This is a genomic window from Streptomyces sp. NPDC000345, from assembly GCF_042898825.1.
Taxonomy (GTDB): Bacteria; Actinomycetota; Actinomycetes; order Streptomycetales; family Streptomycetaceae; genus Streptomyces.
In genome coordinates, this window is sequence record NZ_JBIAZE010000006.1 from 55438 (window position 1) to 109922 (window position 54485).

A 54485-nucleotide genomic window follows, 5' to 3' on the forward strand; every position below is an offset into this window, starting at 1 on the left:
CAGGTAGGACGGCATGCTGTGCTCTCCTCGGGGTACGCGTCAGGACGTTCTCACCGTCACGCGCGAAGCGCGTCACCCGAAACGGCCTTCGGTGCAGGGTGCGGGGCACGTTCGCTGCCCGTGAGGGCAGTCATGGCCGCGTCCGGCGCGCGGACACCGTCCGCCGCGGCCACCGCGGCACCGGTACGCCTCGGCCGCGGCCGTGCCGGGACGGTGCCCGGGACCGGGAATCCCCCTCTCTACCGTGCGGCCGGCGGGCGCGGCAGGGCCGCGGGGGCAGACCCTGGGGCACGTCCGGCCGGGAGGGCAAGCCGGTCCGGTCCTGCCGGGCACCCGCTCTGCCCCCTGGCCTCTGACCTCGCTCGCCGTCCACACCGTAGCGTCGGTGCGTGAGCCTGTGGACCTCCCTCGAACCCGCCTCCGTCACCGTCGATCCCGGCAGCCGGGCGACCGTCCGGCTGCGGGTGCGCAACACCGGTGACGTCGTCGACGAGTACCGTTTCGAGCCCGTGGGGGCCGTCGCGCCCTGGACGGTGGTGGAGCCGCAGACGTTGCGGCTGTATCCCGGTACGACGGGGACGGTGGAGCTGACGTTCGCGCCTCCTCGTACGCCGGACGCGGCGGCGGGGCCGAATCCGTACGCGGTGCGGATCACGCCGACCGAGCATCCGGACGCGGTGACGGTGCCGGAGGGGAATCTGACGATCACCCCGTTCACGGAGGTGCGGGCCGAGCTGGTGCCGCCGACCGTGAAGGGGCGATTGCGTGGCCGTCCCCGGCTCGCGATCGACAACCTCGGCAACACCAAGGTCACCGCCTCCCTCGGCGGGAGCGACAACGGCGACCGGCTCTCCTACGAACTCCAGCCGGGCAACGTGCAGATCGAGCCCGGCCGGGCCGTGTTCGTCAACACCACGCTGCGGCCCCGGCAGATCACCTGGTTCGGCTCGAAGGAGGAGCATCCGTACAGCCTGTCGGTGCGCCGGTCGGGGGCGCAGCCGCTGGAGGTGGACGGGACGTTCGTGCAGCGCGGGTTCCTGCCGAGGTGGCTGGCGACCGCGCTGAGCATCACGATGGCCCTCGCGATCGCGTTCGTGATGATCTGGCTGGCGTACAAGCCGCAGGTGCGCTCGCTCGCGTCGGAGAAGCTCCAGGAAGCCGGGAGCACCGCGCTGCCCAGCCCCTCGCCGCCGGTCGAGAGCGCGCCGGCCGCGCCGAAGACCAGCGCGCCCGCGGTGGCGGACGTCCCGGACACGAGCGGGGACTCGGCCGGCGGCGGGAGCGGCGGCGGAAGCGGCGGTGGCGGCGGGAGCTCGTCGGGCGCGACCGCGAAGCCGAAGAAGCAGACCGCCGCCGACGCGGTGCAGGCCCTGGCCGCGCGCAGCGACGGCCGGCACATCTGCTACCGCGCCTATGTCGCCGACCGGGGCTGGCAGGACCCGGTGTGCGACGGCGCGATCGCGGGCACGACCGGCAAGGGCCTGCCGATCAAGGAACTGAACATCGCCACGGTGGGGACCAAGGGCGTCAACGGCAACGGCGCCCATGTGAACGAGGGCTGGCTGACCGGCGCCAAGTGGTCGAGCGCGGCCGACGGCGCCGACATGTACCTCGGCAGCCTCAAGGAGGCGGTCTCGCCGCTCCAGGGCTTCACCATCGGGCTGGGGGACGGCAGTTCGGTCTGCCAGAACGCGCACATCAAGGACAAGGGCTGGCGCGGCGTGGGCTGTTCGGACCCCGGCGCGAAGGACAAGTGGATCTACGGCGGCAGCCCCATGGACTGGAAGCTCCAGCTGGAGGCGGTCCGCTTCACCGTATGAGGAGGCCGCACCGGCGCCTCATAGTCCAGGAATCTGTCGAAAGGGCCCGTGAGGTGACTCTGTGGACTTCTCTTGAGCCGGCGGCGGCGACCGTCGATCCCGGCAGCCGGGCGACCGTCCGGCTGCGGGTGCGCAACACCGGTGACGTCGTCGACGAGTACCGTTTCGAGCCCGTGGGGGCCGTCGCGCCCTGGACGGTGGTGGAGCCGCAGACGTTGCGGCTGTATCCCGGTACGACGGGGACGGTGGAGCTGACGTTCGCGCCTCCTCGTACGCCGGACGCGGCGGCGGGGCCGAATCCGTACGCGGTGCGGATCACGCCGACCGAGCATCCGGACGCGGTGACGGTGCCGGAGGGGAATCTGACGATCACCCCGTTCACGGAGGTGCGGGCCGAGCTGGTGCCGCCGACCGTGAAGGGGCGATTGCGTGGCCGTCCCCGGCTCGCGATCGACAACCTCGGCAACAGCCGGGTCACCGCGTCCGTCGCGGGGGCGGACATCGGTGACAACCTGTCGTACGAGTTCCGTCCGGGCAACGTGCAGATCGAGCCCGGCCGGGCGGCGTTCGTGGACACCACGCTGCGGCCCCGGCAGATCATCTGGTTCGGGTCGAAGGAGCAGCGGCCGTACGCGCTGTCCGTGCAGCGGTCGGGGGCGGTGCCGCTCTCGGTGGACGGGACCTTCGTGCAGCGCGGGTTCCTGCCGAGGTGGCTGGCGACCGCGCTGAGTATCACGATGGCCCTCGCGATCGCGTTCGTGATGATCTGGCTGAGCTACCGGCCGACCGTGACCAGCGCGGCCAAGGAGCGGCTCGTGGAGGCCGGCAGCACGTCGCTGCCCAGTCCGTCCGTGTCCGCGCCGTCGGCGCCCAGGACCGACTCCTCCGCCGAGGCGCTGCCCGACCAGCCGGCGGCCTCCGCCCCGGCACAGAACGACGACACCGGCGGATCGGGTTCGGGGTCCGGGTCGGGCTCCGGGTCCGGTTCGGGCGGTTCCGGCAGCTCGGGCGGCGGCGGTTCCGACGAGGAGGAGCCCGAGGTGGCCGGCCAGGTGATCATCGGGCAGGCCTCCGACCGCTGCATCGACGTCACCGACGCCCAGGACGGCAAGGGCAAGGACGGCACCCCGCTGCAGATCTGGGACTGCGCGGGCTCCGCCAACCAGAAGTGGGACTTCCGCAGCGACGGCACCGTCCGTTCCGTCGGGATGTGCATGGACGTCGCCTGGGGCTCGCGCGACGACGGCGCGGTCATCCAGCTGGCGCGGTGCAGCGGCAACCCGGCCCAGCAGTTCGTGCTGAGCCAGGCCGGTGACCTCGTCAACCCGCAGGCCGACAAGTGCGTGGACGTCAAGGACAGCGGCACCGGCAACGGCGCGAAGCTCCAGCTGTGGACGTGCTCGGGGACTTCCAACCAGAAGTGGCGGGTCGAGTAGCGAACGGCCGGTGAGGCCTACCAGTTGGCCTCGCCCGGCACCAGACGGCCCGCCTTGCGGTACTCGCGGCGGGCCCCCTCCAGCAGGTCGCCGTCGCCGACCGGCTCGCCCCGTCCGGCGGCCAGGTAGGCGGCGGTGACCACCGCGCTGCGGATCGAGCCGCCGGCGAGTTCGAAGTCACGGGCCAGCGGGGCCGGGTCGACGCCGTCGGCGCGCGGCACGTGGGACAGCCCGTGCCGCCACAGGGCGAGGCGCTGCTCCCGGTCCGGGAACGGGAAGTCGATCACCAGGTCGAGGCGGCGGGTGAACGCCTCGTCGATGTTGGCGCGCAGGTTGGTGGTGAGCAGCGCGATGCCGTCGAAGGACTCCAGGCGCTGCAGCAGGTAGGCGCTCTCCATGTTGGCGTACCGGTCGTGCGAGTCCTTCACCTCCGAGCGCCGGCCGAAGACCGCGTCGGCCTCGTCGAAGAGCAGGACGGCGTCGGTGCGGTCGGCCTCGGTGAAGATGCGCTCCAGGTTCTTCTCGGTCTCGCCGACGTATTTGTCGACGACGGAGGACAGCTGGACGACGTACAGGTCGAGGCCGAGTTCGGCGGCGACGACCTCGGCCGACAGCGTCTTTCCCGTCCCGGACTCGCCCGCGAACAGGCCGAGGACGCCCCGGCCCCGGCCGCCGCCCGCGCTGAGCCGCCAGTCGCCGAGGACACGGTCGCGGTGGCGGGCGCGCAGGGCGAGTTCGTGGAGCTGGGCGAGCGGCCGCTCCGGCAGGACGAGGTCCGTCCAGCCGACGTCGGGCCGGATCCGGCGGGCGTGCCGCTCCAGGCCGGACGCGGACTGCTGACGGGCGGCGAGGCGGACGTGGTCGGCGGTCAGGGGGCCGCCCTCGAAGGCGGCGAGGGCCCGGGCGGCGTGCGCGGCCCGGGCGACGCGCTCGCCGCCGAGGCGGTACGGGGCGACGGTGGCGGCCAGGTCGAAGGCGGTGCCGGCGGCCCCGAGTTCGCTCTCCCAGACGGCTGTTCCGCCCGCCCCGCGACGCGGGGCGTCCAGCACCAGGGGGTCGTCGGGGGACCAGTGGGGGTCGTAGGGGCGGGGGTCGGTGAGGAGGACGGTCACGTCCGGTGCGGCGGTCAGCGCGGCGACGAGCGGGGCCGGCTGTTCCGGCAGGCCGGACACGACGAGGGCCCGTCCGGTCAGCCGGGCCTCCCGCAGGAGGCCGGGGACGTGGTCGGCGGGACCGGTGAAGCGCAGGGCGTCGAGGCCGGCCGTGTGCAGGGCGGTGGCCACGGCGGCGAGGCCGTCGCCCTCGCGGTGCTCGCGCAGGTAGACGGTGAGCGGGCCGTGCGCCACGCGCTCGGCCAGCCGGTGGGCGAAGGCCCCGGCTGGCACGGGCCGCGGCAGCGGGTGCAGATGGCCGTGCAGGGACGCGTCCGGGGTGTCGTCGCCGAGGAGATGGGCGAGCACCCGGTCGGGGACCCGCAACGAGCGGGACAGGAAGGGGCGTTCGGGCTCCTCGACCTCCAGCAGCCCGAGCGCGCACAGCGGGGCCGAGGCATGGAGACGGGCGCGGGCCGGCGCGAGGTGCGCGGGCGCCCCGCACAGGTCGAGGGCGAGGCCGGTCGTCGCCCGGCGCCTGCTGACGTCGTCGTTGAGGTAGCCGTAGAGCGGCTCGAAGGCGCGGTCCAGGTCGGGGGCCAGGGCGACGAGGAGGACGGCGACGTCGAGGCCGGTGAGCGGGAGACGGGCGGCGAGCGCGGCGAGGCGGTCCCCGGGAGTCGGGGTGAGGCCGTCCGTGAACCCGTCCGCGCGGTCGTCTGCGGGCGGGTTCGAGGGGACGACGCCCACCGGGGGGACCGGCTCCCGGCTCAGCAGGTGCCGTACCGCCTCCTCGGAGAGGTACAGGCCGCGCAGCGGGTCGGCTGCCGTGGGGTCTCCGGCGGCACGGTGCTCGACGAGGGCGGTGACCCGTTCACGGAGCACGGACAGACGGCTGAGCAGCGCGCTCGTCCCGTCGGTGGCGGCGGCGGTGCGGCCGGCGGGGCCGTCCCCGGCGTGGGGGGCGCTCCCGTGGGCGGGGGCCGTCCGGCCGGCGGCGGGGGTGCGGCCGGAGGGGGCCCGCTCGTGGGTGGGGGCGCCGGCCGGGTCCCCCGCCGTCACGGCGGTCACCGGCCGGGCCCGCGGGCCGCGCGTGCCGCCGCCACCTGGTGCGGGCGGTGGGCCCGCTCCCGGTCCTGCGGGGGTTCGCCGTCGAGGCCGGAGACACGGACGACCGCGCCCTCGGTGACCGGCGGCCCGGCGTCGTACTCGGGGTAGGCGGGGAAGGGCGCCGTCACCACCAGGTCCAGGGAGGGCTTGAGTTCGCCGCCCAGGGCGGACCAGATCTCGGCGAGGGAGCGGGACTCGGTCTGCACGCCGGCCACGCTCACCGGCACGGCGAGGCCCAGCGCGCCCAGCGCGCCCGGGAGTTCCTCGGCGGGGAGCACCTCGCGCGGGATGAGGTTCGCCAACACGGCCGACAGCAGCCGGTGTTCGTCCTGAGGGGTCTTCGTCCAGGCCGTGACGAGGTACGACAGCCGGAACCAGCGCGGCGGCTGACGCCGTTTCACCACCACGTCCCGCTCGTCGCGCACCGCGACCTGGCCGCGCTGGCGGCGGGTCACGTCCTCCCGGATGTCGTACAAGTAGGCGTTCACGACGGGCGAGTTGCGCCGGGCGGCCCAGTCGCGGGTGGGCGCCTCGAAGGAGACGTCGATCCCGGAGCCGGTCAGCGCGCCGCCGCCGAGGAGGCCTTTGAGGACCTCGTCCACCTCGTGGATCACCGTCGCGCTCCTCCATCGCCCCGCACAGAACCCCGTTCACCGATCGTGCCCCCGGGCCCGGGGGTTCCGCAGGCGCGCCGGGGTCGGCGACCGGGCACGGCACGCTGCCCGCGTGTCCGCCTTCGAGTGCCCGTTCGGTCAGATGTAGCCTTCCCGGAGGGCATATGCCACCGCATGGGCCCGGTTCCGCAGATGCAGGCGCGTCGTGAGTCCGTGCATCACGTTCTTGACGGTTCGTTCGGAGTAGGACAGCTTGCTGGCGATCTCTCCGGTGTCGAGGCCCTCGGCGACCAGCCGCAGGACGTCCACCTCCCGTGGCGCGAGCCCCAGCGAGGGCGCGCCGGGCCGCCCCGCCGCGCCCCGGTGCAGTGTGCCGACCTGGCTGATCAGCCGGCCCAGCAGATCGGCGGGCAGGTCGCCGTCGCCGCGCGCGGCCGCCAGCACCGCCTGCACCAGCCGGTGCGCGGTGGCCTCGCGCCGCCAGACGATCGCCCCGACCCCGCACTCGATGACGTCCAGCAGCTCGGTCTCGCGGATCGCGCCCACGACCAGCACCGCACGGGTGCCGTCGGTGCGGGCGATCCGGCGCAGCCGGGCCAGCGCCGTGTCGTCGAGGGTGTCCTCGATGAGCAGCGCGACCGTGCCGGGTGCGGGCGAGGGCTCCTCGCGGACCTCGATCTCGGGGCGCCCCCGCAGCTGGCTCGCGGCGCCCTCGCGGGAGATCGGGTCGGGGGCGAGGACGGCGACGGGTATGCGCCGCCTGGTGTTCGGCGTGCCGGTGTCCGGCGTCCGGGCCTCGGATGTCCGGGCGTCTGCTGTCCGGGGTGAGCTGAGCAACCGTATCCCCCATGTTCACGGGCCCGCCGCCGGCGGGAACCGGGAACGGGTGGGTCTGGTCCAGACTTCTCGGCCCCCGCGACGGGCGCAATCGTGGACCACCACGAGCAGGACCACGAGAGCAACGGTGCAACCACCACGGGGTGTGAACATCACTGCAGGTCAACGGGGGTTCGGTGGTCGTTCGGGAGGCTTGTCGTGAGCCTCGCCACAACGGCCGTACGGCGTCGTATCGAACCGCGTCTCCCAGAGGTACCGGGTCTGAGGGACGTACCGACTGGCAGGAGACAGGGATGACGGGACTCTTGCGGGAACGCGACGACGCGCTGGCGCTGCTCGCGGCCGAGGCCGAGCGCGCCCGCGCGGGCGCCGGGCGGCTGGTGCTGCTGCGCGGGGCCACCGGCACCGGCCGCTCCGCGGTGCTGGAGGCCGCGGTGGCGCGGGCGGCGGTGCGCGGACTGCGGGTCCTGCGGGCCCGCTGCTCCCCCGAGGACACCGCCGTCCCCTTCTCCTCGGTCCTCCATCTCCTGGGCCCCGTGCCGGAGTTCGCGGGCGAGGCGGTCGCACCCGGCGAGGACGACCGGGGCAGCGCGGCGCGACTGTGGCGGCTGCTGCGGTCGTACGCGGCCGAGGGGCCGGTGATGGTGGCCGTGGACGACGTCGACCTGGCCGACGACGCCTCGCGCCGCTGGCTGACCGAGGCGGCCCGCCGCGTGGACCGATTACCGCTGCTGCTCGTGGCCACCGAGCGCAGCCAGTACGACATCGATCCCCGCCCGACAGGTCTCACCCACGCTCTCACCCCCTCCCTGATCCGCACCCACACCCTCGCCCCGCTCACCGACGACACGTCCGCCGAGCTGGTCCGCGCCGCCTTCCCCACGGCCTCGCCGCAGTGGACGGCGGACTGCGTGGCTGCCGCCGCGGGCAGCCCCCTGCTGTTGCACGCCCTCCTCGACGACCTCGCCGGCGCGCCCTCCTCGGCCGCCGTACCGAGGACGTGCGCCGCGCTGTACCCCGGCTCCTACCCGGCCGCCGTGTCCTGGTGGCTGGACAGCGCGGGCGAGGCGACGGCGGTGGTGGCGCGGACGCTGGCGGTGCTGGAGCGGCACCCCGCCGATCCCCCCGGGACTCCCGCGGCCCTCGCCGCGCTGCTCGCCGACGCCTGCGCCGCCGACCCCGCCCGGGTCTCCGGCTGGCTGACGGCGATGACCCGGCTGGGCCTGCTGCGGGAGGACACCGCCGGCCTTCCCCGCTACCCGCACCCCCTGCTGCGGGACGCCGTGCTCGCGGGCTGGCCCGCCGCCCGCCGGCAGGACGCGCACCGGGCGGTCGCCGAGGCGATGCTGCGCCGGGGCGACGGTGTGGAGACCGTGGCCCGGCAGCTGCTGGGCAGCGGGCCGGTGGGCCTGCCCTGGGCGCTGCGCGTGCTGCGCGACGCGGTCACGGCCGCCGTCCGCGCGGGCCGTCCGGACGACGCCGTCGGCTATCTGCGCCGGGCCCTGGCCGAACCCCTCCCCGACGACCTCCGCCAGCGCCTGCTGACCGAACTGGGCTCCCTGGAGTACGCCTCCGCGGACGCCCCGGCCGGCATCCCCCGCCTGGCCGAGGCGCTGGACCTGCCGGCCGAGCCCCGCGACCGGGTCCGTACGGCGATCGCGCTGGGCACGGCACTGGCGGGCCGCGGGGAGGTCCGTACGGCGGTGGAGGTCCTGCGCGGGCTGGAGTCCCGGCTCCCCGGCCACCCCGATCTGGCGCGCACCCTGCAGACGGCGTCCGCGCTCCTGTCCGACCAGGACCAGACCGTCCGCCAGGACGCCTACCGCTGGCTGGCGGAGACCGTCGAACGCTCCCCGGAGCCGGTCGGCGCCTCGGCCCGGGCCCTGCTGGTCCGCTACGCGGCCACGGCCGGGGACATCGGGGCGCGGGAGGCGATGCGCCGGCTGCACACCCTCCTGGAGGAGCCCGCCGAGCCACTGGCCGAGCCCTTCCTGCTGGGTACGGCGGCGGCGGTGGCGCAGTGGGCCGACGAACTGGACGAGGCGGAACGCCTGGTGGAGCGGGGCCTGGCCGGCCAGCGCCCGTCCCTGCTGCACCCGATGGAGCAGGCGCTGCTGGACACCCGGACGGACATCGCGGCGGCGCGGGGCGCGTACGCCACCGTCCTCGCCGCACGGCCCGGGGCCCGTGCCCGCCGCACCGGCGTCCCCTCCAACGCCGACGCGCACGCCCTGACGGCCCTGGTGGAGACGGGCCGCACGGACGAGGCCCGCCGCCTCGCGGACACCTTCGACCTGCGGGACGCCCCCGACTCATGGGAGCTGAACCGCTTCCTCTACGCGCGGGGCATCCTCCGCTTCACCGAGGGGGACGTGGCGGGCGCCCTCCACGACTTCCTGGAATGCGGCCGCCGCCAGTCCGCCCGCGCCGTCCTCAGCCCGGTCGTGACCCCGTGGCGCACGGCGGCCGCGGAGTGCCGGCTGGCGCTGGGCCATCCGCGGGAGGCGCTGACCCTGGCGCAGGAGGAGCTGCGGCTGGCCCGCGTGTGGAACACCCCGCGCACGGTGGGGCGCGCCCTGCGCGTCCTGGGCCGGGCCACCCGTGGCCGGCGCGGTCTGGAACTGGGTGAGGAGGCGGTGAGGGTGCTCCGCGACTCCCCGGCCGAGGCGGAACTGGTCGCCTCGCTCCTGGCCCATGGCTTCCAGCTGAACGCGGCCGGCGAACGCGCCCGGGGCCGCGACCACCTCCGGGAGGCCGCCGAACGCGCCGAACGCCTCGGCAGCGTCCGCCTCCTGACGTACGCCGACCACGCCCTGCGGACGGCCGGTGCCCGCCGGACCACCCCCGCGCACACCGGCTCCGGCGCCCTCACCGGCAGCGAACGCCGGATCGCGGAGCTGGCGGCGGAGGGCCGCACGAACACCGAGATAGCGGGGCTCCTGCACGTGGCCCGCCGTACCGTGGAAACCCATCTCACCAGCGCCTACCGGAAGCTGGGCATCCGCAGGCGGGGGGAGCTGCCCGGGGTGCTGGAGGTGCGCGACGCCCGGTGACCGCCGCGTCCGGCGACCTCGCGTTCCCGGGGGGCGGTCCGGCGGCCGGTCAGGGGTTCACGACCGCGGGCGGGCCGGCGAGGGCGCCGCCGTCCAGGACGAACTCGGTGCCGGTCGAGAAGGTGGCCTCGGTGACGACGAAGAGGACCATGCGGGCGACCTCCTCGGGATCGCCGAACCGGGGCAGGGGCTGGCCCGCGGCGAACGACTCGTCGAAGCCGGCCGTCATCGCCGTACGGATGACGCCGGGGTGCACGGAGCAGACGCGGACCCCGTCGGGGGCCAGTTCCAGCGCGGCCGTCTTCGTCAGGCCGCGCAGGCCCCACTTGCTCGCCACGTACGCTCCGACGCCGGCGTAGCCGGTCAGCCCCGCGAGGGAGGAGATGTTCACGATCACCCCGCCGCCGGCCCGGCGCAGCGACGGCGCCACCGCGCGCATGCCCAGCCACGGCCCCTGGAGGTTCACGTCGACGACCCGGCGGAACGACGTGAGGCTCTGCTCCTCCATCGTGCCGAAGTCGGCGATCCCCGCGTTGTTCACCAGCACCGAGACCGGGCCCAGGTCCCGCTCCGTCCTGGCGAGCCCCTTCTGCCAGGCGTGCTCGTCGGTGACGTCCAGATGCAGGAAGCGCGACGGGCCGCCGAGCTCCGTCGCCAGGGCCGTCCCCTCGGCGTCGAGAAGGTCGGCGACCACCACGTGGGCGCCTTCGGCCGCGAGGAGACGCGCCACCGCGGCGCCGATTCCCCTGGCCCCGCCGGTGACGACCGCCACCCGCCCGTCGAGACGACCCATCGTGACCTCCTGAGACGGCGACAACGTCCGGCTCCGCAGGAGCCACCCGCCCAGCATCGGCCGCGGCGGGCCGGGACCGCAGCTCGGAATGGACCGTCAGGGGCCCGGGACCGTCAGAACCCGACCCGGCCCGCGACGACGCCGGGGGCGGCTGGGCGCGGTGCGCCGGGTCGGCGGTCTCCGGGCCGGTGCTACCTTCCCGGCTCATGAGCGACACCGTGTACGTCGGCAACGCGGGCAGGGACGCGGCACTGGACCGGGGCTGGCTGCTCGGCCACTTCAAGGACGCCGCCGATCCCCGGCACAGCGAGGCCGTCGAGATCAAGTGGGGCGTCCACCCGAAGGCCGACGAGCGCAGCGGATGGGTGACCGGTGAGGAACGCACGGCCCTGCTGGTTCTCATCAGCGGCCGCTTCCGGGTCGAACTGCCCGGCCGCAGCGTCCTGCTGTCCCGGCAGGGCGACTACGTCGTCTGGGGCCGCGGCGTCGACCACTCCTGGTACGCGGAGGAGGAGTCCGTCGTCCTGACCGTCCGCTGGCCCTCCGTCCCCGGCTACGCGACCTGAGCGGCCGGACGTCCGCCCCCTGCCCGGCGGCCGGGACTGTCGCCGGCCCCCTTTAGAGTGGCTGCACTTGAGGGGAAACGATCAGGGGGGACAGATGATGTCCATGTCTCGGCGTGGCCGGATACGAAGATCTGCCGCGGCGGTGGTGACCGCCTCGGCGCTGCTCGCACCCGTGGCCGCGGTGACGGCGACGGCCTCGGAGGGCCCGGGACCCGCCACGGTGGGGACGGTCACCGGGGCGTCGGGGCCGGACGGCGCGGCGGGCGCCGAGCTGGCGGACGGCGCCCGCGTCGACCTGGTCGACGGGCGGGACGTACGGATCACGGAGGCGGCGGAGGGTTCCGCGGGCGGGGCGTCCCGGTACGCGATCGGCGCGGTGGACGGCACGGTGTCGGTGCGGCCGGCCGGGACGTCCGAGAGCGCGAAGCTCCCGCTGGCGTCGGCCGGCACGGCGGCCGAGGGCGCGAGCCCGGCCACGAGCACCGAGCGCGACACGTACACCTCGTCGACGTACGCGGTGAAGCTGAACATCACGAACGCCGACGTCCGGTCGAAGCTGTTCTACGTCTGGAACCGCAGGACCTGGACGTCGTACGCCGTGAACAGCGACGTCATCGGCCCGTCGGCGACCGTGAAGCTGCCGCCGGGCGACTACTTCTCGGTCGCGCTGCACAACGACTGGCAGGAGCCGAGCTACCTGCTCACCCGTACCTTCACGGTCGGTTCGGCCGCCACCACGGTCTCCTTCGACCAGCGGCTGGCCAAGGAGACGGCGATCCGCACCGACGACACCGGCGCCACCCGGATGTCGGCCGCCGCCTGGCTCACGGTCCCGGGCGGGGACCTGGCGGGCTTCGCCGGTTCCGGTGCCGACAAGGTGTACGTCACGCCGTTCTCGCTGCAGGGCGTCTCGCTGCGCCTGCACGACGTGCTCGGCAAGAAGGGCTCCTCGGCGGCCGTGCCGAGCCCGTACCGCTACGACCTCACGCACACGTACACCACGACCGTGCCCTCCACCCCGGTCAGGACGGTCCGCACGGCCGACCTGGCGAAGACGGTCACGTCGGTCCGGGCGCCGGGCACCCGCACCCCCGCGGACCTGCTGAGCGTCCCCCAGTTCGGCGAGTGGACCGGCGTGTACGTCGGCAGCCCGGTCCCGGTCGCCGGTTCCGTCACCGAGTACGCCACCCCGGGGGTCACGTACGGCCGCCTGCTGCACTACGGCACCGGTGACCTGTCCCTGGACCTGCCCGACCGCACGCTGCCGGCCGGGACCACCGAGGGCGAGGTGCTCGGCGCGGGCCCGGCCCAGCCGGTGCGCCGGGAGTGGGGCGGCTCGCAGCGCAACGCCGGGAAGATCTGGCTCTACGAGCCGCATGCCTTCGGCGACACCGCGGGCCACGAGGGCATCGACGGCCGGGCGGCGTACGCGTACAAGCTGACCGGTTCCGACGGCGTGACCTACGCCCAGGCGTCCGGCCTCGACGCGTACGACACGGTCACCTCGTCGGCCCTGCCGTCGGCGGAGCGGACGTACACCCTCGACCAGACGGTCCACCGCCGCGTCCCGTACGCCCGGCTGGGCGCGGATGTCCACAGCCTGTGGACCTTCCGCTCGGCCTACCAGTCGGGCCAGGAACTCCCGCTGATCGACGCCCGGCTGACGGTCGACGGGCTGGACGGATACGGCCGCGCGGCCGCCGGGACGGTCCGCGTCGACACCACCGCGACCACCCGCAACAGGGCCGCGGCGGAGGCGAACACCAAGGTCACGGCGCTCGCCTACTCCCTCGACGACGGCGCGACCTGGACCGACGCCCCCCTCGCGGCCGACGGTTCGGCGACCGTCGACGTCCCCGCCACCGCCTCCTTCGTCTCGCTGCGCCTCACCGCCGCGGACGACCTGGGCGGCGGCCTCACCCGCACCCTGCGGCGGGCGTTCGCGGGTCCCGCGCCCCAGGGCGACGAGCGGGTGGGCGCCACCGGCGTCTCCGGCGTCGTGGTCAACGGCGGCAAGCCGGTGCGGCTGACCACCGAGCCGCTCCAGGAGTTCAAGGCGTCGTTCACGGTGAACGACCCGTCCGGCGTCGCGCGCGCCGGCATCCACCTCTACCGGGGCGCGTACGACACCCCCGACGCCGTCCTGTACGAGACGTGGCCGGCGACCTGCACCCGGGCGACGGAGACCACGTCCACCTGCGAGGCGCAGTTCGCGTACATCCACCCGCGCTGGACCCTGGGCCGCAACGTCCTCGCCGGTTCCTGGAAGGTGTCCGTCTGGGCCGAGTCCGCCGACGGCACGGGCCTGCGGGACGTGCACGCCGTGAAGACGGTGCCCGTCGTGCGCGACGCGACGCTGACCGCCAACGCCGGCCCCGAGCCGGTGGCCAAGGGCAGGACGCTCACCGTCACCGGCAAGCTGGCCCGCGCGGACTGGGAGACCCTCGGCGGCTACCACGGGTACTCCGGCATGAAGGTGCAGCTGCAGTTCCGCAAGGCGGGGGCGAGCGCGTACTCCCTGGTGAAGACGGTCACCGCGGACAGCTCGGGCAGCCTGAAGACCACGGTGCAGGCCTCGGCGGACGGCTACTGGCGCTATGTCTTCACCGGTTCGTCCAGCACGTCGTCCGCGACCTCGGCGGCCGACTACGTCGACGTCCGCTGACCTCTCCCCACCCCCGTCGGGCCCCGGCTCTCTCCAGGCCGGGGCCCGGCGCATGGGCCGCGCCGGCGGGAGAACCAGCCGCCCGCCGTCCATCCATGTGAACAGAAATCACGTACCGGTCTATTGACGTGTCCCGGGCAACGGTCCTAGCTTCCGGGGGAAAGCGCTTTCTGGATGGCTCTGTCCCGCCGCAGCGGCACCCGCACCCGCCCGTTCGGACTGGAGATCAACGATGCGTCAGCTGAGACACGTCATGGCCTGCACCTCCCTGCTCGCGGGCGCGCTCGTCGCGCTCGCCGGCACCGCGCCCGCGCAGGCCGCCACCACCCGCTACGAGGCCGAGACCTCCCCGGCGGTCTGCGCCGGCACCATCGACTCCGACTGGACCGGCTACTCCGGCAGCGGATTCTGCAACGGCACCAACTCCACCAGCGGATACGCCCAGTTCACGGTGAACGCGGCGACCGCCGGCACGGCCACGCTGAACGTCCGCTTCGCCAACGGCACCACCACCGCCCGCCCGGCCTCGCTCGTCGTCAACGGCACGACCGTGCAGACGCCGTCCTTCGAGGCCACGGGCGCCTGGTCCACCTGGGTCACCAAGACCCTCACCGTGTCGCTCGACGCCGGCAGCAACACCATCCGGCTCAGCCCCACCACCGCCGCCGGGCTGCCCAACGTCGACCACCTCGAGGCGACCACGACCGACAGCACCACACCCCCGGCGAGCGGCGCGATCTACGTCTCCCCGAGCGGCACCGACAGCGCGGCCGGGACGCAGTCCGCCCCGACCACCCTCGCCTCGGCGATCAGCCGGGTCGCCGCCGGCGGGACCATCTACCTGCGCGGCGGGACGTACAACTACGCCTCCACCGTCACCGTCCCGCAGACCAGCAGCGGCACGGCGAGCGCCCTGACCACCCTGTCCGCCTACCCGGGCGAGACCCCCGTCCTCAACTTCTCCGCCCAGAGCGAGAGTTCGTCCAACCGCGGACTCCAGCTCTTCGGCTCGTACTGGCACGTCCACGGCCTCGTCGTCGAACACGCCGGTGACAACGGCATCTACGTGGGCGGCAGCGACAACGTCATCGAGCGCACGGTGACCCGCTACAACCACGACACCGGTCTCCAGCTCGGCCGGATCTCCTCCAGCACCCCGAGCAGCGAGTGGCCCTCCGACAACCTGATCCTGAGCGCCGAGTCGCACGACAACGCCGACTCCGACGGCGAGGACGCCGACGGGTTCGCCGCGAAGCTCACCACCGGGACCGGGAACGTCTTCCGGTACGCCGTCTCGCACCACAACATCGACGACGGCTGGGACCTCTACACCAAGCCGGACACCGGGGCGATCGGCCCGGTGACCATCGAGGACTCGCTGTCCTACAACAACGGCACGCTGTCCGACGGCACCGTGAACTCCAACGGCGACCGCAACGGCTACAAGCTCGGCGGCGACGACATCGCCGTCGATCACGTCGTGCGGCGCAGCATCGCCTACCACAACGGCAAGCACGGGTTCACCTACAACAGCAACCCGGGCTCCATGGCCGTCTCGAACAACCTGAGCATCGACAACGCCCAGCGCAACTACTCCTGGGACGCGGGGACCTCGGTGTTCCGCACCAACACCTCCTGCCGGTTCGGCGTCAGCGGGTCGAACGACAAGACCGTCGGTGACGCCGACGGCACCAACCAGTTCTGGACCGGCACGAACGGCTCCCGCTGCGCCTCCTCCTACGGCGGCGCGCTCGGCTGGTCGTTCGCCTCGGACGGGAAGCTGGTCGTGACCCTGGGAGGCAGCAGGGTCACGCTGTAGGACCTCTTCCGGCGCCTGGCCGCCGGCCCCGGTCCGGTCCCGGCGCGGTCGCCGGGGCCGGGGCCGGACGCCGGGAGTGCGGCGGGTCAGAGGATCCGGCGCAGGAGGCGGTCCTTCCGGGGGGTGTGGGGCGGGTAGACGACCCGCAGGGGATCCAGCAGGAGGGGCTTGTCGAGCACGGCCTTGGTGTGGCTGAAGGTGTCGAGGGAGTGGGCGCCGTGATAGCGGCCGAGGCCGCTCCCGCCGACACCGCCGAACGGGAGCCCCGGCACGGTGAGATGGGCGTTGGGGACGCCGAAGGCGAGGGCGCCGGAGGAGGTCTCCGCGGCCAGCCGCCGCTTGGAGTGCCGGGAGGCGGTGAAGCCGTACAGGGCGAGGGGCTTGTCCCGGGCGGTGATGAACGCGATCGCCGCGTCCAGGTCGGGGACGCGCACGATCGGCAGGATCGGTCCGAAGATCTCCTCGCGCATCACGGGCGCGTCCGGGTCCACGTCGGCGAGGACGGTGGGGGCGAGGTAGCGGGTCGCGCGGTCGTGCTCCCCGCCGGTGACCAGCCGGCCGCCGCCGTCCAGCAGGCCCAGCAGCCGGTCGAAGTGACGGCCGTTGACGATCCGGCCGTAGTCGGCGCTCGCGGACGGCTCGGTGCCGTACATCTCGCGGATCGCGGCCGTCAGCTGCCGCTCGATGCCGCCGGCCGCCTCGCCGATCGCGAGGACGTAGTCGGGGGCGGTGCAGCTCTGGCCGGCGTTCAGGAACTTGCCCCACGCGATACGGCGGGCGGCCGTCCTGAGGTCGGCGCCGGGTTCGACCACGGCGGGGGACTTGCCGCCCAGTTCGAGGGTGACCGGGGTGAGGCGGCGGGCCGCGGCGGCCATCACGACACGGCCGACGGTGCCGTTGCCGGTGTAGAAGATGTGGTCGAAGTGCTGCTCCAGCAGGGCCGTCGTCTCGGGCACCCCGCCCTCCACGACCGCCACGGCCTCCGGGTCCAGGGCCCGCGGCAGCAGCTCGGCCAGCAGTGCCGAGGTCGCGGGGGCCAGCTCACTGGGTTTGACCACCGCGCAGTTGCCCGCGGCGAGGGCGCCGACGAGGGGCGCGAGCGCCAGCATCAACGGGTAGTTCCATGGGCTGATGACCAGGACGGTGCCCAGGGGCTCCCGTACGGTCCTGGCCCGGGCCGGAGCGAGCGACAGGGGCACCCGGACCCGGCGGGGGCGCAGCCAGCGGTCGAGGTGGCGCAGGGTGTGGTCGATCTCGTGGACGACGAAGCCGGTCTCGGTGAGGCGGGCCTCGGTGGCGCTCTTGCCGAGGTCGGCGTGGAGGGCTGCGGCGAACTCCGTCTGACGCTCGGTCACGAGTGCGCGCAGCGCGCGCAGTTGTGCCTTGCGCCAGGAGAGGGGGCGGGTGCGGCCGGTGGCGAAGGCGGCGCGCAGGCGGGCGACGGTCTCGTCCGGGGCGGGGGCCGGGAGGGGAGCGAGGTCGGGGTTCTTGCTCAGCGGCGTCGGCATGCCTGGACCATATACGAAACGAAAGTATTTCGTTTCGTATTGGCTATACTTCCCCCATGCCGGCCTCCCGCACCCCCGCCCGCCCCCTCGCCGAACTCGCCGCCCGCCTGACCGGACGCTCCGGCGCACCCGAGGAGGAGCTCCTGGCGCCGGGCAGCTCCTGGAACCTCTCCCAGACGCTGCAGCACTGCGCCCAGACGGTCCGCTACTCGGTGACCGGCTACCCCCGGCTGAAGCCGGCCCTCTTCCGGGCCACCGCCGGAGCCCTCGCCAAGCGGGTGTTCCTGAGCCGGGGTGCCACGCGGCACGCGCTGGACGCGGAGCTGGACGGCGCGCCGCCGCTGGATCCCGGGCTGCCGGCCGCCGAGGCGGCGGCACGGCTCGCGGACGCGGTGGCCCTCTTCTCCGCCCACACCGGCCCGCACGCCCTCCACCCGGCCTACGGCCGCTGCACCCACGACGAGTACGAGCGGCTGCACGCCATGCACCTGGCGGAGCACCTTCCGGGCCTGGCCGATGTCTGACACCGGGGCGCGGGCGGCGGCCCAGGAGCGGGTACCGCCCCGCCGCGGGCGCCCCCGTGACGCCGGGCGGGACCGGGCCCTGCTGGAGGCCACCCTCGCCGTGCTGGCCGAGAGCGGTTACGGCGGACTCACCACCGGTGCGGTGGCCGCCAGGGCCGGAGTGTCCACCGCGACGCTGTACCGCCGCTGGTCCTCCAAGGAGGAGCTGGTCATCGCTGCCGCCACGACCCGCGCCGAGGACCTCGTGCAGCAGCCCGACACCGGCAGCCTCGAAGGGGACCTGCGGGCCCTGCTCCGGGACAAGGCCGCGAGCCTGACCGGCGAGAGCGGGCGCCTGATGCGCGCCCTCATCGGCGAGGCCGCCCACAACGACGCCCTCGCCGAGGCCCTCGCGACCAGCTTCCTGGTCCCGGTGCGCCGCCGCGTGGAGGAGGCGGTGGCCCGGGCGACGGCCCGCGGGGACATTCCGCCGGTCGACGACCCGGAGATGCTCGGCGACCTCGTCGTCGGGCCGATGCTGAGCCACTTCCTCATCACACCGCGCCCCCCGGAGGCGGTGGACGGGCAGACCGCGCGAACCGACGCGGACCGCCTCCTGCCGTTCGTCCTGCGCGCCCTGGGCGTCGGGGGACGGTGACGGGCCTGTCGCGGGGGCCGGGGGCCTGCCGGCGGCGCGGGCCGGGGAACGGTGGCCGCCCGGCCGGCCGTATGCCGGGCCGGTGATCGCCCTGCCGCACGGGGCGGGAGGCGCCCTGTGCCGGTCGCGGGCGGGGCCCGGTGACCTCCCCCCTCCCGCAGCGGGGGCCGGGGCGCATTGCTTTCCGGCTGAGGGCGCTTGCTTCCCGGCCGTCGCGGGACTTTCTCGTCGTCCGGGGCGCTGCTCCGTCCCGGAGCAGGCGGGCGTCCGGGCGGGAGCCGCCGAGGGGGCGGTGTCCTGTGCCGCGGCAGCCCACGTCTGCCCGTCAAGGAGCGGCGTCGGGCGCGTGCTCTCGGCGTACGGGCCGCCGCTCCTTCACCCGCGGAGATCCATCAGAGGGGCCCTGGCGTCGGCCGGGGGAGGCGTGGCGGGGGTGGGGGAGGTGGCGGTGCGGGTCTCCAGGGCGTGCAGGACGGCGACCATGTCCTCCGCGCCGTGCCCCTGGGCCACGGTCTCGTCGAAGAGGGCGTGGCAGACGTCGAGGAGGGGGGATGCCAGGCCGGCCTTGCGGGCGGCCTCCGCGATCAGCCGGTTGTTCTTCAGGACGTCGGCGGCGGCCGCCTGGACGGCGAAGTCGCGGGCCAGCAGCTTGGGCGCCTTCATCCGGGAGACACCGCTGGCCATCGGGCCCGCCTCCAGGACGTCCCGCAGCAGGTGCCGGTCGAGTCCGTGCCGGTCGGCGAAGTGGAACGCCTCGGTGAGTCCGGTGACCAGGGTGATCAGGAACAGGTTCACCGAGAACTTCATCAGCAGCGCGCCGGGGACGGCGCCGCAGTCGAACGTCGCGTGGGCCATCGGCGCCAGCAGGGGCCGTACGGCGGCGACCGCGTCCTCGTCGCCCGCGAGCATCGCCACCAGCGTGCCCTGTTCCGCCGGCACCCGGGAGCCGGACACCGGCGCCTCGACGTAGCGCCCGCCCGCCGCCCGGACGGCGTCCCCCAGGTCCGCCGAGTACTCGGGCGAGGTCGTGCCCATGTGCACGAGCGTGTGCCCGGCGGCACGGGCGGCGAAGTCCGGGGTGCCGCGCCCCAGCACCGCGTCCGTCGCGGTCTCGTCGGCCAGCATGAGGATCACCGTCTGCGCCCGGGCGAAGAGCTCGGCGGGGCTCGCCGCGACCTCGGCCCCGGCGGCGCGCAGCGGCTCGCAGCGGGCCGGTGTGCGGTTGTGGACGACGAGGGGCGTCCCGGCGCGGGCCAGGTTGAGCGCCATCGGCTGCCCCATCACACCGAGGCCGACGAAACCCACGTACATGAGGAACCACCATCGCTTCCGCACCGCCGTCGCTGGCTATGACAGCGGTCATAGTAGCCGTGGCTATGACGACGGTCATAGGGTGGCTTCCGCACAGCTCGGCATCGGGACAGGGAAGGTCGGCCATGGCGGTGTCCGGACGGGGCCCACGGGAGCGGATGGTCTTCAGCGCGGCCCAGCTCATCCGGCGCGAGGGGGTCGCCGGCACCGGGATGCGCGAGGTCGCCGCCCAGGCCGGAGCGCCGCGCGGATCGCTCCAGCACTACTTCCCCGGAGGCAAGGAACAGCTGGTCAACGAGGCCGTCGGCTGGGCCGGACGGTACGCGGGCGGACGCGTCGCCCGTTTCCTCGCCGCGCTGCCCGAGCCGACGCCCGCCGGGCTGTTCGCCGAGATGGTGCGCCAGTGGACCGACGAGTACGAGACGGCGGGCTTCGCGGGCGGCTGCCCGGTGGCGGCCGCGACGGTGGACTGCGCGCTGTCCACCGAGTCCACCCGCCGGGCCGCCGCCGACGCGTTCGCCACCTGGACCGGGCCGGTGGCCGGGGCCCTGACGGACATGGGCGTGCCTCGGGAGCGGGCCGGTGCGCTCGCCACCCTCATGATCAGCGCCCTGGAGGGGGCGATCCTCATGGCCCGGGCCGAGCGGGACGTCCGCCCCCTGACCACCGTGGCCCGGGAACTCGCCCCGCTCCTCGACGCGGCGGTGCGGAAGGACGCCTGACCGCCCCGCCGGACACCGCGGCCCCCGCCGTCTAGCGCAGCGCGGCCACGAACTTCCCGAGCCGGGCGATCCCCTCGCGCAGCTCACCGGCCGACGCCGCGTACGACAGCCGGACATGGCTCTCGGCCGTGCTCACGCCGAAGTCGCGGCCCGGCGTGAGCGCGACGTGCGCCTCCCGCAGGGCCCGTGCGCAGAACTCCCACGAGGTGAGCCCGGTGCCGCTGACGTCGAAGTAGACGTAGAACGCGCCGTCGGGCGGGACCGGCACGGGCAGGCCGATCCGCTCCAGGCCGTCCAGGACGAGCGCGCGCCGCTCGGCGAACTCCGCCCTGCGGTCCTCGCAGACGGCGAGGGACTCGGGGGTGAAGCAGGCCAGCGCGGCGTGCTGGGCGGGGGCGGAGGCGCAGAGGAAGTAGTTCTGGGCCAGGCGTTCCAGCGCCGGGACGAGCGCCTCGGGGACCACGCACCAGCCGAGCCGCCAGCCGGTCATGCCGAAGTACTTCGAGAAGCTGTTGATCACGACGGCGCCCGGGTCGTGGGACAGCGCGCTGCGCGGCGGCCGGCCCGTGTCGTCGTGGTCGCCGAGGTCGAGGTAGATCTCGTCGACGATCCGCCACGCGTCCCGCTCGCGGGCGAGGTCGCAGATCGCCGTGAGCTCGGTGGCCGGGACGGAGGTGCCCGTCGGGTTCGACGGCGTGGCGACCATCACCCCGCGCGTGCGGTCCGTCCAGTGCGACCGTACGGACGCCGCGTCCAGCTGGAAGCGGGAGGCGGCCGTGGTGGGGACGAGGGTGACCCGGGCGCCGAAGCTCTCCATGATCTGCCGGTTGCACGGGTACGACGGGTCCGCGATCAGCACCTCGTCGCCGTCGTCGACGAGGGCGGCGGCCGCCAGCACCAGCGCGGCGGAGGCCCCCGCGGTGACGACCACCCGGGCCGGATCGACCTCGACGCCGTGCCGCTCGCCGTAGAAACCAGCGATCGCCCGGCGCAGCGCGGGCAGACCGAGCGCCGCCGTGTACGTCAGGGGCCTGCCGTCCATGGCCTCGCGCATCGCCGTCAGGACGGCCGGGGGTGCGCCGAAGTCGGGTTCGCCCAGGCTGAGTTTGACGACGTGGTGGCCCTCCGCCTCCAGGGCGGCGGCCCGCTTGCCGAACTCCATGGCGTAGAAGGGCGCGACGGACTGGGCGCGCTGCGAGATCCTCATGCCGTGTCATTGTCCGGGAGGTCCGGCGAGCAGGGGATTCCGTCCCGCTCCGCGGACCGTCCGGCCGGAGCACCCGTCCGGCCGGAGCACCCGTCCGGCCGGAGCACCCGTCCGGGCGGTCCGGATCCCGGTCGGCAGCGAACCGGCCGACAACGTTGCCCGGTTCTCACCATGTGCGGCCGCCCCGGGTCTGGAACGATCTTCTCGCCGGCAAGAAGCCAACCATCATGGGGGAACGACATGAGACCGATCCGTGCGGCGCTCGCCGTGGCCGCGGGCACCCTGACTCCCGCCCTGCTGCTCGCCACGCCGTCCTTCGCCGCCGCCCCGGCGGCCCCGTCGCCCGTCACCACGTCCGCCACGGCGACGGCGGGCGCGGCCACGGGCGAGGAATCCCCGTACGACTCGATGTCCGAGGACGATCTGCGCATCGCGATCCTGCGCGTCCTCGCGGACGGGAGCACGGGCAAGGGGGTGCGCAGGGAGGCGCAGAAGGCGCTCGACGGCACCGTCGAGGACATGCGCGCCTTCCTGAAGACGGGCATCCTGCTCGCCCAGGACGAGGACAACAAGGTGGCGATCTTCCGGATCCTCGCCGACCCCGACAGCGGCAAGGCCGTCCACCGGGAGGCCGTGAAGGCCCTGGAGGGCACCCTCCAGGACCGGGCGGCCTTCCTCTCGACCGGGTACCGGCTCGCGCAGGCCGAGGACGACCGGGTGGCCATCGCGAGGATCCTGGCCAGGACCGACATCAGCGCCGCCCTGCGCGCCGCGGCGCAGGACGCGATCGACGGCACCCCGGAGGAACTGCGCCACTTCCTGGAGGTCGGCCAGTACGAGGTGGACGGTCGGGGCCTCTCGTCGTCGTGAGGGCGGGCGTTCCCGTTCCGTGAGGTCTCCTGGCCGTCGTCGGGCCCGGTGCCGCGGCAGGCACCGTTCGCCCTTCACGCAAACGGTGCCCGCCGCGGCACTAGCCTGGACAAAAGGGGCGCCGTCCGGAGGGCGGCGGCGCCCGGCGGGGAGAGGAGGAGCGGGCATGTCCACTCTCAAGGCGCAACCGGCGGCACCGGATCCCGCCGAGCAGGAGGCGTTCGCGGCCGAGGTGGCCGACGTGCTGAACAAGGGGGCACTGGCCCTGCTCGTCGGCGTCGGCCACCAGTGCGGCCTGTTCGACACCCTGGCCGGTCTGCCCCCGTCGACCAGCGCCGACATCGCCGAGGCGGCGGACCTGGACGAACGGTACGTGCGCGAGTGGCTCGGCGGCATGGTCGTCGGCGGGTTCGTCGACTACGAGCCGGGCGGGCGGACGTACCGGCTGCCCCCGGCCCACGCCGCGTCGCTGACCAGCGCGGCCGGTCCCGAGAACCTGGCCGGGATGATGCCGTACATCGCCCTGATGGGCGAGGTCGAACAACGGGTCGTGCGCTGCTTCCGGGACGGCGGCGGGGTGCCGTACGCGGCGTATCCGCGCTTCCAGGCGCTGCAGGCCGAGGAGAGCGCCCGGTTCTACGACATGGCGCTCACCGACGTGGTGGTGCCGCTGGTGCCGGGGCTGGCCGAGCGGCTGCGGAGCGGTATCGACGTCCTCGACGTGGGCACGGGGCAGGGGCACGCGCCGCTGCTGCTGGCGAAGGCCTTTCCGGAGAGCCGCTTCCACGGCCTGGACCGGTCCGAGGACGGCATCGCGGCCGCGCGCGCCGAGGCGGCCCGCGCCGGTCTCGGCAACCTCCGCTACACCGTGGCCGACTCGACGGCGATCGACGGCACGTACGACCTGGTCACCGCCTTCGACGTGATCCACGACCTGGCGCGGCCGGCCGAGACGCTGGCGGCGATCGCCCGCGCCCTGCGCGACCAGGGCGTCTTCCTCATGGGGGACATCGCCGCGTCCAGCAGGCTGGAGGAGAACATCGGGCATCCCTTCGGGCCCGCGCTCTACGGCTTCTCCGTCTTCTACTGCATGACCACGTCCCTGAGCACCGGCGGAGCCGGCCTGGGCACGGTGTGGGGCCAGGAGACGGCGCGGCGGATGCTCGCGGCGGCCGGGTTCGAGCACGTCGACGTCCGGTCCGTCGAGGGCGACCCCGTCAACGTCTACTACGTCGCGGGCAAGGGCTGACGCCCGTCAGTCGCGCGGCTGGGCGATGTTGACCATCCACGGGATGCCGAAGCGGTCCGTGCACATGCCGAACACGTCGCCCCACATCTGCTTGTCGAGCGGCACGGACACCGAGCCGCCCGCGGACAGCTTCTCCCAGTAGCCGCGCAGCTCGGCGTCGTCGTCGCCGCTCAGGCTCACGGAGAAGCCGCGGTCCGGGCCGACCTCCGTCCCGGGCGGGGAGTCGGCGCCCATCAGCGTGAAGCCGCTCGGCGTCTCCAGCATCCCGTGCATGATCCGGTCGGCCATCGGGGAGTCCGCCTGGCCGAAGTCGCCGTAGGTGTTGAGCGTCAGGGTGCCGCCGAACACCTCCTTGTAGTGCTCCAGCGCCGCCCGGGCGTCGCCGTCGAAGCTGAGGTAGGGGTTGAGACGCGAGGCCATGGAAACCTCCAAGAGGTGGCAAAAGGGGCGAAAGGGTGCCGTGGGGAGACTAGCGCTCCGTGAGCGTGTGGGCGACGAGGGCGTTGGCGTGGCCGCGTCCCAGCCCGTGTTCGGCCTTCAGCCAGTTCACGAGTTCCATGTGCCGGGTCAGCGGCGAGGCGCGGATGAGGTCCTTCCACTCCGCTATGGGCCGGCCGTACTTCTTCTCGATGGAGGGGAAGTAGGAGGCGGGGCCCTTGGTGGTGGCGGTCATGTCGGTGCCCTCTCGTCGGTACCGGTGCGGTCACCGGTACCGATACCGACCCCGGGCGGACGGCGAAGTCATCGCCGCCGGGATGTGATCCACGTCACTCGTACGCCGGGCCCCCTGCCGCCTCCCACCCACCGTCCGCCCGCGCCGCCGTCCGGGCGGGGCCGCTCAGCGGCTGGTGGGGAGCCAGCCCTGCTGGACGGCGCGTACGCCCGCCTCGAAGCGGCTGCGGGCGCCGAGGCGGTCCATCAGCTCGGAGGCGATACGGCGGGCGGTGCGGTGGGAGACCCCCAGCCGCTTGGCGATCGTCTCGTCGGTGTGGCCCTCGGCCAGGAGCCGCAGGGAGGTCGCCTGCTGGCCGGTGAGCCCGTGCGCGTCGGTGGGGACGACCTCCCCGAGCGGCCGTGCGGACTCCCAGGTCGTCTCGAAGAGCGCGTACAGCGCGGTGAGCGTGCCCTGCCCGGTCAGCAGCACGGCCCCCGCGGCCGTGTCGTCGCTGCTGACCGAGATCATCGCGGTCCGCCCGTCCATCAGGATCATCCTCGTCGGCAGGGACGGCACCGTACGGACCTGCCCGCCCAGCCGGGCCAGCCAGGTGGCGTGCTCGACGGTGGGCCGGTTGGTGCGGACGCTGTCCAGGTAGATCGTGCGCATACGCACCCCGCGCCCCAGCAGGTCCTCGTTGAGCGGCCGTGACGCCGCCATGTTCTCCGCGGTCTGCGGCCCGCCCGGCGCGAAGGTGAGGAACTCGTCGGTGACCTCGCGCGTGAGCATCGCCAGCCGGTCGCGGACCTGGTCGAGGCCGACCAGCTGTTCCACACCGGGATGACTGGTGGCCGGACGCAGCTCGGCGTACTCGGAGATGAGCTGGGCGGCGGCCGCCCGCGAGGCCTCGAGGCGCTGCTGATGGGCCGCCAGCTGGGCCTGCTGCCGGGCCATCAGGATCTCCATGCCGATGTCGGGGGAGACCGCGCGCAGCCGGCCCGAGCCCCCGGCTGCGGGACGCACCAGGGCCAGCTCGCTCAGGGTGTCGAGGGCGTCGCGCACCTCCTCGTCGGACAGCCCCACAGCGTCACCGAGCGCGGCGACCCCGGCCGCCGGCTGTCTGAGCATGGCGCGGTACACGGTCTCCGCCACTGAGTCGAGCCCGAGTGCAGTCAGCATGTGGTCCCCCCGGTTCCTTCACGCGATGTCCTCTGTTTTCCGATGATCTTCGCAGAGGGGTGAGGGATCGTCACCAAGCCGGGCCGGAACAGGCCGTGACCGCAAGGGGCCTGGCACGAAACCGCCGTGCGGACCGCATCCGTTGAGACTCTGGGGCGCATGTACCTCGTGCACGCGCATCTGGAACTGCCCTCGGGGGAACGGCTCCCTCCGGACATCAGGGCCGTGGTGCGCTCCTCGATCATCCCCGGCGACCGCGTCGAGCACGTCGCCGTACACCCGCGCTCCGCGTCCGCGCTCACGCTCGGGTTCTATCTGCTGGCCGGCGTGCTCGAGGAGGCGGAGGAACGAGCCGTACGCGTCTGTGACCGACTGCGGCGGGACGTGCCCCAGTTGGCCACGGCACGGCTGACCGGGGCGGGGGCGCCGCTGCTGCCGCTGGCCTTCGCGCCCCAGCCGGTGGACTGAAGCGCCGTGGACGCATGAGTCCAAGGCCCTTTCCGTCCATCCGTGAACCCTTCTCACGGGCCTGAGCTGCGACGAAGCTAGGGATCACCGGCCGGGCCGAGCGTCACCGCGGGACGCGACGGCAGACCGGACACCGCAGTTCACCCCGGAAGGAACGGAAACAGCCATGCTTCGTACCCGCCTCGCCCAGGCCGCCGCGGTCGCCTCCCTCGTCCTCGCGGCCTCTCTCGCCGCCCCGGCGATCGCGTCCCCGTCCCAGGCGGACGCGGCGGGTTCCGCCGTCCTCGCGGACGCCGGCTGGCAGGTCGCCCCGGCGGACGCCGGCTGGCAGTGAGCCGCCCGCCGGTACCGACGGCCGCCGCTCACCCTCCCTTCCCACTCTCCTGTCCCACCCTCCTTTCCCGCCGCTTTTCGCCGCTTCCCACGCCTGCTTGCCGACCGAAACCGCCCCAGGGGGACCGACCAGTGAAGAACATCCGCAAGAACGGCCGCAGAGCCGCGGGCCTGCTCGCCGCCGGAGTCCTCGGCACCGGACTCCTCACGGTGACCGCACCGACCGCCCAGGCGGCCACCACCTGCTCGGGCGGCGTCAACATCTACGGCATCCTCGATGACGGCCGGCTGACCTTCAGCAGCATCAACCCGGCCACCGGAGACCTCGCCAAGGTGCTCGTCGGCCCGGATCTCGGCTTCGAGCCGAAAGCCATGGCGACCCTCAACTTCAACACCGTGCTGGTCACTTCCACCTCCGGCGCCCTCTACCGCGTCGACATCAAGACCAACAACACCAGCCTCGCCCTGCTGAACGCCCCGGTGAAGATCGCCGACAGCGGCTGGACGCACGACAAGCTCACCTACGACGGTCACGGCCACCTCTACGGCACCACCGCCGCCGGGCTGCTGCTGCGCTACAACGTGACCGAGGACAAGCCCGCGGGCTCCCAGCACATCGGCGCGCGCACCGAGATCGACACCGGGTTCGTCCTGAAGACCCTGACCGCCACCGGTGACGACCGGCTCGGCGCCACCACCGAGGACGGGCGGCTGCTCGACTACACGATCTCCGGCGCGGGCTCCTGGAAGAGCAACGCCCTGAAGACCTCCGGCTGGTCGGGCTTCAACCAGCTCGTCTCCCCCGGTGGCGGCCTCTACTACGGCCGGCTGGCGACCGGTGCCATGTACTGGTACAAGGACGCCAACCCCGCCGACGGCTCCGGATCCGACATCTCGTACCACCTGGACGACCCGGTCAACACCAGTGGCTGGACGCAGAAGCTGCTGTCCGCCCAGCCGGCCACCTACGCCTGCACCACGACGACGACCACGGTCGACCGGAACGACATCACCGCGGTCAAGGCCGCCGGCCGCGAGATGATGAACGACAAGGACGCCGCGTGGGCCACCTCCGCGCAGTGGGCGTGCCTCGAGACCCTCTGGGACCACGAGAGCAACTGGCGCTGGAACGCGACCAATGCGTCCTCGGGCGCCTACGGCATCCCGCAGTCGCTGCCGGCCTCCAAGATGGACGTCGCGGGCGACGACTGGAAGGACAACCCCCTCACCCAGATCAAGTGGGGCCTGAGCTACATCGACGGCCGCTACGGCTCCCCGTGCGGCGCGTGGAACTTCTGGCAGGCCAACAACTGGTACTGACGGCAGGGACGACAGGAACGGGCGGTGCCCCCTCGGAGCGAGGGGGCACCGCCCGTTCCGGCATGCCCGGCCGGACTCGGTCGGGAACACCGCCGTCGTCGGGGAGTTCACGACGGACAGTCCGGCACCTGGGCTGTCGTCGCCCCGCAGGGCCACGGCCGCTCCACGGCCGCTCCACGGCCGCTCCACGGCCGCTCCCTTGCCGCTTCCCTGCCGTCGGGATGTACGCCGAACAGGCCTCCTGCGCGGCGGAGTCCGGGGCCACGGTCCTCGAAACGGCTGAGGCACAGAGGGAGTTGTGCGCGACCGCCAGTGCCTCGTCCCCGGCCGCCCGCAGGGGCTGCGCGTCGTCGTTCAGGGCCGTCCGCAGGGGCTGCGCGTCGTCGTTCCCAGCTGACCGCAGGGTGTGTGTCGTCGAGCGCGTGCGCACCCAACGCAAAGGGCCCCGCCGGTCGGCGGGGCCCTCTGGGGTGGTGGGCGGGGGTCAGTCGACGGGGGAGATGAAGCCCGCGATGGCGCCGGCGTTCAGGGGGTCGGAGGCGGTCTTGTAGTTGAAGGACCGCTTGCGGACCGCGTCGCTCTCGTTGCCCCCGACCGTGGTGATCACGTCGCCGTCGACCGCCACGACCAGGTTGGTGTGGTTGGCGACCCCGCCGCCGCTGTAGCCGTAGACCACGGCGTCGCCGACCTTCGGGGTGGAGTGCAGGGTGCCGTTGTTCTGGCCGTAGGTGTAGAGGCTGCCGGCCGCGGCGGTGACGCCGGAGGTCTTGATGCCGCCGACGTTGACCCACACGTAACGGACGAACTCGGCGCACCAGGCGTTCGGGTAGTGGAAGTCGAAGTCGTTGAAGTCCTTGCCGACCTGGGCGTTCGCGACCTTGGCGATCTTCTCGCCGGTGGTGGCGGTGGGCGCGGGCGGCACGTAGGCGCAGTTGTTCGCGTAGGCCGACAGCAGGCTCTGGGTCCAGCCGGACGCGTCCACCGGGTCGCTCGGGTGGTAGGCGATGTCGGAGCCGTCGCCGTCGGTCGGGTCGACGTCGTGGTACCAGTACATGCCGCCGCTGGTGCGGCCGTAGTAGAGGCCCCCGCCCGGCGAGGAGAGCGAGTCGACGGCGGACCAGCCGTCGCTCTTCAGCGTGGCCCGCGTCCAGTCGCCCACGCCGTCGATCTTGTAGCTGTACAGCTGGCCGCCCGAGGTCGAGGCGATGATGCGGTCGTCGCCCGCGGCGGCCAGGGTCTTGAGGACGAAACCGGTGTCGATGACGACGTGCTGGCCGATGTGCGCCGAGCCCGTGGGCTTGGCCTGCGACACCAGGTACTGGTGGAGCTGGCCCTCGACCGTGCCGTAGAGGTGGCCGGCGCCGTCGTAGACCATCTTGTCGAAGGTCCAGCCGCCGTCCCAGATCTTCGTGACGCCCGCCAGCGCCAGCGAGGTGTTGTTCGTCTGGACGTCGACGCGGTAGAGGTCACCGGCGGTCGAAGTGACCAGGACGGTGTTGAAGTTGAGGGTCGCCATCGCCTTCGGCGTGAAGCCGAGGTCGGGCCCGATGAGCGTCTTGACGCGGTCGCCGGTGTTCGGCTCGATCTGGGTGTACGTCAGTCTCCCGTCGGACAGCGTGCCGTAGATCGACACGTCGCCGGTGCACGAGGCGGCGGCCTGTGCGGCTCCGCCCGTGACGGTGACCAGCCCGAAGGACATCGCGCCCACGGCGAGGGCGGCGGACGTGCGGCGGACGGCGTTGCTCAGCTTCATGGAGGTGCTCCTGCGGCAAGAGAAGTCGAGCGGGCACGGACACGCCCCTGGCCCGGACAGCTGCCCTGCAGGTACAGCTGTGAGGGTTGTCCAGGGCGTGGCGCCCGATGGCAGGAACTACTCTCGCCGCAGGCCAGAGGGCTTGGAAGGGAGATCGCCTGGACGCAACCGTCCCTGGCCGGTTACGTCCTGACGGGGCCTCGGACCGGCCGCCGACCGCCGCACTCCGCCGCCGGACGCCGCCAGCCGCTGTACTCCGCCGCCGGACGCCGGACGCCGGCCGCCGGCCCCCCGGCCCCCGGCCTCGCCCCCCTGCCCCCGGCCCCCGGCCGCCGGCGCGGATCGCGGTCCGCGCCGCCGTCGCCGTGTCCGATGCGGCAGGCTTGGGCCGTGAGCAACTCCAGTGATCCCCTCAGGGACTCCCCCGGTGACTCCCTCTTCGTCAAGATCTGCGGTCTGCGGACCGAGCGGGACGTCGACACGGCCGTCGAGGCGGGTGCCGACGCGCTCGGGTTCGTCTTCTCGGCCAGCCCGCGCCGCATCGACGCCGCCGGCGCCGCTCGGCTGTGCCGACGGGTGCCGGCGGGGGTCCTCACGGTCGGCGTGTTCCGCGGCGAACCCCTGGACCACGTACGGTCCGTGGCCACCGCGTCGGGTATCCGTGCCGTCCAGCTGCACGGCACGGAGGACCGCGGCTTCTACGACGAGCTGGCGGCGGGCGGCTGGACGCTGATCCGCGCCGCCGCGTTCGGCGACTCCGTGCCGCGCTGCGGTGAACTGGGCGAGGACATGCTCCTGCTCGACGCCCCCGTGCCGGGCTCCGGCACCGCCTGGGACTGGACCAGGAAGACACCGGCCGGCCCGGGGGAGAAGTGGCTCCTGGCAGGCGGTCTCACCCCGGACAACGTGCGGGACGCCGTCGCCGCCACCCGCCCCTGGGGTGTCGACGTCTCCAGCGGCGTCGAGAGCAGCCGGGGCGTGAAGGACCCCGCGCTGATCACCGCGTTCCTCCAGGCCGCCCGCTCACTCACCGCAGGTGCCCCCGGCGACGTAACGTAGGGGCATGGCAGTGACTGAGCCGACGCTCGTGGACCGGGTGCGCGACGCGGGCGGTGCCGCGATGTGTCCGCAGCGTCTGGCCATGGAGCATGTCACCAGCCGCTGGGGCACCCTGGTCCTGATCGCGCTGCTCGACCGCCCCTACCGCTTCGGTGAGCTGCGCCGGGAGATCGGCAGGGTCAGCGAGAAGATGCTGACCCAGACGCTCCAGACCCTGGAACGCGACGGCATGGTCCACCGCGACGCCCGGCCCGTGATCCCGCCCCGGGTGGACTACTCCCTCACGGAGCTCGGCCGGGAGGCCGCCGAACAGGTCCGGGCGCTGGCGCAGTGGACGGATCGGCGGATGGCGGCGATCGAGCGGGCACGTGAGGAGTACGACGCGGCGAAGGCCTGACCGGCAAGGGCGCGAATTTTTCGTACCGTATTCCCGTGGGCCCTGCCTTGCTGTGGGCATGAAGCGAGGAATTCCCGGGGATTATGAGCGGCGCCCCGAAATATCCTCATGTGGTATGCGGGTTCTCCCGACGCTCTCGGAAAAACAGCGAACCGGGGCCCGCACCTCGCGGTGCGGGCCCCGGTCACGTATCGCGCGTCAGCGCTGCTTTCAGGCGGGAACGATGTTCTCCGCCGTCGGGCCCTTCTGGCCCTGCGCGATGTCGAACGACACCTTCTGGCCTTCCTGCAGCTCGCGGAAGCCCTGGGTGGCGATGTTGGAGTAGTGGGCGAAGACGTCGGGGCCGCCGCCGTCCTGCGCGATGAAGCCGAAGCCCTTTTCGGCGTTGAACCACTTCACGGTTCCGGTGGTCATGTTTTTCTCCTTCGGGGCGGGGTACGGAGGTCCCGCTCTGTGCGGGTTCCGGTCGCCGTGATGATCACCCGTCGGAAAAATCCACTGGGAACCACAACTGCAACTTCCATCGACAGTAGCACGGTGCGGTCATCCCTGCCGGATGAACAAATTCGATCCGGGCCGCATTCGGTCCGCGGACCGGGAATATTTCCCGCCCGCCTCCCGTCGCTCCCTGGTCAGCGCACCGGCCTCCGGCGCATGCGCCGTGCCCCCACCAGCGCGAGCCAGACCACGTCGGCCACGAAGATCACGACACCGATGGCCAGCAGATAGCCCAGGCCGTCCGCCGCCACGCCGATGATCCCCAGGACGACCGCCAGCAGGAGGAGCAGCAGAAAGGTCACCATCACCCCGATTCACCTCCCCTGTCAGCGGCGCGCGAGCCGGCGTTCGCCCTGGAGCCCGGCCCGGTAGTCCATGTCGTAGTAGCGGAAGATCGTCTCCTCCTCCTCGGCGGGCAGGATGTCGTCCGTGCCGATCGAGGGGGCCTTGCGCACCTTCCCCTTGGCATGGGGGACCTTGACGTAGCCGGGCCCGAGGACCGCCTCGCCGAGCGGGACGAAGACCAGGCGCTGACGGGTGGGCAGCCCCGTACGGACCGTGGCCATCGCCGGTTCGTCCGTGGCCGTGTCCACATAGATCGCTTCGAGCATCCCGATCCTGCGCCCCTTCGGATCCACCACGTCCTCGTTGCGCCACTCCCGGACGTCCGCCGCACGGATCATGCCTGCTCCCTGTCTCGTGCCACGTTTCCCTTGCGGGTACCCCTTCGTCGGCCGGGCTCACCGGCGCGAGCGCCCCGGCCCGGCGGCAGCCGCGCACCCGGGAGACGGCGGGGCGACCCGGCCGGCCGTGACGTCGATCGTCATGGCCTCAGCTTCGCCGCCCCCGCCCGGCGTCACCACCCGGTGAGCAGCAGATGGTTGACGAACAGCGCGAGCACCGCCTGGACGCAGAGCCAGACGCGGGGGCGGGTGAGGTACGCGCAGCACGGCAGCAGCCACAGCGCGAAGGGGAGCCAGATGCGTTCCGTCTCGGCCTTGCTCATGCCGGACAGATCGGCGGCCACCAGGGCGAGGAGGGCCGCGGTGACGAGGACGGCGAGGCGGACGTTGTCCCGCGGTGGGCCCGCGTCCCGCGGTGGGGCCGCGTCCCGCGGTGGGGCCGCGTCCCGCGGTGGGGCCGCGTCCCGCGGTGGGGCCGCGTCCCGCGGTGGGGCCGCGTCCCGCGGTGGGGCCGTCCCCCGCGGTGGGCCCGCGTCCCGCGGTGGGCCCGCGTCCCGCGGTGGGCCCGCGTCCCGCGGTGGGGCCGCCTCCCGCCGTGGGCCCGCGTCCCGGCAGCGCCACCCGTCCCTCAGCGCCCCGGCGGTCCGCCGCAGCCCCGCCGCCGTCGCCAGGCCCGTGACCAGTACGGCGCACGCGAGGTTGGCCCACACCCAGTAGCCGTACGGGCGTACCCCGCCCGCGCCCTGGCGGTAACGCGTGACCAGCAGCCGGTACGCCTCCCACCAGTCGAACCCGGCGAGCGTGAACGCCGTCGGTACGACGGCCAGACCGGCGAGGAGCAGGACCAGCAGCAGGGGGCGGTCCCTGACCCGGCGCCGGCCGAGCCACAGCACCGCCGCGCCGACGAACGCGACGAGCGTGAGGCCGTAGGAGAGGTAGCAGGTGAGCCCGAAGAGCAGCCCGGACGCCGCCGCCCACGCCGACCGCCCGGTCACCGCCAGCGCCAGCAGCGCCACGGCCCAGGCCGCGACCGCCGCGAAGTACGCGTCGGCCGAGGTGCCCATCCACACGGCCGCCGGCGCCAGCACGAGGAACGGCGCCGCCCGCCGGGCGAGGCCCTCCCCGGCCAGTGCCCGCACCGCGACCAGCACGGCCACGCAGGCCGTCGCGCCGACGGTCACGCACCAGAGGCCCGCCCAGCCGCCGCCGCGCAGCCCGGCCCGGTCGAGCAGGACGAAGGTGAGGGTGGCCGCCGGCGGGTGTCCCGCGACATGGGCGGGCCAGTTGTCGGGGGAGCCGAGCAGGATGTGGTGGGTGAAGTCCCGCAGGGTGGCCGGGATGTCGTCGAAGCGGCCGACGACCCGGAGGTACTCGTGGCGGGTGGTGAGCCGGCCGGCGACGCCGCGCTGCCAGCCGTCGACCAGGGCGAGGGACAGGATCCAGGCGGTGGACGCGGCCCAGGCGGCCGCGAGCAGGCCCCGCCACGGCAGCCGGGCGGCCGACGTGGGGCCGTGGGCGACCACGGTCCCCGCCACCGCGATCGCGGCCCAGGTGCCGGGGCCCGTGTGCGGACGCCAGGTGGCCAGCAACGGGGGCCAGTTCACCCGCAGCGTGTGGTGGGTGTCCTGGAGGTGACCGCCGATCAGCACGGCGAGGACGACGAGCAGGGCGGCGGCCAGGGCGGCGTACAGATCGCGGCGGAGGGCCCGGTTCACAGCGGCACGCCAGGGCCTGCCGGCACGCCCGCTCCCGGCCTCGCCCGAGCGGGGGGATCCTCCTCGCGCCGGCGCTCTCCTCCGCCCCACGGGTGGGCGCTCCCGCACGCGCGAACATCGTCGCGCGGGGGCACCCCCCGCGGCTCCGCTCTCGTGTTCCGGCACGTGACCGCTGCTTTCCTCCGACGTGATCCGCCGGACCGACCCTAGGCCGGGCGGGAGGCCGCGGACCGCCGTCCGGGCCGGACGTCAGCGTTTCGTCATGGGTCGTGCGCCCTCTCCCGGGGGTGTCCCGGCCTACCGTCGGGACATGCCCGCCCCACCGCTTCCCACCTCACCGGATTTCTGGCGCAGCCCCCTGCGCGGCGCCCGGTTCACCTCGCTGCTCGGCCTCGTCCTGCTCGTCGGCGTCACCGTGCTGTTCGTGACGGGCCTGGTCTCGTACGCCGCCTACAACCCGGACCTGTCGCCCGTGAACGACAAGACGCCGGACAAGGGGATCCTCGGCTTCTACCTCTTCGCCTGGCCGACGGACCCGCCCTGGCTGTACCGGCTCACCCAGGGCGTCCACGTCACCCTCGGCGTCACCCTGATCCCCGTGCTGCTGGCCAAGCTGTGGTCGGTGGTGCCGAGGCTGTTCGCGCTGCCGCCGGCCCGCTCGCTCGCCCACGCGCTGGAGCGGATCTCCCTGCTGCTGCTGGTCGGGGGCGGGCTGTTCGAGTTCGTGACCGGTGTCCTCAACATCCAGCTCGACTACGTCTTCCCCGGTTCCTTCTACCCGCTGCACTTCTACGGCGCGTGGGTGTTCTTCGCCGCGTTCGCCGCCCACGCCGCCCTGAAGACGCCGGTGGTGGTGCGCAACGTCCGCCGGCTGCGGCAGGGGGAGGAGAGGGGGGCGGTGGAGACGGACGGCACGCTCCCGCCACCGGACCCGGAGACGGACGACCTGGCCGCGCCGGACCCGGATCCGGGCCCGCCGACGGTCACCCGGAGGGGCGCCCTGTGGTTCGTCGGAGGCGGCTCGCTGCTGCTGTTCGCCACGACCGCCGGCCGCGGCTTCGACGGCCCGCTGCGGCGCACCGCCCTCCTCGCCCCGCACGGCGGAGCCGACCCCGGCAGCGGCCCGAACGGCTTCCAGATCAACAAGACGGCCGCCTACGCCGGGATCACCACGGCGGAGACGGACGAGGACGCGTGGCGCCTGGTCGTCACGGGACGTACCGGAACGGTCCTCCTCAGCCGCGCGCGGCTTGCTCGACTGCCGCTGCACAGCTCGGCGTTGCCCATCGCCTGCGTCGAGGGCTGGTCGACGTCCGACCAGTGGTGGCGGGGTGTGCGGCTGCGGGACCTCGCCGCGCTCGTCGGCCACGACGACGATCCGCCGGACGTGTTCGTCGAGTCGCTCCAGCGGCACGGCGCCTTCCGCCGCGCGGCCCTGCGGGCCAACCAGGTGGCCGACCCGCGCTCGCTGCTCGCCCTCTACGTCAACGGCGAGGAGCTGTCCGCGGACCACGGCTACCCGGCGCGCGTCATCGTGCCCGCCGCACCGGGCGTGCTCAACACCAAGTGGGTGGCCCGGATGACCTTCGGAGACCTGTGATGCGACGGAGGCGATCTGTGAGGCGATCTGTGACGCGACCGCGGTTCCCCGTCGGCAGCCCCTTCGCCCTCCTGCTGCTCGCCGCGTCGTTCGCCCTCGCCGGCTACGCGGGCGTACGTCTCCTCGCCGACGACTGGTGGGGGGTGGCGGTGTGGGTGGTGGGGGCCGCGCTGCTGCACGACCTCGTGCTGCTGCCGCTGTACGCGGTGGCGGACCGGGCGGTCGTACGCGGGCTCGGCGCGGCCGGGCACCGGGAGTGGGTGATGTACGTACGCGTGCCGGCCGCCCTCTCCGGTCTGCTGCTGCTCGTGTGGTTCCCGCTGATCGGCGGACGGGTGGACCGGCGCTACCGGCTGGGCGCCGGACTGTCGCCGGAGGGCTTCCTCACCCGCTGGCTGCTGATCACCGCCGTCCTCTTCGGCGTCTCGGCCCTGCTGCTGGCGCTCCGGCTGCGCAGGACCACGAAGCGGCGGCCGCCCGCCGTCCACTGACGGACGGCGCGCCACCGGGCCCGGCCCGCGTACCGCAGCAGGGCCGGGGTGCCGAGCCGGGCCCAGGGGAAGGCGCCGCCGGATCCACAGCCGTGGACGACGTCGACGACCTGCACCTCGGCGCGTTCGTCCACGTCCACCGGCGCGGTCTCCGCGATCAGCAGGCCCCCGGGCGCGAGCAGCGTGCCCACCCGCTCCAGCAGGGTGCGCGGATCGCCGCCGATGCCGATGTTGCCGTCCATCAGCAGGACCGTGCCCCAGCGCCCCTCGCCCGGCAGCGGCTCGAACACCGAGCGCCGCAGTGCCTGACCGCCGCGCCGCACGGTGTGACCGACGGCGGCCTCGCTGACGTCGACGCCGAGGACGGTCCTGCCCCGCGCGGCGAGTTCCGCGACCAGCCGTCCGGGTCCGCAGCCCACGTCCAGCACGGGGCCCTCGCACCGGTCCAGGACGGCCAGGTCGACGGGGTCGGCCCGGGCGCACCAGCGTTCCACGTCCAGCGGCAGCAGCCAGCCGTCGGCGCGGCGCAGGAACAGGGGGCCGCGGCCGTCGCGCAGCGCGGCCGCGTACGGGTCTGAGGCCGCCCAGGGCGGCGAGACGGCGGTGCTCATCGGCGCGCCGAGGCCGTGAGACGGGCCAGCCGGCCGGCGAACAGTCCGGCCGGGGCCAGCGCGGCGACGGCGTGGGCGTCGGCGGCGGTGTCGACGTCCCGCAGGCGGGGCAGGTCCCGCACCCGCAGACCGGCCGAGACGAGCCGCTCGCGCTGTACGGCGCCGGTGACCGGGGCCGACATGGGCACACCCCGCAGCAGCGCGGGCGCGGGCTCGGCCAGCCCCAGGGCCCAGAAGCCACCGTCCTCGGCCGGGCCGAAGCACGCGTCGCAGGACGTGAAGTCGACGGCGAGCAGGTCCGGGGTCACCTGCGGGGTGTCCATGCCGATCAGCAGGGTGGGCCCGGAGCACCGGGCGAAGGCGTCCGCGAGCCGTTCGTCGAGGCCGCCCGCGCACTGCCGTACGACCTCGAAGCCGGGCGGCAGCCAGGGCCCGGGAGCGCCCTCCAGGACGAGGACGCGCCGGGAGGCCGGAGCGGCCGCCACGGTCCGCAGGGTGTCGGCCAGCGCGGCCTCCGCGAGCGCCGCCGCCTCCCGCGGGGTGAACGGCGGGGTCAGCCGGGTCTTGACCCGGCCCGGCAGCGGTTCCTTGGCGATGACGAGCAGGGTGGTCACCGTTTCACCCCTTCCCGTACGGGGACCTCGCCCAGGACGCGGCTCATGTCCCGTACCGCCTGCCAGGTGCCGCGCCAGGTTCCCGTCACCTTGGAGGCGCCGGTGCGGGGCCGGTAGGGGACGTCGTGCTCGGTGATCCGCCAGCCCGCGTCGGCGGCGCGCACCACCATCTGCAGGGGGTAGCCGCTGCGCCGGTCGGTGAGCCCGAGGGCGAGCAGGGACTCGCGCCGGGCGGCCCGCAGCGGGCCGAGGTCGTGCAGCCGCAGGCCGGTGCGGCGGCGCAGCAGGCGGGCGAGCGCGAGGTTGCCGGCGCGGGCGTGCACCGGCCACGTGCCCCGGCCGTGCGGCCGTCTGCGGCCCAGCACCAGGTCGGCGGCGCCCGTCCGCACGTCCCGGACGAACGGCACGAGCAGCGCCGGGTCCAGGGAGGCGTCGCAGTCGCAGAAGCACACGACGTCGGCGGTGGCGGCGGTCAGCCCGGCGTGGCAGGCGGCGCCGAAGCCCCGGCGGGACTCGTGCACCACGGTCGCGCCGAGCCGGTGGGCGAGGTCCGCCGAGCCGTCCGTGGAGCCGTTGTCGACGACGAGGGCCCGCCAGCCGGAGGGGATCCGGGCCAGGACCCAGGGGAGGGCCTCCGCCTCGTTCAGACAGGGGAGGACGACATCTACATCTACGTCCGCGTCGATGGTCACGGCCTTCACCCTACGAACACGAAGGGGACATAACGGGCTTCGGCTCCTTACGAAACGCGGACGTCGGGGAGCCGAGGCCGCCGGCGGGCGGCCCGGGCGCCGCCCCGGTGCGAGGCTGGAGGCATGCAGCAGCACTCGCACGACCCCGAGTCCCCGCGGGCGGGATCCGCCGGCCGCGTCCTGGTCGTCGACGACGATCCCACCGTCGCGGAGGTCGTCGCCGGATACCTGGACCGGGCGGGCTACACCGTCGACCGGGCGGACGACGGTCCCACCGCCCTGACCCGGGCCGCCGCCCACTGGCCCGACCTGGTGGTCCTCGATCTGATGCTGCCCGGGATGGACGGCCTGGAGGTGTGCCGCCGGATGCGCGGGCACGGCCCCGTCCCGGTCATCATGCTCACCGCGCGCGGCGACGAGGACGACCGCGTCCTCGGCCTGGAGGTCGGCGCCGACGACTACGTCACCAAGCCCTTCAGCCCGCGCGAACTCGTCCTGCGGGTGGAGTCGGTGCTGCGCCGCACCCGGCCCGTCACCGGCACGGGACCGCTGGGCGCGGCCGGCCTGACCCTCGACCCCGCGGCCCGCCGGGCCACCCGGAACGGCGACGAACTCGCGCTCACCCTGCGCGAGTTCGACCTCCTCGCCTTCTTCCTGCGGCACCCGCGGCGGGCGTTCTCCCGGGAGGACCTGATGCGCGAGGTGTGGGGCTGGGACTTCGGTGACCTGTCCACCGTCACGGTCCATGTCCGCCGGCTGCGCGGCAAGGTCGAGGACGACCCGGCCCGGCCCCGCCTGATCCGGACGGTGTGGGGCGTGGGGTACCGCTTCGAACCCGGTCCCGGCCGCGCGGGGGAGTGAGCATGCGGGACATGGTGCTCATCGCCCTGTACGCCTTCGCCGGCGCCGCCGTCACCGGCCTGGCCGGAGCGGGTGCGCTGCGACTGCTGCGCCGCCGCTCGCTCACCACGTCGCTCGCCGTGGTCGCCGCCGTCGGGGTGGTGGCCATGCTCGCGGGCACCCTCGCCGTCGCCTGGGCGATGTTCCTCTCGCCGCACGACCTGACCGTGGTGACCACGGTCGTGGCGATGGCCGCGGTCGTCTCCCTGGCGACCGCCCTGCTGCTGGGCCACCGGGTCGTCGCCAGCAGCCGTGAACTCGCCCGGGCGGCACGCTCGTTCGGCGACGGCGGTGACTTCACCGCGCCCGACGGCCCGGCCCCCGCCGAACTGGAGGCGCTCAGCCGCGAACTGGCGGCCACCAGCGCCCGGCTGGCCGAGTCCCGGGACCGCGAACGCGCGCTGGAGACCTCCCGGCGCGAGCTGGTCGCCTGGATCTCGCACGACCTGCGCACCCCGCTGGCCGGTCTGCGGGCCATGTCCGAGGCGCTGGAGGACGGCGTCGCCACGGACCCCGGCCGCTACCTCCGGCAGATCCGCACCGAGGTCGAGCGCCTCAACGACATGGTCGGCGACCTCTTCGAGCTCTCCCGCATCCACGCCGGCACCCTGCCCCTCACCCCGGCCCGGATCTCCCTCTACGACCTGATCGGCGACGCCCTCGCGGGCGCGGACCCGCTCGCCCGCGAGCACGGCGTACGGCTGGTCGGCGACCGGGTGGCGGCCGTCCCCGTGGAGGTCGACGGCAAGGAGATGAGCCGGGTCCTGGGCAACCTCCTGGTCAACGCGATCCGCCGGACCCCGGCCGACGGCACGGTGGCCGTCGCCGCCGAGCCCTCCGCGGAGGGCGTGGTGGTGTCGGTGACGGACGGCTGCGGCGGCATCCCGGAGGAGGACCTGCCCCGCGTCTTCGACACCGGCTGGCGCGGCACCCACGCCCGCACGCCCCCGGCCGGCGCGGGCCTGGGCCTGGCCATCGTGCGGGGGATCGTGGAGGCACACCGGGGCCGGACGACCGTACGCAACATCCCGGGCGGCTGCCGCTTCGAGGTGACCCTGCCCGTCGCCGGCCCGACCGGGGTCTGACGGGACGCCGCCGCATGTCCGGCCCGCACGGCGTTCGAGGACGAGGCCCGTCCCGGGCCGAAGCGGGGGCCGGGGGACTGGGGGCGGAGCCCTCGGGACGTGAGCGGACCGGCCCCGACGCTCACCCCTCCGCCCGTGCGAACTCCCTCATCCCCTCAGCGAAGCCCACCCCCGGCTTCCAGCCCAGTTCGGCCCGCAGCCGCGACGAGTCCGCGGTGATGTGCCGGACGTCGCCGAGCCGGTACTCACCGGTGACGACCGGCTCGGGCCCCCCGCAGGCGGCGGCCAGCGCCCGGGCCAGCTCGCCGACGGTGCGCGGCTCACCGCTGCCGGTGTTGTACGCCGTGAGCGCTCCCGGTGCGGCCTGCGCCTCCAGGGCGGCCACATTGGCGGCGGCCACGTCGCGCACGTGCACGAAGTCCCGCCGCTGCCGGCCGTCCTCGAAGACGCGCGGCGCCTCGCCCCGGGCCAGCGCGGAACGGAAGAAGGAGGCCACACCGGCGTACGGGGTGTCGCGGGGCATCCGGGGCCCGTACACGTTGTGGTAGCGCAGCGACACCGCCGACCCGCCCGTCGACCGGGCCCAGGCGGCGGCCAGATGCTCCTGCGCGAGCTTGGTCGCGGCGTACACGTTGCGGGGGTCGGCGGGCGCGTCCTCGGTGACCCGCCCGGGGGAGAGGTCCGCCCCGCACCGCGGGCACGGCGGCTCGAAGCGCCCCGCGGCCAGGGCGCCGGCGGCCCGCGGCCCCGGCCGCACCACCCCGTGCCGCGGACACGCGTACCGCCCCTCCCCGTACACGACCATCGACCCGGCCAGTACCAGACGCCGTACGCCGGCCCCCGCCATGGCGGCGAGCAGGACCGCCGTCCCCAGGTCGTTGCGGGAGACGTACTCCGCCGCGTCGGCGACCCCGTCGCCGAGCCCGACCCTCGCCGCCTGATGGCAGACCGCGTCCACGCCGGTCAGCGCCCGGGCGACCGCCGCCGGGTCGCGCACGTCGGCGCCGGGATCGCCGCGGACGTCGTAGACGAGCGGCTCGTGCCCGCCCGCCCGCAGCGCGTCGACGACATGGGACCCGATGAACCCGGCACCGCCGGTGACCAGTACACGCATACCGCCACGCTAGGTCCGCCCCCTCGGCACACCCCGTGACCCGACCGGCACGTCATCACTCCGTAAGACGCCGAAGGCGCGTCGGAAAGACGGGGAAGGCGCGTCGGAAACGGACAAAAAACCCCTCGCGCGAGAAGCTTCCCTACGCCTTCGCGGGCGCACCGTGCGCCGGCAGACCCTGGGAGGACCGCGTGACCGCTTCGCCGCCCGCCACCGACGCACCCCCGGCCCGGTACGACGACCTGCGTGCCCTGGTCGTCAACTGCACCCTCAAGCGTTCGCCGGAGACGAGCAACACCCAGGGACTGATCGACCGCAGTGCCGCGATCATGGACGCCCAGGGTGTGCGGGTCGACGTGCTGCGGGCGGTGGACCACGACATCGCCACCGGCGTGTGGCCCGACATGACGGAGCACGGCTGGGCGACGGACGTCTGGCCCGAGCTGTACCGGCAGGTCCTGGCGGCCGACATCCTGGTGCTGGCCGGCCCCATCTGGCTGGGAGACAACAGCTCCGTGATGAAGCGGGTGATCGAACGCCTCTACTCGTGCTCGAGCCTGCTCAACGACGCCGGGCAGTACGCCTACTACGGCCGGGTCGGCGGCTGTCTGATCACCGGCAACGAGGACGGCGTGAAGCACTGCGCGATGAACGTCCTCTACAGCCTGCAGCACCTCGGCTACACCATCCCGCCCCAGGCGGACGCCGGCTGGATCGGCGAGGCGGGCCCGGGCCCCTCCTACCTCGACCCCGGCTCGGGCGGCCCGGACAACGACTTCACCAACCGCAACACCACCTTCATGACCTGGAACCTTCTGCATCTGGCCCGGGCGCTGAAGGACCTCGGCGGCATCCCCGCCCACGGCAACCAGCGCAGCGCGTGGGACGCCGGCTGCCGTTTCGACTTCGAGAACCCCGAACACCGCTGACCCGGCGGCCGAACCGGTCAGGAACGGAGAAGCCGCGGTCACCGGGCCGCGGCTAGCGTGAGGTCATGGACATCAGCATTCACACGACCTTCCTCCCGCACGACGATCCGGACGCCTCCCTGGCCTTCTACCGCGACATCCTCGGCTTCGAGGTCCGCGGCGACGTGGGACAGGGCAAGATGCGCTGGATCACGGTCGGCCCCGCGAACCAGCCCGGCACGTCCATCCTGCTGGCGCCGCCGGCCACCGACCCCGGCATCACCGAGGACGAGCGCCGCACCATCACCGAGATGATGGCCAAGGGCACCTACGGCTGGATCCTGCTGGCCACCCCGGACCTCGACGGCACGTTCGAGAAGGTGCAGGCCGCCGACGCCGAGGTCGTCCAGGAGCCGACCGAGCAGCCCTACGGCATCCGCGACTGCGCCTTCCGCGACCCGGCGGGCAACCTGATCCGCATCCAGGAACTCCGCTGAGCCGGAAGGGGGTTCGGTCATGTGTCATCCCGGATGGGGACGCGCCCTCACCGCGGCGCGGCGCCTGAGCGACCTCGCGCGGCTGCGCCGGGTCCGCGACCGGATCGGCCGGGAGTACGCGCGGCCGCTGGACGTCGAGGCGCTCGCCCTCGACGCGCGCATGCCGGCCGGGCATCTCAGCCGCCAGTTCCAGCTCGCGTACGGCGAGTCGCCGTACGCCTGCCTGATGAGGCGCCGCGTCGAGCGCGCGACGGCGCTGCTGCGCCTCGGTGATCTCGGTGTCACCGAGGTCCGCATCGCGGTCGGCTGCCCGTCGCCGGGCGCCTTCAGCACCCGCTTCACCCAGCTCGTCGGCACGCCGCCCGGCGACTACCGGCGGCAGGCACCACCGCTCGCCGGGACACAGGCGCAGTGAACCGGCCGGCGATCCAGGCGTTCAGGAGAGGAAACCCGCGATGAAGGACACACAGACGTCCGCCACGTACGACGGCTTCACGGCCGAGGAACGGGACGCGATGAAGGAGCGCGCCAAGGAGCTGAAGGCGTCCGCGCGCCGCGGCTCGCGCGCCAAGGCGGACCCGGAGAGCGAGGTGCTCGCGAAGATCGCCGAGATGCCCGAGGCGGACCGCGTCCTCGCCGAACGGATCCATGCCCTCGTCAAGGAGCACGCGCCCGCCCTCGCGCCGAAGCTCTGGTACGGGATGCCCGCGTACGCCCTGGACGGCAAGGTCGTCTGCTTCTTCCAGAGCGCGCAGAAGTTCAAGTCGAGGTACGCCACGCTCGGCTTCAGCGACCGGGCGACCCTCGACGAGGGCGACCTGTGGCCGACCGCCTTCGCCCTGACCGGACTCACCCCCACCACGGAGCAACACATCGCCACACTCCTGGGCCAGGCGACGAAGTGACGGGGCACCGGCCCTGACGGGCGCCGGCCGGAGGACGTGTGGGGGTGTGCCCCGGACGGCCTCCCGTGCCGGCGGGGGCCCTGAGCCGGGGTCCCGCCCGCGCGGCGGGGATCGGTGTGGTTCTGGGTGGGGGGTGAACCGGCGGGGCGATGGCCGCGCCGGCGGGCGTCCCGCACGGATGCCCCCACGCCGGCGGGGCGTCCTGTTCCGGGGCCCCGCCCGGAGGGGACCGGTCGTCGGTGGTCCGCGCGGGAGGGTGGTTCAGGCGCCGTCGTTCTCGAAGCCGGCCTCGGCGAGCGCCAGCATGTGCGCGGCCGTGAGGGTGTTCCATGGGTCGGCGGCCGTGGTCAGCAGCCAGGTTGCCGCCGTGACCGACTCGCCGGGCGGGATGACCAGCAACTCCCGTCGGCCCAGGGCGCCGCAGTCCAGGGAGATGGCGTGCGTCTCGGCGTCGACGGCCGACAGCGTCACCTCGATCGTGCGGCCGGGTGCCGTGACCCGGTGCGGGACGTCGGGCCAGGCGACGGCGTCCACGGTGACACGGGTGACGGTGCCGAGGCCGGGGGCCAGTGAGCCGACCAGGGCCGGCAGTTCCAGTTCGAGCATGTCGCAGCGCGGCCACCAGGCCCCGGCCAGCGGCCCGCGGGCGCCCCCGGGCGGGAGCGCCAGCCGGGCCACGGGCATGCGGTAGGTGTGTGCGGGGTCCGGGGAGGCTCCCCCGGCAGGTGTTCCGGTGACGTCCGTCATGCGATCCCGTTCTCGGTCAGGGCCCTCGAACGGGACGCCGGGGCCTCACTGGTCCGAATAGCCGATGTCGCCGATCGTCCAGGCGCTCACGTCCTTCAGCGCGACGCGGTACATGCCGCCCGAGTCGGGGATGCCGAAGCTGCCCTGGAGGATCCGGGCGACGTGGAAGTGGAGGTGCGTGGGCCTGCCGCCGTGCTCCGGGTCGTCGTCGGCGGCCTGGGGCGGGTGGAACGCGGCGGCGAACTGTCCCAGGTGCTTGGAGTCCCGCAGGACTTCGGCGACGCGCTCCTTCCACAGGGCTTCCGGCGCCAGCCGTCCGGTGATGACGGCTCCCGGGATCACTACGGTCAGGGACATCTGGCTGCTGTGCCGCGACTCCACCATCGCGGCGATCGAGACGAGCAGGTCGTCAGGGTGTGTCATACCGCAAGAGCCTAGTCCGGCGAGGGGGGCCGGTGCGTGGCGGGAACGGGGCCGTCACCAGCCGAGCACGCTCTCGTCGGCCCGCGCGTCCAGGCCGGGCGTGACCGGGCGCGCGTCGTGGCAGCTGAAGCCGAGCCGGGTCAGCGCCCGGCGCATCTCCCCTGCGGTGAAGTCGCGGCGGCTCTGCCTGGTGATCACTTCGCCGACCTGCATCACGGGGTAGACGTGGTGGCCGACGGTCACGGACATGCCGGTAACGGGTTCGGGCGTGATCCCGCTCATCGACTGCTCGACCTCGCTCTTGATGAGGTCGAAGGGGAAACGGGCGATGACACAGCGCATGGATGCCTCCACAGGGGCGGGGGAGCGACACCTAGAGGGGTCGACCGCGCGGGGGTGCCAGGACGGCGGTCAGGGAGTGAGGGCGAGGACGCCCAGGGCGTAGCCGTGCTCGTCGATGACGGGGGACACGTCCAGGGTCCGGCCCCGCATCGCGGCTTCCGCCTCGCTGAGCACGGCCACGGACGCGGTGAACGGGCCGCGGTCGAGGGGTATGTCCCGCAGCCGCGTCCGGTCGCTGTACCAGGAGCCGCCGCGGTGCGCGGCGAGCTGGGCCCGGGTGACCAGGCCCGCGCACCGGCCGTCGTCGTCCCGGAGGAGCAGATGCGGGACGCGGGCACCGATGAGCACGGACAGGGCCACGTCGACGGTCATGTGGTCGTCGACCTGGGGACCGGGAGCGTGCATGGCGTCACGGGCGGTCAGGCCGGTGCCGCCGGTGTGCGCGGACGGCCGTGCGCGGGGCGGAACAGTGGGCAAGGGCTTCTCCTCTTCGTCGGGGCGGGCAGGACGGCCGACGGCTCGTCCCGACTGCGGGAAGTGCGTCCCCGGACCGGCTACGGGGTGTCCCTCGGGGCGGAGCGGCGGGTGCGGGTGCCGGCCCGTCCGGTGCCGGCGCGGCCGCCGGCCCGTCCCCTGCGGCGGTTGGCGTTGGATCCGGTGCGCTCGCGCTGTTCGGCCGCGGGTGCGGGCTCGACGACCGGCACGCCGGAGGGGGTCCGGGCGCCGGTGATGCGCTGCAGTTCGGACTCGCCCGGGCGGACCCGGGCGGTGCGCGCGGTGATGCCGGCGTCGGCCATCAGACGGTCCACCGAACGCCGCTGGTGCGGCAGGACGAGGGTGACGACGGTGCCGGACTCGCCGGCGCGGGCGGTGCGGCCGCCGCGGTGCAGGTAGTCCTTGTGGTCGGCGGGAGGGTCGACGTTCACCACGAGGTCGAGGTCGTCGACGTGGATGCCGCGGGCGGCGACGTTGGTGGCCACCAGGGCCGTGACCTGGCCGTCCTTGAACCGGGCGAGGGTCCGGTTGCGCTGCGGCTGGGACTTGCCGCCGTGCAGGGCCGCGGCCCGCACGCCGACGGACAGCAGGTGCTTGACCAGCCGGTCCACCGCGTGCTTGGTGTCCAGGAACATGATCACCCGCCCGTCGCGGGCGGCGATCTCGGTCGCGGCGGTGTGCTTGTCGTCGTCGTGCACGTGGAGCAGATGGTGCTCCATGGTGGTGACGGCGCCCGCGGACGGGTCGACCGAGTGCACCACGGGGTCGTGGAGGTAGCGGCGGACCAGGAGGTCGATGTTGCGGTCCAGGGTGGCCGAGAACAGCAGCCGCTGGCCGCCGGGGGCGACCTGGTCGAGCAGGGCGGTCACCTGCGGCATGAAGCCCATGTCGGCCATCTGGTCGGCTTCGTCCAGCACGGTGACGGCGACCTGGTCCAGCCGGCAGTCGCCCCGTTCGAGGAGGTCCTTGAGACGGCCGGGTGTCGCGACGACGACCTCGGCGCCGCCGCGCAGGGCGCTCGCCTGGCGGCCGATCGACATACCGCCGACCACGGTGGTGAGCCGCAGCCGCAGGGCGCGGGCGTAGGGGGCGAGCGCGTCGGTGACCTGCTGGGCCAGTTCCCGGGTGGGGACGAGGACCAGGGCGAGCGGCTGCCGGGGCTGGGCCCGCTGTCCGTTGAGCCGGGCCAGTACGGGCAGGCCGAACGCGAGGGTCTTGCCCGAGCCGGTGCGACCGCGGCCCAGCACGTCCCGGCCGGCCAGCGCGTTCGGCAGGGTGGCCGCCTGGATCGGGAACGGCACGCTCACGCCCTCGGCGCCGAGCGCGGCCAACAGCCGTGCGGGCATGTCCAGTTCGGCGAACGTCTCGACCGCGGGCAGCGGTTCGGTGAGCGTGGTCGGCAGGGCGAACTCCTGCCGGGGGGCCGTGGAGCGGGTCCGCCGGCCGTTGCCGTGTCCGGTGCCCGGGCGGGAACTCTGCCGGCCCGTCTCCTGCGTGCGGGAGCGGCCGCCGTGTGCGGAGCCTGCCGAACGGGTGGAGGTCCTGTCGTCGCGGAAGCGGCCGGAGCGGCTGCCGCCACTGCGGGTGCGGTTCATGGAGGAACCTTCCTCGATGCGGCGTATCGAGGAATTCCGTCCAGCGGCTGAGGCCGCGCCAGGATTCACAAGAATGAGCCGAAGAAAAAGCCTGAGCCGAGCCTCTCGGCGTAGGGAAGCCGGGGCAGTCGGTGAGGCGGGAAAACCAGGGAATCCTGGAAACCCGGGAGAACCGGGGGAAGCAATGGGCTGAGGCCCGCACCCCAAGAGTGCGGGCCCCAGTCACATGATGGCGCGTCAGCGTCAGGCGGGAACGATGTTCTCGGCCTGCGGGCCCTTCTGGCCCTGCGTGACGTCGAAGGTAACCTTCTGGCCTTCCTGAAGCTCGCGGAAGCCGGAGGTGGCGATGTTCGAGTAGTGGGCGAACACGTCAGCGCCGCCGCCGTCCTGCTCGATGAAGCCGAAGCCCTTTTCCGCGTTGAACCACTTCACGGTGCCAGATGCCATACTGAATCTCCTTTGGGGGCAGTGCCGGAGTCCGCACTGTGCGGATTCCGAGTCGCCGCGATGATCAGCCCCTCCGGAAAGATCCGGAAAGCTCTCCAAAGAAACAAGTCTCTGGCAACCAAAACTGCAACTGGGTATCACACTAACACAGGTCCGCAGGAAGCCCCATGCATTTTCGGGATGGTCTGAAAATCTTCATCCGTTCGGCCCCTGTATTTTCCGTCCCACCGGGACCGCGTATCTCCCCCGCCGGAACGGGGTGTCCGCCCTGGCCGCACGGGGTGCGAGGGGGTCGAGGGGTGACGCGACGGGCCGCGGCCGCCGCCCTTGCGGACATCCGACCGGTACTCCTCGCCGTGACATGACGCACAGTGCGGTACGCCTGCCCCCGCACCTGGACGCCCACCCCTGTGCCTCCCGGGTGACGTCCCGCAGCCGGCCGGTCTCGGCGAGCGTCAGCGGCCCGGTGGCCGTCGCGGCGGCCTCGCCGGCGGGACGACCAGGAGGACCCGGCGGCACGCGGTACGTGGGGGGGAGGGGCCGCTGGGGAGTCGCCGGCCGGCGTCCTGGCCGGTCACGGAGGCGGCAGACGCAGGGCGAGGAGGGCGATGTCGTCGGTGCTGCCCGGTGACATACGGGCCGACAGCCGGTCGCACAGCGAGTCCAGCGGTTCCCCGGCGAGCGCCAGCGCGTGACGGCGCAGCCGGCGCAGCCCGGTGTCCAGATCGCTGCCGGGGACCTCGATCAGGCCGTCGGTGTAGAGCAGGAGCGTGGACCCGGGAGGCAGGGGGTGGGTGCCGTCCGGCCGCTGCCCGACGGCGTCCAGGCGGGCCCCGAGGATCATGCCCTGCCCGGCTTCGAGGTACTGGGCGTCGCCGTCGCCGGTCAGCAGCAGGGGCGGCGGATGCCCGGCGCTGGTCCACCGCAGGGTCCACGGGCCGTCGGGCGGGCCCTCCACCCGGGCGAGGACGAGGGTGGCCATCGGCACGGTGGTGATGGCGGGCAGGGCGTCGTCGAGGCGGTCGACGACGGCGGCGGGCGGCCCCGTGTGGTCCCAGGCGAGGGAGCGCAGGATGCCGTGCAGCTGGGCCATGCCGGCCGCCGCGGTCAGGTCGTGGCCCACGACGTCGCCGATGACCAGCGCGAGCGCACCGTCCTTCAGGCCGAACGCGTCGTACCAGTCGCCGCCGACCTGCGACCCGGCCGGGGCGGGCTGGTAGCGGGCGGCCAGCCGCAGCCGGCCGTGCCGGGGCAGCGGGGGAAGCAGGTTGCGCTGCATGGCCTCGGCGACGGCGCGCTGCCGGCCGAACCTGCGGGCGTTGTCGATGACCAGGCCCACCCGGCGGCCGATGTCGCTCACCGCCTCCAGGTCACCCGTGCCGAACGGGTGCGCCGGATCGGTGCGCACCAGCGTCAGGGCGCCGGTGAGCTGCTGTCCGGTGCCCAGCGGCACCGTGAGGACGGAGGACGCCCCGGTCGCCCGGAGGAAGCCCCGGTGAACGGCGTCCAGGGGCAGGTCGGGTGGAGAGGCGGGCGTGGAACCGGGCGTGGAACCGGGCGTGGAGCCGCGCGGAGAGTCCGGCGGAGAGCCGGGCGGCGAGTCACGGGGCACCCCGGGCGGCGCGTCGGGGGGCGCACCGGGCGGTGAGCCGGGCGGCGAGTCACGGGGCACGCCGGACGGCGCGTCGGGGGGCGCACCGGGCGGCGCGGCCGGTTCCGCCCGCACCCACAGGACCGGATCGCCTCCGCTCAGCACCTGGACCAAGGCGGAGAGGCTCGCCTTCCCGGCGGCCGGAAGGCCGACGCGCAGGCCTTCCTGCGCGGCGTCGCGGCCCTCGGGCCCGGTGACCGAGACCCGGTGCACCCGGCCGGGGCCGGTCAGGAGATCCACGGCAGCCCAGTCGGCCAGGCGTGGCACCAGAAGGCGGCCCAGCCGGGCCGGCGCCTCGTCGGTCTCCAGGGTCTGGCCGAGCACGTCGGTGATCTCGGCGACGAGCGTCAGCCGCTCGGTGAGGTTCACCAGGGCGTGCGTACGGGCCGCGCGTTCCGCACGCTCCCGGCGCGTCGGGCCGTCGCCGGCCGACTCGGTGATGATCACGGCCGTGCCCCACGGGACACCGTCGTCCGTCAGGGGCGACGCCGACCAGGTGACCGGGACCAGGCGCCCGTCGCCCAGCAGACAGCCGTCGTTCTCCCCGCGCCCGGGGCTCCCCGCGGCCAGCGCCCGCAGGAGCGGGCACTGCTCCCGTGGGATCCGGGCGCCGTCCGGACCCCGGTGGAGCAGGTCGTGCACGTCCTGCCCGCTCATCGCCGCCGCGGTGCGGCCCAGCACCCGCTCGGCGGCCGGGTTCACCGCGGCGATGCGTCCCGTCGGCTCCACCACGACCAGGGCCGTGCCCAGCTGCTCCACGACCCGGCGCCACAGGCCCGGCTCCGCGGCCCACGGCCGCCCCGCGTCCTCGCCGGGTGTCACACCCTCCACCGCATCGCCTTTCCCATGACCGAGCGCTCCCGACGGCGGCCGGTGACGTGCTCTCCCCGCCGCTAGGGCGTGTTCTCGCGGGGGAGACGAGAGACGGGACGCGGCGACCGGTGGGTCACCTCACGCGGCCCTCCTCCGGTTCGGACTCCTCCTCGTCGGGGAGGTGGACGTCGTCGACGGAGATGTTGACCTCCACGACCTCCAAGCCTGTCATCCGCTCCACGGCGCCGATGACATTGGCGCGCACGTCACCGGTGACCTCGACGATGGAGACGCCGTACTCGACGACGATGTCCAGGTCGACCGCGGCCTGGCGCTCGCCGACCTCGACCTTCACTCCGCGCGAGACGCCGCCGCCTCCGCCGCCTGGCACCCGCTCGCGTACGGCGCCGAAGGCCCGGGCCATGCCGCCGCCGAGGTTGTGGATGCCGGGGATCTCACGGGCGGCCATGCCCGCGATCTTCGCCACCACGCCGTCCGCGATGGTGGTCTTCCCGCGGGTCTCCGCCGGAGCCCCGGCTCCGGTACGGCCCTTCAGCGCGCTCACGCCCGTGTCGGGGCGGCCCGCCGAGCTGATGCTGGTGGTGTTGTCCGTCATGGTGATCGCCTCGGCCCGTGTCCGATGGGATGTGCCGCCTCCGGGTACCCCTTCGCCACGACACGCGAACGGCATCGGCACGATCGGACGGACCGGTTTCCCGCCGGCGGGCGCGCCGGGGGCAGGCTCCGCCGTCCGGCCGCCGGAACCGCTCTCGCGCCGATCAGCGCGGCCGTACCGCACAACCCGAGGACGGCGCCTCGCGCGGCGGACGGCCATGCCGCTGCCCGGACCCCTTCACCGGTGGTGGCTGGTCCGTTTCACCGATGGTGGTCAGTCCGTGCGCCGACCCGGGACACCAGCCTGCGCGTCCTCGAACGGGAAAAGCTCGCTCTCCCCGAAGTCCGGGGCCTGGAAGGGGTTCGTCGTCGGCGGCGGCGATGCCGCGGCGGCATGGCTGGGCGCCCCTTCCGGGGCGGAGAACAGCGAGGTCAGGTCGATGGGAGGGCTCCCGTTCGGTGAGAGGTCGGGAAGGACACGACGGTCCTACAGCTTGGTCATCTTGTTGTACGGGCTCAGGATCCGCTCCTGCGTGGAACCGAAGTCCACGAGCGCCGCGATCCCTTCCTCTATGCCGATGACCCGGCCGAGGCCGTACATGTCGTGGGTGACCTGGTCGCCCACCTCGAACAGCTTGGGAGGCCGGACGACCGGGGCTTTGAAGGGGCTGGTGGGGAGGTGGCGCCTGTGCGCGGCTGGCTTTGTCATTGCGACCAGTATGCGCCTGCCCGCAACGGGCCCGACCCTGTCGTCGGCAGAGGATCCGGCCCGGGGCCGGGCGCGGGTGCCGTTCACGACCGGTGCGACGGCGATGTTCCCGATGCCGGACCGGGAAGCGAGGGCCTGGCCGACGGCGGCCGGCTGCCGCGTCGCGGGCCGTCCGGGTGGCCGGGGCGGCCGGATCCGGCTCGGCGCCACGGCGGGGACAGGCGCAGCAGGGGGCGGCCGTGCCGGGGGCGCGCAGTCGCCCGCCAGCGCACCAGCAGGACGACGGCGGTGAGGGCCGCCGCCAGCAGGGCGAGAGGGGGATGGGGGCTCACGGGGTCCCTTCCTCGGGGAGAGTGGGCTGCTCGTCGCCGGGCCGGGTACCCACGACGGCTCGTGTCACGGGTCGTCAGGGCAGACGGCGGCGGATAAGCCGCGGTGCGGCCCGCACCAGAGCGGCCCCCACGAGCCCGATCGCACCCCCGGCGGCCACGTCGGACGGGTAGTGCGCCCCGCCGTGGACCCGCTGAGCCGCGACGAGCACCGCGGCGGCGCCGCACGCGGCCCCCGCGACCGGCCAGGTCGGCGCGACGGCCCCGGAGAAGGCGACGGCGGCAGCGGTGTGACCGGAGGGGAAGGAGGAACTGTCCGGGCGTTCCCGAAGGGCGTCCGGCGGCACCCACTCCCGCGGCGGGCGGCGCCGCTCGTACACCTGCTTCGCGATCCCGTTGGACAGCACCTCGGCCACCGCCGTCGCGGACAGCCCGGCAACGGCGGCCCTCCGGCCGCGCGCGCCGCCGACGGCGGCCATCGTCCCGGCGGCCGCCCACCACAGCTTGGTGTGCTCGGCCGCCTCCTCCCACGCGAGTCCGCCCCGCCGCAGCCAGGACGGCCCCCACGCGATCACCCGCCTGGCCAGCCGGCGGTCGCCGTCGCGCAGGGTCCCGGTCAGTTCCATTGCGCACGGGTATCCGGCCCGCCGCCGCCCATACGTGGAGCGACGACGCGGCGCACGCACGTGGCCGCCGTGCGCCGCCGAGCTGCGGGTTTCAAGGCCCCGAAGCCCTTCCCGGAGGGCTGAAAGCGCGGTGAAACCCTTCTGAACCGCCCCGCCCGCAAGCTCTGCGGCATGACGACGAACCACGAACCCGCGATCGTGGCCACCGGGCTGCGGAAGTCCTACGGGGACAAGACCGTCCTCGACGGCATCGACATCCAGGTGCCCACCGGCACGATCTTCTCCCTGCTCGGGCCGAACGGCGCCGGCAAGACCACGGTGGTCAACATCCTGTCCACGCTGATCTCCGCCGACGGCGGCGAGGCTCGGATCGCCGGCCACCACCTCACCGCCGAGGCCCAGGCCGTCCGCGCCGCCATCGGCGTCACCGGCCAGTTCTCCGCCGTGGACGGCCTGATCACCGGCGAGGAGAACATGCTCCTGATGGCCGACCTGCACCACCTGTCCAAGGGCGAGGGCCGGCGGGTCACCGCCGAACTGCTGGAGCGCTTCGACCTGGTCGAGGCCGCCAAGAAGCCCGCCTCCACCTACTCCGGCGGCATGAAGCGCCGCCTCGACATCGCCATGACCCTGGTCGGCGACCCGCGGATCATCTTCCTCGACGAGCCGACCACCGGCCTCGACCCGCGCTCGCGCCACACCATGTGGCAGATCATCCGCGAGCTGGTCTCCGGCGGGACGACCGTCTTCCTGACCACCCAGTACCTGGAGGAGGCCGACCAGCTCGCCGACCGCATCGCGGTGCTCAACGACGGCGGGCTCGTCGCCCAGGGCAGCGCCGAGGAGCTCAAGCGGCTCGTCCCCGGCGGTCATGTACGGCTGCGCTTCTCCGACCCGGCGGCGCACGCCCGGGCGGCGGCCGAACTGCGCGGGACGACCCGCGACGACGAGGCGCTCACCCTGCAGATCCCCAGCGACGGAAGCCAGCGCGAGCTGCGCGCCATCCTCGACTGGCTGGACGCCGCCGGCATCGAGGCCGACGAGCTGTCCGTGCACACCCCGGACCTGGACGACGTGTTCTTCGCGCTGACCGGCAACCCCGCCCCCGCCGACACCGAAACCGCCACCACCGCCAAGGAGACCGCCCGATGAGCACCCCCTCGTACGCCTTCCGCGACAACCTCACCATGCTGCGGCGCAACCTCCTGCACGCCCGCCGCTACCCCTCCCTCACCCTGAACCTCCTGCTCACCCCGGTCATCCTGCTGCTGCTGTTCGTCTACGTCTTCGGCAACGTGATGAGCGCCGGCATCAACGGCGGTCACGCGGACCGGGCCGACTACGTCGCCTACCTCGTCCCCGGCATTCTTCTCCTGACCGTGGCCATGACCTCGCTCGGCACCGCCGTGGCCGTGTGCACCGACATGACCGAGGGCATCATGGCCCGGTTCCGCACCATGGCGATCTCCCGCGCCTCCGTGCTGATCGGCCATGTGATCGGCAGCGTGATCCAGACGATGACGGCGCTGGTGCTGGTCCTGGGCATCGGACTGGCCATCGGCTTCCGGCCCGACGCGTCCTTGGTGGAGTGGCTCGCTGCGGCCGGGCTGATGGCCCTGGTCAGCCTCGCGATGACCTGGCTCGCGGTCGGCATCGGCCTGATCAGCCCCAACCCCGAGGGGGCCAGCAACATCGGGACGCCGCTGGTGATGCTGCCGTTCCTGTCCAGCGCGTTCGTGCCGGTGGACGCCATGCCGGGCTGGTTCCGCTGGTTCGCCGAGTACCAGCCGTTCTCGCCCCTCATCGAGACCCTGCGCGGACTGCTGCTGGGCAGCGGGATCGGCACCCGGAACGCGGTGCTGGCCGTCGCCTGGTGCCTGGGGCTGTCGGTGCTGGGCTACCTGTGGTCCAAGGCGCGGTTCAACCGCGAGCCGCAGCGCTGAGCTCCCGCCGTGCGGCGGCCCGCAGTTCCTCCCGGTTCAGGGTGGCGTACGCCGACCTCGCGTCGTCGTAGGCCGCCCTGTCGGCGTTCTCGGCGGCCTCCCGGGACCGGGCCGGCGACAGGCTGGGGAACTCCCGTACCGCCGGCATCCGCTCCGCCAGCGCCACCAGCCGTACCGCCGCCGGATCGCCCCCGGCCAGCCCGGCGAAGCCGAGCGCCAGCAACACCGTGCCGTACACCGGCAGTTCCGCCGGAGAGCTGTCGCCGGAGGAGCCGGACAGCATCCCGAGCAGCCGTTCCCGCAGCCGCTCGGCCAGCCCGGCCACCGGCTCGAGCCGGCCGCACTGCGCGTGTGCCGCCAGCGCCGCCGACTGGATCTCCAGGGACCACGGATCCACGAACGGATCGTCGGCATGCAGCAGGCTGCCCTGCTGCATCCGCT

Annotated in this window: 56 protein-coding genes (2 of these 56 only partly in view); 25 read left to right on the forward strand and 31 right to left on the reverse strand. The window is 73.9% G+C overall.

Features of this window, described 5'->3' with window-relative positions:
• A protein-coding gene (locus tag ACFY30_RS15995; RefSeq protein WP_390845796.1) for a phage tail sheath family protein crosses the window boundary here: on the reverse strand, positions 1 to 15 show its start. The gene continues 1569 nt to the left of window position 1, outside the view; 15 of the gene's 1584 nt are visible here — the first part of the coding sequence; it begins with the start codon at positions 13 to 15; its stop codon lies off the left edge, out of view.
• A 374-nt stretch (positions 16 to 389) separates the two neighbouring features.
• On the opposite strand from ACFY30_RS15995, the gene ACFY30_RS16000 reads away from it, so the two are divergent.
• Positions 390 to 1820 carry a hydrolase gene (locus ACFY30_RS16000; RefSeq protein ID WP_390845797.1) on the forward strand — a complete coding sequence of 477 codons (1431 nt, stop codon included), beginning with the start codon at positions 390 to 392 and terminating at the stop codon, positions 1818 to 1820.
• A 53-nt stretch (positions 1821 to 1873) separates the two neighbouring features.
• Positions 1874 to 3256, forward strand: a complete 1383-nt coding sequence (locus ACFY30_RS16005; protein WP_390845798.1) for a ricin-type beta-trefoil lectin domain protein — start codon at positions 1874 to 1876, stop codon at positions 3254 to 3256.
• Between the two features lie 17 nt (positions 3257 to 3273).
• Here the strand turns inward: ACFY30_RS16005 and ACFY30_RS16010 are convergent, their stop codons facing one another.
• The 3 genes from ACFY30_RS16010 to ACFY30_RS16020 form a co-directional block, all read right to left on the reverse strand.
• Positions 3274 to 5232: an ATP-binding protein gene (locus ACFY30_RS16010; protein ID WP_390846119.1), complete on the reverse strand. Its 1959-nt coding sequence runs from the start codon at positions 5230 to 5232 to the stop codon at positions 3274 to 3276.
• Between the two features lie 182 nt (positions 5233 to 5414).
• Positions 5415 to 6071 carry a DUF4255 domain-containing protein gene (locus tag ACFY30_RS16015; protein ID WP_390845799.1) on the reverse strand — a complete coding sequence of 219 codons (657 nt, stop codon included), beginning with the start codon at positions 6069 to 6071 and terminating at the stop codon, positions 5415 to 5417.
• 138 nt (positions 6072 to 6209) lie between these two features.
• Complete coding sequence (locus ACFY30_RS16020; protein ID WP_390845800.1) at positions 6210 to 6908, reverse strand: LuxR C-terminal-related transcriptional regulator; 699 nt, start codon at positions 6906 to 6908, stop codon at positions 6210 to 6212.
• Positions 6909 to 7201: 293 nt separating this feature from the next.
• Between ACFY30_RS16020 and ACFY30_RS16025 the strand changes: the two genes are divergently transcribed.
• Positions 7202 to 9961, forward strand: coding sequence for an AAA family ATPase (locus ACFY30_RS16025; RefSeq protein WP_390845801.1), 2760 nt, complete (start codon positions 7202 to 7204; stop codon positions 9959 to 9961).
• Positions 9962 to 10010: 49 nt separating this feature from the next.
• On the opposite strand, the gene ACFY30_RS16030 is transcribed toward ACFY30_RS16025, so the two are convergent.
• Complete coding sequence (locus ACFY30_RS16030) at positions 10011 to 10754, reverse strand: SDR family NAD(P)-dependent oxidoreductase (protein WP_390845802.1); 744 nt, start codon at positions 10752 to 10754, stop codon at positions 10011 to 10013.
• Between the two features lie 206 nt (positions 10755 to 10960).
• Here ACFY30_RS16030 and ACFY30_RS16035 point away from each other — a divergent pair, with 206 nt between their 5' ends.
• The 3 genes from ACFY30_RS16035 to ACFY30_RS16045 all read left to right on the forward strand — a co-directional run bounded on the left by ACFY30_RS16035 (position 10961) and on the right by ACFY30_RS16045 (position 15804).
• Entirely contained in the window at positions 10961 to 11320 is a 360-nt protein-coding gene (locus tag ACFY30_RS16035) for a signal peptidase I (RefSeq protein ID WP_390659596.1), read from the forward strand.
• A 142-nt stretch (positions 11321 to 11462) separates the two neighbouring features.
• The gene (locus ACFY30_RS16040; RefSeq protein ID WP_390845803.1) at positions 11463 to 13985 is read left to right on the forward strand and encodes a hypothetical protein; all 2523 of its coding nucleotides are present in this window, start codon (positions 11463 to 11465) and stop codon (positions 13983 to 13985) included.
• 232 nt (positions 13986 to 14217) lie between these two features.
• Positions 14218 to 15804: a carbohydrate-binding protein gene (locus ACFY30_RS16045; protein WP_390845804.1), complete on the forward strand. Its 1587-nt coding sequence runs from the start codon at positions 14218 to 14220 to the stop codon at positions 15802 to 15804.
• An 86-nt stretch (positions 15805 to 15890) separates the two neighbouring features.
• On the opposite strand, the gene ACFY30_RS16050 is transcribed toward ACFY30_RS16045, so the two are convergent.
• Positions 15891 to 17312 carry an aldehyde dehydrogenase family protein gene (locus ACFY30_RS16050; RefSeq protein WP_390845805.1) on the reverse strand — a complete coding sequence of 474 codons (1422 nt, stop codon included), beginning with the start codon at positions 17310 to 17312 and terminating at the stop codon, positions 15891 to 15893.
• A gap of 56 nt (positions 17313 to 17368) precedes the next feature.
• Here ACFY30_RS16050 and ACFY30_RS16055 point away from each other — a divergent pair, with 56 nt between their 5' ends.
• On the forward strand, positions 17369 to 17836 hold the full coding sequence (locus ACFY30_RS16055; protein WP_390845806.1) for a DUF1569 domain-containing protein: 468 nt from the start codon (positions 17369 to 17371) through the stop codon (positions 17834 to 17836).
• Positions 17829 to 18473, forward strand: a complete 645-nt coding sequence (locus tag ACFY30_RS16060) for a TetR/AcrR family transcriptional regulator (protein ID WP_390845808.1) — start codon at positions 17829 to 17831, stop codon at positions 18471 to 18473. The genes ACFY30_RS16055 and ACFY30_RS16060 overlap by 8 nt, the downstream gene beginning before the upstream one ends.
• Positions 18474 to 18848: 375 nt before the next feature.
• On the opposite strand, the gene ACFY30_RS16065 is transcribed toward ACFY30_RS16060, so the two are convergent.
• The gene (locus ACFY30_RS16065) at positions 18849 to 19784 is read right to left on the reverse strand and encodes an NAD(P)-dependent oxidoreductase (protein ID WP_390845809.1); all 936 of its coding nucleotides are present in this window, start codon (positions 19782 to 19784) and stop codon (positions 18849 to 18851) included.
• 125 nt (positions 19785 to 19909) lie between these two features.
• On the opposite strand from ACFY30_RS16065, the gene ACFY30_RS16070 reads away from it, so the two are divergent.
• Positions 19910 to 20506, forward strand: a complete 597-nt coding sequence (locus ACFY30_RS16070) for a TetR family transcriptional regulator (protein WP_390845810.1) — start codon at positions 19910 to 19912, stop codon at positions 20504 to 20506.
• Positions 20507 to 20537: 31 nt separating this feature from the next.
• Here ACFY30_RS16070 and ACFY30_RS16075 read toward each other — a convergent pair whose 3' ends face one another.
• On the reverse strand, positions 20538 to 21713 hold the full coding sequence (locus ACFY30_RS16075; protein WP_390845811.1) for a pyridoxal phosphate-dependent aminotransferase: 1176 nt from the start codon (positions 21711 to 21713) through the stop codon (positions 20538 to 20540).
• Positions 21714 to 21953: 240 nt separating this feature from the next.
• On the opposite strand from ACFY30_RS16075, the gene ACFY30_RS16080 reads away from it, so the two are divergent.
• A complete protein-coding gene (locus ACFY30_RS16080; RefSeq protein WP_390845812.1) occupies positions 21954 to 22583 on the forward strand; it encodes an ALF repeat-containing protein in 630 nt (209 codons plus the stop codon).
• Positions 22584 to 22749: 166 nt separating this feature from the next.
• Positions 22750 to 23832, forward strand: a complete 1083-nt coding sequence (locus ACFY30_RS16085) for a class I SAM-dependent methyltransferase (protein ID WP_390845813.1) — start codon at positions 22750 to 22752, stop codon at positions 23830 to 23832.
• 6 nt (positions 23833 to 23838) lie between these two features.
• Here the strand turns inward: ACFY30_RS16085 and ACFY30_RS16090 are convergent, their stop codons facing one another.
• From ACFY30_RS16090 to ACFY30_RS16100, 3 genes are all read right to left on the reverse strand, one after another.
• Positions 23839 to 24252 carry a VOC family protein gene (locus ACFY30_RS16090; RefSeq protein WP_390845814.1) on the reverse strand — a complete coding sequence of 138 codons (414 nt, stop codon included), beginning with the start codon at positions 24250 to 24252 and terminating at the stop codon, positions 23839 to 23841.
• Positions 24253 to 24301: 49 nt separating this feature from the next.
• Positions 24302 to 24505 (reverse strand): DUF4287 domain-containing protein, encoded by a 204-nt coding sequence (locus ACFY30_RS16095; protein WP_390845815.1) that lies wholly within the window; start codon positions 24503 to 24505, stop codon positions 24302 to 24304.
• Between the two features lie 165 nt (positions 24506 to 24670).
• Complete coding sequence (locus tag ACFY30_RS16100; protein ID WP_390845816.1) at positions 24671 to 25666, reverse strand: helix-turn-helix domain-containing protein; 996 nt, start codon at positions 25664 to 25666, stop codon at positions 24671 to 24673.
• A 159-nt stretch (positions 25667 to 25825) separates the two neighbouring features.
• Here ACFY30_RS16100 and ACFY30_RS16105 point away from each other — a divergent pair, with 159 nt between their 5' ends.
• From ACFY30_RS16105 to ACFY30_RS16115, 3 genes are all read left to right on the forward strand, one after another.
• Complete coding sequence (locus ACFY30_RS16105; RefSeq protein WP_390845817.1) at positions 25826 to 26134, forward strand: hypothetical protein; 309 nt, start codon at positions 25826 to 25828, stop codon at positions 26132 to 26134.
• Between the two features lie 166 nt (positions 26135 to 26300).
• Positions 26301 to 26468, forward strand: a complete 168-nt coding sequence (locus ACFY30_RS16110; protein ID WP_390845818.1) for a hypothetical protein — start codon at positions 26301 to 26303, stop codon at positions 26466 to 26468.
• A 131-nt stretch (positions 26469 to 26599) separates the two neighbouring features.
• Entirely contained in the window at positions 26600 to 27787 is a 1188-nt protein-coding gene (locus tag ACFY30_RS16115) for a tachylectin-related carbohydrate-binding protein (protein WP_390823011.1), read from the forward strand.
• A gap of 484 nt (positions 27788 to 28271) precedes the next feature.
• Here ACFY30_RS16115 and ACFY30_RS16120 read toward each other — a convergent pair whose 3' ends face one another.
• Positions 28272 to 29540 carry a CHAP domain-containing protein gene (locus ACFY30_RS16120; RefSeq protein WP_390845819.1) on the reverse strand — a complete coding sequence of 423 codons (1269 nt, stop codon included), beginning with the start codon at positions 29538 to 29540 and terminating at the stop codon, positions 28272 to 28274.
• 372 nt (positions 29541 to 29912) lie between these two features.
• Between ACFY30_RS16120 and ACFY30_RS16125 the strand changes: the two genes are divergently transcribed.
• Together ACFY30_RS16125 and ACFY30_RS16130 are read left to right on the forward strand one after the other, a co-directional pair.
• Positions 29913 to 30599 carry a phosphoribosylanthranilate isomerase gene (locus tag ACFY30_RS16125; RefSeq protein WP_390845820.1) on the forward strand — a complete coding sequence of 229 codons (687 nt, stop codon included), beginning with the start codon at positions 29913 to 29915 and terminating at the stop codon, positions 30597 to 30599.
• Between the two features lie 4 nt (positions 30600 to 30603).
• Positions 30604 to 30996: a winged helix-turn-helix transcriptional regulator gene (locus tag ACFY30_RS16130; protein ID WP_390845821.1), complete on the forward strand. Its 393-nt coding sequence runs from the start codon at positions 30604 to 30606 to the stop codon at positions 30994 to 30996.
• Between the two features lie 210 nt (positions 30997 to 31206).
• Here ACFY30_RS16130 and ACFY30_RS16135 read toward each other — a convergent pair whose 3' ends face one another.
• The 4 genes from ACFY30_RS16135 to ACFY30_RS16150 all read right to left on the reverse strand — a co-directional run bounded on the left by ACFY30_RS16135 (position 31207) and on the right by ACFY30_RS16150 (position 33892).
• Positions 31207 to 31410, reverse strand: a complete 204-nt coding sequence (locus ACFY30_RS16135; RefSeq protein WP_381177127.1) for a cold-shock protein — start codon at positions 31408 to 31410, stop codon at positions 31207 to 31209.
• A 218-nt stretch (positions 31411 to 31628) separates the two neighbouring features.
• Entirely contained in the window at positions 31629 to 31799 is a 171-nt protein-coding gene (locus ACFY30_RS16140; protein WP_390845822.1) for a hypothetical protein, read from the reverse strand.
• Positions 31800 to 31820: 21 nt separating this feature from the next.
• Positions 31821 to 32177: a PRC-barrel domain-containing protein gene (locus ACFY30_RS16145; protein ID WP_390659575.1), complete on the reverse strand. Its 357-nt coding sequence runs from the start codon at positions 32175 to 32177 to the stop codon at positions 31821 to 31823.
• 173 nt (positions 32178 to 32350) lie between these two features.
• Entirely contained in the window at positions 32351 to 33892 is a 1542-nt protein-coding gene (locus tag ACFY30_RS16150) for a hypothetical protein (protein ID WP_390845823.1), read from the reverse strand.
• 262 nt (positions 33893 to 34154) lie between these two features.
• Between ACFY30_RS16150 and ACFY30_RS16155 the strand changes: the two genes are divergently transcribed.
• Positions 34155 to 35492, forward strand: coding sequence for a molybdopterin-dependent oxidoreductase (locus tag ACFY30_RS16155; RefSeq protein ID WP_390845824.1), 1338 nt, complete (start codon positions 34155 to 34157; stop codon positions 35490 to 35492).
• A 346-nt stretch (positions 35493 to 35838) separates the two neighbouring features.
• On the opposite strand, the gene ACFY30_RS16160 is transcribed toward ACFY30_RS16155, so the two are convergent.
• From ACFY30_RS16160 to ACFY30_RS16170, 3 genes are read right to left on the reverse strand one after another with little or no spacing between them, the layout of a single operon-like run.
• The gene (locus ACFY30_RS16160; protein WP_390845825.1) at positions 35839 to 36594 is read right to left on the reverse strand and encodes a class I SAM-dependent methyltransferase; all 756 of its coding nucleotides are present in this window, start codon (positions 36592 to 36594) and stop codon (positions 35839 to 35841) included.
• A complete protein-coding gene (locus ACFY30_RS16165; RefSeq protein ID WP_390845826.1) occupies positions 36591 to 37208 on the reverse strand; it encodes a DUF2064 domain-containing protein in 618 nt (205 codons plus the stop codon). Before ACFY30_RS16165 ends, ACFY30_RS16160 begins: the two co-directional genes overlap by 4 nt.
• A complete protein-coding gene (locus ACFY30_RS16170) occupies positions 37205 to 37909 on the reverse strand; it encodes a glycosyltransferase family 2 protein (protein ID WP_390845827.1) in 705 nt (234 codons plus the stop codon). Before ACFY30_RS16170 ends, ACFY30_RS16165 begins: the two co-directional genes overlap by 4 nt.
• Positions 37910 to 38023: 114 nt before the next feature.
• Here ACFY30_RS16170 and ACFY30_RS16175 point away from each other — a divergent pair, with 114 nt between their 5' ends.
• Both ACFY30_RS16175 and ACFY30_RS16180 read left to right on the forward strand, forming a co-directional pair.
• On the forward strand, positions 38024 to 38761 hold the full coding sequence (locus ACFY30_RS16175) for a response regulator transcription factor (RefSeq protein ID WP_390845828.1): 738 nt from the start codon (positions 38024 to 38026) through the stop codon (positions 38759 to 38761).
• Positions 38762 to 38763: 2 nt separating this feature from the next.
• Positions 38764 to 39885, forward strand: a complete 1122-nt coding sequence (locus ACFY30_RS16180; protein ID WP_390845829.1) for a sensor histidine kinase — start codon at positions 38764 to 38766, stop codon at positions 39883 to 39885.
• Positions 39886 to 40006: 121 nt separating this feature from the next.
• Here ACFY30_RS16180 and ACFY30_RS16185 read toward each other — a convergent pair whose 3' ends face one another.
• Positions 40007 to 40999, reverse strand: a complete 993-nt coding sequence (locus ACFY30_RS16185; RefSeq protein ID WP_390845830.1) for an NAD-dependent epimerase/dehydratase family protein — start codon at positions 40997 to 40999, stop codon at positions 40007 to 40009.
• A gap of 191 nt (positions 41000 to 41190) precedes the next feature.
• On the opposite strand from ACFY30_RS16185, the gene ACFY30_RS16190 reads away from it, so the two are divergent.
• The 4 genes from ACFY30_RS16190 (at position 41191) to ACFY30_RS16205 (ending at position 43309) form a co-directional block, all read left to right on the forward strand.
• The gene (locus tag ACFY30_RS16190) at positions 41191 to 41928 is read left to right on the forward strand and encodes a flavodoxin family protein (protein WP_390845831.1); all 738 of its coding nucleotides are present in this window, start codon (positions 41191 to 41193) and stop codon (positions 41926 to 41928) included.
• A 65-nt stretch (positions 41929 to 41993) separates the two neighbouring features.
• Positions 41994 to 42404, forward strand: a complete 411-nt coding sequence (locus tag ACFY30_RS16195; RefSeq protein WP_390845832.1) for a VOC family protein — start codon at positions 41994 to 41996, stop codon at positions 42402 to 42404.
• A gap of 19 nt (positions 42405 to 42423) precedes the next feature.
• A complete protein-coding gene (locus ACFY30_RS16200) occupies positions 42424 to 42819 on the forward strand; it encodes a helix-turn-helix transcriptional regulator (protein WP_390845833.1) in 396 nt (131 codons plus the stop codon).
• 40 nt (positions 42820 to 42859) lie between these two features.
• Entirely contained in the window at positions 42860 to 43309 is a 450-nt protein-coding gene (locus ACFY30_RS16205; RefSeq protein ID WP_390845834.1) for an iron chaperone, read from the forward strand.
• Positions 43310 to 43570: 261 nt separating this feature from the next.
• Here the strand turns inward: ACFY30_RS16205 and ACFY30_RS16210 are convergent, their stop codons facing one another.
• The 10 genes from ACFY30_RS16210 to ACFY30_RS16255 form a co-directional block, all read right to left on the reverse strand.
• On the reverse strand, positions 43571 to 44056 hold the full coding sequence (locus tag ACFY30_RS16210; RefSeq protein ID WP_390845835.1) for a DUF5994 family protein: 486 nt from the start codon (positions 44054 to 44056) through the stop codon (positions 43571 to 43573).
• 45 nt (positions 44057 to 44101) lie between these two features.
• The gene (locus tag ACFY30_RS16215; protein WP_390845836.1) at positions 44102 to 44479 is read right to left on the reverse strand and encodes a hypothetical protein; all 378 of its coding nucleotides are present in this window, start codon (positions 44477 to 44479) and stop codon (positions 44102 to 44104) included.
• A 54-nt stretch (positions 44480 to 44533) separates the two neighbouring features.
• On the reverse strand, positions 44534 to 44821 hold the full coding sequence (locus tag ACFY30_RS16220) for an SCO5918 family protein (RefSeq protein ID WP_390845837.1): 288 nt from the start codon (positions 44819 to 44821) through the stop codon (positions 44534 to 44536).
• Between the two features lie 69 nt (positions 44822 to 44890).
• A complete protein-coding gene (locus tag ACFY30_RS16225; protein WP_390846120.1) occupies positions 44891 to 45226 on the reverse strand; it encodes a CBS domain-containing protein in 336 nt (111 codons plus the stop codon).
• Between the two features lie 149 nt (positions 45227 to 45375).
• Positions 45376 to 46911 carry a DEAD/DEAH box helicase gene (locus ACFY30_RS16230; protein WP_390845838.1) on the reverse strand — a complete coding sequence of 512 codons (1536 nt, stop codon included), beginning with the start codon at positions 46909 to 46911 and terminating at the stop codon, positions 45376 to 45378.
• A 243-nt stretch (positions 46912 to 47154) separates the two neighbouring features.
• Positions 47155 to 47358 (reverse strand): cold-shock protein, encoded by a 204-nt coding sequence (locus ACFY30_RS16235; RefSeq protein ID WP_007383480.1) that lies wholly within the window; start codon positions 47356 to 47358, stop codon positions 47155 to 47157.
• 574 nt (positions 47359 to 47932) lie between these two features.
• Entirely contained in the window at positions 47933 to 49840 is a 1908-nt protein-coding gene (locus ACFY30_RS16240; RefSeq protein WP_390845839.1) for a SpoIIE family protein phosphatase, read from the reverse strand.
• Between the two features lie 115 nt (positions 49841 to 49955).
• Entirely contained in the window at positions 49956 to 50438 is a 483-nt protein-coding gene (locus ACFY30_RS16245) for an Asp23/Gls24 family envelope stress response protein (RefSeq protein WP_390845840.1), read from the reverse strand.
• 486 nt (positions 50439 to 50924) lie between these two features.
• Positions 50925 to 51146: a CarD family transcriptional regulator gene (locus ACFY30_RS16250; protein ID WP_390659555.1), complete on the reverse strand. Its 222-nt coding sequence runs from the start codon at positions 51144 to 51146 to the stop codon at positions 50925 to 50927.
• Between the two features lie 406 nt (positions 51147 to 51552).
• The gene (locus tag ACFY30_RS16255) at positions 51553 to 52101 is read right to left on the reverse strand and encodes a phosphatase PAP2 family protein (protein WP_390845841.1); all 549 of its coding nucleotides are present in this window, start codon (positions 52099 to 52101) and stop codon (positions 51553 to 51555) included.
• 171 nt (positions 52102 to 52272) lie between these two features.
• Between ACFY30_RS16255 and ACFY30_RS16260 the strand changes: the two genes are divergently transcribed.
• Both ACFY30_RS16260 and ACFY30_RS16265 read left to right on the forward strand, forming a co-directional pair.
• Positions 52273 to 53253, forward strand: a complete 981-nt coding sequence (locus ACFY30_RS16260; protein ID WP_390845842.1) for an ATP-binding cassette domain-containing protein — start codon at positions 52273 to 52275, stop codon at positions 53251 to 53253.
• Positions 53250 to 54044, forward strand: a complete 795-nt coding sequence (locus ACFY30_RS16265) for an ABC transporter permease (protein WP_390845843.1) — start codon at positions 53250 to 53252, stop codon at positions 54042 to 54044. The genes ACFY30_RS16260 and ACFY30_RS16265 overlap by 4 nt, the downstream gene beginning before the upstream one ends.
• On the opposite strand, the gene ACFY30_RS16270 is transcribed toward ACFY30_RS16265, so the two are convergent.
• Positions 54022 to 54485, reverse strand: partial view of an ATP-binding protein gene (locus ACFY30_RS16270; protein WP_390845844.1) — the 3' end only. 2680 nt of this gene lie beyond the right edge of the window; the window shows 464 of its 3144 coding nt (coding positions 2681-3144); the start codon falls outside the window, past its right edge; the stop codon is at positions 54022 to 54024. The two genes, ACFY30_RS16265 and ACFY30_RS16270, sit on opposite strands and share 23 nt — an antisense overlap.

What these genes read in the sequence shown, in the direction of transcription:
- ACFY30_RS16030 (WP_390845802.1), bottom strand. Translation starts at nt 10,754, where the DNA reads ATGGGTCGTCTCGACGGGCGGGTGGCGGTCGTCACCGGCGGGGCCAGG.
- ACFY30_RS16195 (WP_390845832.1), top strand. Translation starts at nt 41,994, where the DNA reads ATGGACATCAGCATTCACACGACCTTCCTCCCGCACGACGATCCGGAC.
- ACFY30_RS16050 (WP_390845805.1), bottom strand. Translation starts at nt 17,312, where the DNA reads ATGCCGACGCCGCTGAGCAAGAACCCCGACCTCGCTCCCCTCCCGGCC.
- ACFY30_RS16180 (WP_390845829.1), top strand. Translation starts at nt 38,764, where the DNA reads ATGCGGGACATGGTGCTCATCGCCCTGTACGCCTTCGCCGGCGCCGCC.
- ACFY30_RS16120 (WP_390845819.1), bottom strand. Translation starts at nt 29,540, where the DNA reads ATGAAGCTGAGCAACGCCGTCCGCCGCACGTCCGCCGCCCTCGCCGTG.
- ACFY30_RS16130 (WP_390845821.1), top strand. Translation starts at nt 30,604, where the DNA reads ATGGCAGTGACTGAGCCGACGCTCGTGGACCGGGTGCGCGACGCGGGC.
- ACFY30_RS16135 (WP_381177127.1), bottom strand. Translation starts at nt 31,410, where the DNA reads ATGACCACCGGAACCGTGAAGTGGTTCAACGCCGAAAAGGGCTTCGGC.
- ACFY30_RS16145 (WP_390659575.1), bottom strand. Translation starts at nt 32,177, where the DNA reads ATGATCCGTGCGGCGGACGTCCGGGAGTGGCGCAACGAGGACGTGGTG.
- ACFY30_RS16065 (WP_390845809.1), bottom strand. Translation starts at nt 19,784, where the DNA reads ATGTACGTGGGTTTCGTCGGCCTCGGTGTGATGGGGCAGCCGATGGCG.
- ACFY30_RS16250 (WP_390659555.1), bottom strand. Translation starts at nt 51,146, where the DNA reads ATGACAAAGCCAGCCGCGCACAGGCGCCACCTCCCCACCAGCCCCTTC.
- ACFY30_RS16185 (WP_390845830.1), bottom strand. Translation starts at nt 40,999, where the DNA reads ATGCGTGTACTGGTCACCGGCGGTGCCGGGTTCATCGGGTCCCATGTC.
- ACFY30_RS16220 (WP_390845837.1), bottom strand. Translation starts at nt 44,821, where the DNA reads ATGCGCTGTGTCATCGCCCGTTTCCCCTTCGACCTCATCAAGAGCGAG.
- ACFY30_RS16125 (WP_390845820.1), top strand. Translation starts at nt 29,913, where the DNA reads ATGCGGCAGGCTTGGGCCGTGAGCAACTCCAGTGATCCCCTCAGGGAC.
- ACFY30_RS16095 (WP_390845815.1), bottom strand. Translation starts at nt 24,505, where the DNA reads ATGACCGCCACCACCAAGGGCCCCGCCTCCTACTTCCCCTCCATCGAG.
- ACFY30_RS16160 (WP_390845825.1), bottom strand. Translation starts at nt 36,594, where the DNA reads ATGAGCACCGCCGTCTCGCCGCCCTGGGCGGCCTCAGACCCGTACGCG.
- ACFY30_RS16200 (WP_390845833.1), top strand. Translation starts at nt 42,424, where the DNA reads ATGTGTCATCCCGGATGGGGACGCGCCCTCACCGCGGCGCGGCGCCTG.
- ACFY30_RS16225 (WP_390846120.1), bottom strand. Translation starts at nt 45,226, where the DNA reads ATGCACGCTCCCGGTCCCCAGGTCGACGACCACATGACCGTCGACGTG.
- ACFY30_RS16265 (WP_390845843.1), top strand. Translation starts at nt 53,250, where the DNA reads ATGAGCACCCCCTCGTACGCCTTCCGCGACAACCTCACCATGCTGCGG.
- ACFY30_RS16210 (WP_390845835.1), bottom strand. Translation starts at nt 44,056, where the DNA reads ATGACGGACGTCACCGGAACACCTGCCGGGGGAGCCTCCCCGGACCCC.
- ACFY30_RS16055 (WP_390845806.1), top strand. Translation starts at nt 17,369, where the DNA reads ATGCCGGCCTCCCGCACCCCCGCCCGCCCCCTCGCCGAACTCGCCGCC.
- ACFY30_RS16105 (WP_390845817.1), top strand. Translation starts at nt 25,826, where the DNA reads ATGTACCTCGTGCACGCGCATCTGGAACTGCCCTCGGGGGAACGGCTC.
- ACFY30_RS16080 (WP_390845812.1), top strand. Translation starts at nt 21,954, where the DNA reads ATGAGACCGATCCGTGCGGCGCTCGCCGTGGCCGCGGGCACCCTGACT.
- ACFY30_RS16110 (WP_390845818.1), top strand. Translation starts at nt 26,301, where the DNA reads ATGCTTCGTACCCGCCTCGCCCAGGCCGCCGCGGTCGCCTCCCTCGTC.
- ACFY30_RS16085 (WP_390845813.1), top strand. Translation starts at nt 22,750, where the DNA reads ATGTCCACTCTCAAGGCGCAACCGGCGGCACCGGATCCCGCCGAGCAG.
- ACFY30_RS16175 (WP_390845828.1), top strand. Translation starts at nt 38,024, where the DNA reads ATGCAGCAGCACTCGCACGACCCCGAGTCCCCGCGGGCGGGATCCGCC.
- ACFY30_RS16230 (WP_390845838.1), bottom strand. Translation starts at nt 46,911, where the DNA reads ATGAACCGCACCCGCAGTGGCGGCAGCCGCTCCGGCCGCTTCCGCGAC.
- ACFY30_RS16035 (WP_390659596.1), top strand. Translation starts at nt 10,961, where the DNA reads ATGAGCGACACCGTGTACGTCGGCAACGCGGGCAGGGACGCGGCACTG.
- ACFY30_RS16100 (WP_390845816.1), bottom strand. Translation starts at nt 25,666, where the DNA reads ATGCTGACTGCACTCGGGCTCGACTCAGTGGCGGAGACCGTGTACCGC.
- ACFY30_RS16045 (WP_390845804.1), top strand. Translation starts at nt 14,218, where the DNA reads ATGCGTCAGCTGAGACACGTCATGGCCTGCACCTCCCTGCTCGCGGGC.
- ACFY30_RS16260 (WP_390845842.1), top strand. Translation starts at nt 52,273, where the DNA reads ATGACGACGAACCACGAACCCGCGATCGTGGCCACCGGGCTGCGGAAG.
- ACFY30_RS16025 (WP_390845801.1), top strand. Translation starts at nt 7,202, where the DNA reads ATGACGGGACTCTTGCGGGAACGCGACGACGCGCTGGCGCTGCTCGCG.
- ACFY30_RS16155 (WP_390845824.1), top strand. Translation starts at nt 34,155, where the DNA reads ATGGGTCGTGCGCCCTCTCCCGGGGGTGTCCCGGCCTACCGTCGGGAC.
- ACFY30_RS16205 (WP_390845834.1), top strand. Translation starts at nt 42,860, where the DNA reads ATGAAGGACACACAGACGTCCGCCACGTACGACGGCTTCACGGCCGAG.
- ACFY30_RS16090 (WP_390845814.1), bottom strand. Translation starts at nt 24,252, where the DNA reads ATGGCCTCGCGTCTCAACCCCTACCTCAGCTTCGACGGCGACGCCCGG.
- ACFY30_RS16140 (WP_390845822.1), bottom strand. Translation starts at nt 31,799, where the DNA reads ATGGTGACCTTTCTGCTGCTCCTCCTGCTGGCGGTCGTCCTGGGGATC.
- ACFY30_RS16060 (WP_390845808.1), top strand. Translation starts at nt 17,829, where the DNA reads ATGTCTGACACCGGGGCGCGGGCGGCGGCCCAGGAGCGGGTACCGCCC.
- ACFY30_RS16235 (WP_007383480.1), bottom strand. Translation starts at nt 47,358, where the DNA reads ATGGCATCTGGCACCGTGAAGTGGTTCAACGCGGAAAAGGGCTTCGGC.
- ACFY30_RS16070 (WP_390845810.1), top strand. Translation starts at nt 19,910, where the DNA reads ATGGCGGTGTCCGGACGGGGCCCACGGGAGCGGATGGTCTTCAGCGCG.
- ACFY30_RS16245 (WP_390845840.1), bottom strand. Translation starts at nt 50,438, where the DNA reads ATGACGGACAACACCACCAGCATCAGCTCGGCGGGCCGCCCCGACACG.
- ACFY30_RS16215 (WP_390845836.1), bottom strand. Translation starts at nt 44,479, where the DNA reads ATGACACACCCTGACGACCTGCTCGTCTCGATCGCCGCGATGGTGGAG.
- ACFY30_RS16255 (WP_390845841.1), bottom strand. Translation starts at nt 52,101, where the DNA reads ATGGAACTGACCGGGACCCTGCGCGACGGCGACCGCCGGCTGGCCAGG.
- ACFY30_RS16075 (WP_390845811.1), bottom strand. Translation starts at nt 21,713, where the DNA reads ATGAGGATCTCGCAGCGCGCCCAGTCCGTCGCGCCCTTCTACGCCATG.